48 protein-coding genes and 9 pseudogenes (2 of these 57 only partly in view) are annotated in these 56,830 nt (G+C 69.0%); 33 read left to right on the plus strand and 24 right to left on the minus strand.

The window, feature by feature from the left end; all coding sequences use genetic code 11:
* The 11 genes and pseudogenes from M2157_RS47735 to M2157_RS47785 all read left to right on the plus strand — a co-directional run.
* On the plus strand, positions 1–1,026 hold the 3' portion of the coding sequence (locus M2157_RS47735) for an ABC transporter substrate-binding protein (RefSeq protein ID WP_280859254.1). The gene continues 78 nt to the left of window position 1, outside the view; 1,026 of the gene's 1,104 nt are visible here — the last part of the coding sequence; the start codon falls outside the window, past its left edge; the stop codon is at positions 1,024–1,026.
* Positions 1,019–2,158, plus strand: a complete 1,140-nt coding sequence (locus M2157_RS47740; RefSeq protein WP_280868614.1) for an ABC transporter ATP-binding protein — start codon at positions 1,019–1,021, stop codon at positions 2,156–2,158. Before M2157_RS47735 ends, M2157_RS47740 begins: the two co-directional genes overlap by 8 nt.
* 2 nt (positions 2,159–2,160) lie before the next feature.
* On the plus strand, positions 2,161–3,081 hold the full coding sequence (locus M2157_RS47745) for an ABC transporter permease (RefSeq protein ID WP_280868615.1): 921 nt from the start codon (positions 2,161–2,163) through the stop codon (positions 3,079–3,081).
* On the plus strand, positions 3,078–3,947 hold the full coding sequence (locus M2157_RS47750; protein ID WP_280859251.1) for an ABC transporter permease: 870 nt from the start codon (positions 3,078–3,080) through the stop codon (positions 3,945–3,947). Before M2157_RS47745 ends, M2157_RS47750 begins: the two co-directional genes overlap by 4 nt.
* Positions 3,944–5,335, plus strand: a complete 1,392-nt coding sequence (locus M2157_RS47755) for an aminotransferase class III-fold pyridoxal phosphate-dependent enzyme (RefSeq protein ID WP_280859250.1) — start codon at positions 3,944–3,946, stop codon at positions 5,333–5,335. The genes M2157_RS47750 and M2157_RS47755 overlap by 4 nt, the downstream gene beginning before the upstream one ends.
* A 38-nt stretch (positions 5,336–5,373) precedes the next feature.
* On the plus strand, positions 5,374–6,327 hold the full coding sequence (locus tag M2157_RS47760) for a M14 family metallopeptidase (protein WP_280859249.1): 954 nt from the start codon (positions 5,374–5,376) through the stop codon (positions 6,325–6,327).
* Complete coding sequence (locus tag M2157_RS47765) at positions 6,324–7,778, plus strand: aldehyde dehydrogenase family protein (protein WP_280868616.1); 1,455 nt, start codon at positions 6,324–6,326, stop codon at positions 7,776–7,778. Before M2157_RS47760 ends, M2157_RS47765 begins: the two co-directional genes overlap by 4 nt.
* The gene (locus M2157_RS47770; protein WP_280859247.1) at positions 7,775–8,713 is read left to right on the plus strand and encodes an aldo/keto reductase; all 939 of its coding nucleotides are present in this window, start codon (positions 7,775–7,777) and stop codon (positions 8,711–8,713) included. Before M2157_RS47765 ends, M2157_RS47770 begins: the two co-directional genes overlap by 4 nt.
* Before the next feature lie 45 nt (positions 8,714–8,758).
* Positions 8,759–9,424, plus strand: a complete 666-nt coding sequence (locus M2157_RS47775; protein WP_280859246.1) for a haloacid dehalogenase type II — start codon at positions 8,759–8,761, stop codon at positions 9,422–9,424.
* 58 nt (positions 9,425–9,482) lie between these two features.
* Positions 9,483–10,775: an FAD-binding oxidoreductase gene (locus tag M2157_RS47780; protein WP_280859245.1), complete on the plus strand. Its 1,293-nt coding sequence runs from the start codon at positions 9,483–9,485 to the stop codon at positions 10,773–10,775.
* Positions 10,776–10,913: 138 nt separating this feature from the next.
* A pseudogene (locus M2157_RS47785) lies at positions 10,914–11,739 on the plus strand (lyase family protein); the annotation flags it as partial.
* On the opposite strand, the pseudogene M2157_RS47790 reads toward M2157_RS47785, so the two are convergent.
* A pseudogene (locus M2157_RS47790) lies at positions 11,738–11,989 on the minus strand (alpha/beta fold hydrolase); the annotation flags it as partial. The pseudogenes M2157_RS47785 and M2157_RS47790 overlap by 2 nt on opposite strands.
* Positions 11,990–12,228: 239 nt before the next feature.
* Here M2157_RS47790 and M2157_RS47795 point away from each other — a divergent pair.
* Positions 12,229–13,137, plus strand: a complete 909-nt coding sequence (locus M2157_RS47795) for an NADP-dependent oxidoreductase (protein ID WP_280859244.1) — start codon at positions 12,229–12,231, stop codon at positions 13,135–13,137.
* Positions 13,138–13,454: 317 nt separating this feature from the next.
* Here M2157_RS47795 and M2157_RS47800 read toward each other — a convergent pair whose 3' ends face one another.
* Positions 13,455–14,063 carry a hypothetical protein gene (locus tag M2157_RS47800; RefSeq protein ID WP_280859243.1) on the minus strand — a complete coding sequence of 203 codons (609 nt, stop codon included), beginning with the start codon at positions 14,061–14,063 and terminating at the stop codon, positions 13,455–13,457.
* A 47-nt stretch (positions 14,064–14,110) separates the two neighbouring features.
* On the opposite strand from M2157_RS47800, the gene M2157_RS47805 reads away from it, so the two are divergent.
* On the plus strand, positions 14,111–14,608 hold the full coding sequence (locus M2157_RS47805; protein WP_280859242.1) for a hypothetical protein: 498 nt from the start codon (positions 14,111–14,113) through the stop codon (positions 14,606–14,608).
* Positions 14,609–14,679: 71 nt separating this feature from the next.
* Here M2157_RS47805 and M2157_RS47810 read toward each other — a convergent pair whose 3' ends face one another.
* Positions 14,680–15,504, minus strand: coding sequence for a MerR family transcriptional regulator (locus tag M2157_RS47810; RefSeq protein WP_280859241.1), 825 nt, complete (start codon positions 15,502–15,504; stop codon positions 14,680–14,682).
* A gap of 96 nt (positions 15,505–15,600) precedes the next feature.
* Between M2157_RS47810 and M2157_RS47815 the strand changes: the two are divergent.
* Positions 15,601–16,224, plus strand: a pseudogene (locus tag M2157_RS47815) (transposase); the annotation flags it as partial.
* A gap of 1 nt (position 16,225) precedes the next feature.
* Here M2157_RS47815 and M2157_RS47820 read toward each other — a convergent pair.
* Positions 16,226–16,627 carry a DUF6193 family natural product biosynthesis protein gene (locus M2157_RS47820; protein ID WP_280859240.1) on the minus strand — a complete coding sequence of 134 codons (402 nt, stop codon included), beginning with the start codon at positions 16,625–16,627 and terminating at the stop codon, positions 16,226–16,228.
* A gap of 603 nt (positions 16,628–17,230) precedes the next feature.
* The gene (locus M2157_RS47825; protein WP_280859239.1) at positions 17,231–17,827 is read right to left on the minus strand and encodes a replication-relaxation family protein; all 597 of its coding nucleotides are present in this window, start codon (positions 17,825–17,827) and stop codon (positions 17,231–17,233) included.
* 138 nt (positions 17,828–17,965) lie between these two features.
* On the opposite strand from M2157_RS47825, the gene M2157_RS47830 reads away from it, so the two are divergent.
* Together M2157_RS47830 and M2157_RS47835 are read left to right on the plus strand one after the other, a co-directional pair.
* Complete coding sequence (locus tag M2157_RS47830; protein WP_280859238.1) at positions 17,966–18,319, plus strand: hypothetical protein; 354 nt, start codon at positions 17,966–17,968, stop codon at positions 18,317–18,319.
* 710 nt (positions 18,320–19,029) lie between these two features.
* Positions 19,030–19,674 carry a LysE family translocator gene (locus tag M2157_RS47835; RefSeq protein WP_280859236.1) on the plus strand — a complete coding sequence of 215 codons (645 nt, stop codon included), beginning with the start codon at positions 19,030–19,032 and terminating at the stop codon, positions 19,672–19,674.
* A gap of 62 nt (positions 19,675–19,736) precedes the next feature.
* Here M2157_RS47835 and M2157_RS47840 read toward each other — a convergent pair whose 3' ends face one another.
* The gene (locus M2157_RS47840) at positions 19,737–20,663 is read right to left on the minus strand and encodes a LysR family transcriptional regulator (protein ID WP_280859235.1); all 927 of its coding nucleotides are present in this window, start codon (positions 20,661–20,663) and stop codon (positions 19,737–19,739) included.
* Positions 20,664–20,735: 72 nt separating this feature from the next.
* Between M2157_RS47840 and M2157_RS47845 the strand changes: the two genes are divergently transcribed.
* The 3 genes from M2157_RS47845 (at position 20,736) to M2157_RS47855 (ending at position 23,546) form a co-directional block, all read left to right on the plus strand.
* On the plus strand, positions 20,736–21,125 hold the full coding sequence (locus tag M2157_RS47845) for a RidA family protein (protein WP_280859234.1): 390 nt from the start codon (positions 20,736–20,738) through the stop codon (positions 21,123–21,125).
* 538 nt (positions 21,126–21,663) lie between these two features.
* Positions 21,664–22,533, plus strand: a complete 870-nt coding sequence (locus tag M2157_RS47850; protein ID WP_280859233.1) for an alpha/beta hydrolase — start codon at positions 21,664–21,666, stop codon at positions 22,531–22,533.
* 764 nt (positions 22,534–23,297) lie between these two features.
* Positions 23,298–23,546, plus strand: coding sequence for a hypothetical protein (locus tag M2157_RS47855; RefSeq protein WP_280859232.1), 249 nt, complete (start codon positions 23,298–23,300; stop codon positions 23,544–23,546).
* Positions 23,547–24,986: 1,440 nt separating this feature from the next.
* Here the strand turns inward: M2157_RS47855 and M2157_RS47860 are convergent.
* Both M2157_RS47860 and M2157_RS47865 read right to left on the minus strand, forming a co-directional pair.
* Positions 24,987–26,699: an FUSC family protein gene (locus tag M2157_RS47860; protein ID WP_280868617.1), complete on the minus strand. Its 1,713-nt coding sequence runs from the start codon at positions 26,697–26,699 to the stop codon at positions 24,987–24,989.
* 314 nt (positions 26,700–27,013) lie between these two features.
* Positions 27,014–29,803, minus strand: coding sequence for a helix-turn-helix transcriptional regulator (locus M2157_RS47865; protein WP_280868618.1), 2,790 nt, complete (start codon positions 29,801–29,803; stop codon positions 27,014–27,016).
* 178 nt (positions 29,804–29,981) lie between these two features.
* Here M2157_RS47865 and M2157_RS47870 point away from each other — a divergent pair, with 178 nt between their 5' ends.
* The 4 genes from M2157_RS47870 (at position 29,982) to M2157_RS47885 (ending at position 33,678) form a co-directional block, all read left to right on the plus strand.
* Complete coding sequence (locus tag M2157_RS47870; protein WP_280859229.1) at positions 29,982–30,896, plus strand: MBL fold metallo-hydrolase; 915 nt, start codon at positions 29,982–29,984, stop codon at positions 30,894–30,896.
* Between the two features lie 23 nt (positions 30,897–30,919).
* The gene (locus M2157_RS47875) at positions 30,920–32,410 is read left to right on the plus strand and encodes a carboxylesterase family protein (RefSeq protein ID WP_280859227.1); all 1,491 of its coding nucleotides are present in this window, start codon (positions 30,920–30,922) and stop codon (positions 32,408–32,410) included.
* A 30-nt stretch (positions 32,411–32,440) separates the two neighbouring features.
* A complete protein-coding gene (locus tag M2157_RS47880; RefSeq protein ID WP_280859226.1) occupies positions 32,441–32,824 on the plus strand; it encodes a Rid family detoxifying hydrolase in 384 nt (127 codons plus the stop codon).
* A gap of 191 nt (positions 32,825–33,015) precedes the next feature.
* The gene (locus M2157_RS47885) at positions 33,016–33,678 is read left to right on the plus strand and encodes a hypothetical protein (RefSeq protein ID WP_280859225.1); all 663 of its coding nucleotides are present in this window, start codon (positions 33,016–33,018) and stop codon (positions 33,676–33,678) included.
* A gap of 88 nt (positions 33,679–33,766) precedes the next feature.
* Here M2157_RS47885 and M2157_RS47890 read toward each other — a convergent pair.
* Positions 33,767–34,874 (minus strand): annotated as a pseudogene (locus M2157_RS47890) (IS256 family transposase); the annotation flags it as partial.
* Between the two features lie 253 nt (positions 34,875–35,127).
* Between M2157_RS47890 and M2157_RS47895 the strand changes: the two are divergent.
* Positions 35,128–35,883: a class I SAM-dependent methyltransferase gene (locus M2157_RS47895; RefSeq protein WP_280868785.1), complete on the plus strand. Its 756-nt coding sequence runs from the start codon at positions 35,128–35,130 to the stop codon at positions 35,881–35,883.
* Between the two features lie 286 nt (positions 35,884–36,169).
* On the opposite strand, the gene M2157_RS47900 is transcribed toward M2157_RS47895, so the two are convergent.
* The gene (locus M2157_RS47900) at positions 36,170–36,295 is read right to left on the minus strand and encodes a hypothetical protein (protein WP_280868619.1); all 126 of its coding nucleotides are present in this window, start codon (positions 36,293–36,295) and stop codon (positions 36,170–36,172) included.
* Between the two features lie 751 nt (positions 36,296–37,046).
* Here M2157_RS47900 and M2157_RS47905 point away from each other — a divergent pair.
* Complete coding sequence (locus M2157_RS47905) at positions 37,047–38,231, plus strand: type III polyketide synthase (RefSeq protein WP_280868620.1); 1,185 nt, start codon at positions 37,047–37,049, stop codon at positions 38,229–38,231.
* Between the two features lie 163 nt (positions 38,232–38,394).
* Here M2157_RS47905 and M2157_RS47910 read toward each other — a convergent pair whose 3' ends face one another.
* The gene (locus M2157_RS47910) at positions 38,395–40,557 is read right to left on the minus strand and encodes a SpoIIE family protein phosphatase (RefSeq protein WP_280868621.1); all 2,163 of its coding nucleotides are present in this window, start codon (positions 40,555–40,557) and stop codon (positions 38,395–38,397) included.
* 920 nt (positions 40,558–41,477) lie between these two features.
* Positions 41,478–41,753, minus strand: coding sequence for a hypothetical protein (locus tag M2157_RS47915; RefSeq protein ID WP_280868623.1), 276 nt, complete (start codon positions 41,751–41,753; stop codon positions 41,478–41,480).
* Between the two features lie 370 nt (positions 41,754–42,123).
* Here M2157_RS47915 and fxsT point away from each other — a divergent pair, with 370 nt between their 5' ends.
* A complete protein-coding gene (gene fxsT / locus M2157_RS47920; RefSeq protein WP_280868624.1) occupies positions 42,124–44,142 on the plus strand; it encodes an FxSxx-COOH system tetratricopeptide repeat protein in 2,019 nt (672 codons plus the stop codon).
* Between the two features lie 196 nt (positions 44,143–44,338).
* Here the strand turns inward: fxsT and M2157_RS47925 are convergent, their stop codons facing one another.
* Entirely contained in the window at positions 44,339–44,536 is a 198-nt protein-coding gene (locus M2157_RS47925; RefSeq protein WP_280868625.1) for a hypothetical protein, read from the minus strand.
* A 127-nt stretch (positions 44,537–44,663) separates the two neighbouring features.
* On the opposite strand from M2157_RS47925, the gene M2157_RS47930 reads away from it, so the two are divergent.
* The 3 genes and pseudogenes from M2157_RS47930 (at position 44,664) to M2157_RS47940 (ending at position 46,292) form a co-directional block, all read left to right on the plus strand.
* A complete protein-coding gene (locus M2157_RS47930; protein WP_280868626.1) occupies positions 44,664–45,140 on the plus strand; it encodes a helix-turn-helix domain-containing protein in 477 nt (158 codons plus the stop codon).
* Between the two features lie 73 nt (positions 45,141–45,213).
* A complete protein-coding gene (locus M2157_RS47935; protein ID WP_280868627.1) occupies positions 45,214–45,825 on the plus strand; it encodes a hypothetical protein in 612 nt (203 codons plus the stop codon).
* 169 nt (positions 45,826–45,994) lie between these two features.
* A pseudogene (locus M2157_RS47940) lies at positions 45,995–46,292 on the plus strand (hypothetical protein).
* Positions 46,293–46,427: 135 nt separating this feature from the next.
* Here M2157_RS47940 and M2157_RS47945 read toward each other — a convergent pair.
* Entirely contained in the window at positions 46,428–47,006 is a 579-nt protein-coding gene (locus M2157_RS47945) for a TetR/AcrR family transcriptional regulator (protein ID WP_067443271.1), read from the minus strand.
* 91 nt (positions 47,007–47,097) lie between these two features.
* Here M2157_RS47945 and M2157_RS47950 point away from each other — a divergent pair, with 91 nt between their 5' ends.
* On the plus strand, positions 47,098–47,544 hold the full coding sequence (locus M2157_RS47950; protein WP_280868628.1) for a DUF1772 domain-containing protein: 447 nt from the start codon (positions 47,098–47,100) through the stop codon (positions 47,542–47,544).
* 11 nt (positions 47,545–47,555) lie between these two features.
* On the opposite strand, the pseudogene M2157_RS47955 reads toward M2157_RS47950, so the two are convergent.
* Together M2157_RS47955 and M2157_RS47960 are read right to left on the minus strand one after the other, a co-directional pair.
* Positions 47,556–47,753: pseudogene (locus M2157_RS47955) on the minus strand (transposase); the annotation flags it as partial.
* Between the two features lie 358 nt (positions 47,754–48,111).
* Positions 48,112–48,221, minus strand: a pseudogene (locus M2157_RS47960) (ADP-ribosylglycohydrolase family protein); the annotation flags it as partial.
* Positions 48,222–48,272: 51 nt separating this feature from the next.
* Between M2157_RS47960 and M2157_RS47965 the strand changes: the two are divergent.
* Positions 48,273–48,959 (plus strand): hypothetical protein, encoded by a 687-nt coding sequence (locus M2157_RS47965; RefSeq protein WP_280868629.1) that lies wholly within the window; start codon positions 48,273–48,275, stop codon positions 48,957–48,959.
* A gap of 381 nt (positions 48,960–49,340) precedes the next feature.
* Here the strand turns inward: M2157_RS47965 and M2157_RS47970 are convergent, their stop codons facing one another.
* The 4 genes and pseudogenes from M2157_RS47970 to M2157_RS47985 form a co-directional block, all read right to left on the minus strand.
* Positions 49,341–50,033: a DUF899 family protein gene (locus tag M2157_RS47970; RefSeq protein WP_280868630.1), complete on the minus strand. Its 693-nt coding sequence runs from the start codon at positions 50,031–50,033 to the stop codon at positions 49,341–49,343.
* A 357-nt stretch (positions 50,034–50,390) separates the two neighbouring features.
* Positions 50,391–50,591 (minus strand): DUF6207 family protein, encoded by a 201-nt coding sequence (locus M2157_RS47975; RefSeq protein WP_280868631.1) that lies wholly within the window; start codon positions 50,589–50,591, stop codon positions 50,391–50,393.
* Between the two features lie 8 nt (positions 50,592–50,599).
* Positions 50,600–51,208 (minus strand): annotated as a pseudogene (locus M2157_RS47980) (IS110 family transposase); the annotation flags it as partial.
* 582 nt (positions 51,209–51,790) lie between these two features.
* On the minus strand, positions 51,791–52,639 hold the full coding sequence (locus M2157_RS47985) for a class I SAM-dependent methyltransferase (RefSeq protein WP_280868632.1): 849 nt from the start codon (positions 52,637–52,639) through the stop codon (positions 51,791–51,793).
* A 202-nt stretch (positions 52,640–52,841) separates the two neighbouring features.
* Here M2157_RS47985 and M2157_RS47990 point away from each other — a divergent pair, with 202 nt between their 5' ends.
* Positions 52,842–53,414, plus strand: coding sequence for a Ku protein (locus M2157_RS47990; RefSeq protein WP_348541853.1), 573 nt, complete (start codon positions 52,842–52,844; stop codon positions 53,412–53,414).
* Between the two features lie 167 nt (positions 53,415–53,581).
* Here M2157_RS47990 and M2157_RS47995 read toward each other — a convergent pair whose 3' ends face one another.
* Positions 53,582–53,953: a hypothetical protein gene (locus M2157_RS47995; RefSeq protein ID WP_280859634.1), complete on the minus strand. Its 372-nt coding sequence runs from the start codon at positions 53,951–53,953 to the stop codon at positions 53,582–53,584.
* A gap of 725 nt (positions 53,954–54,678) precedes the next feature.
* Here M2157_RS47995 and M2157_RS48000 point away from each other — a divergent pair.
* Positions 54,679–54,804: pseudogene (locus M2157_RS48000) on the plus strand (ATP/GTP-binding protein); the annotation flags it as partial.
* A 151-nt stretch (positions 54,805–54,955) separates the two neighbouring features.
* Here M2157_RS48000 and M2157_RS48005 read toward each other — a convergent pair.
* From M2157_RS48005 to M2157_RS48015, 3 genes are all read right to left on the minus strand, one after another.
* Positions 54,956–55,342 (minus strand): DoxX family protein, encoded by a 387-nt coding sequence (locus M2157_RS48005; RefSeq protein ID WP_280868633.1) that lies wholly within the window; start codon positions 55,340–55,342, stop codon positions 54,956–54,958.
* 85 nt (positions 55,343–55,427) lie between these two features.
* Positions 55,428–55,898, minus strand: a complete 471-nt coding sequence (locus M2157_RS48010; protein WP_280868634.1) for a carboxymuconolactone decarboxylase family protein — start codon at positions 55,896–55,898, stop codon at positions 55,428–55,430.
* 86 nt (positions 55,899–55,984) lie between these two features.
* Positions 55,985–56,830, minus strand: partial view of a sigma-70 family RNA polymerase sigma factor gene (locus tag M2157_RS48015; RefSeq protein ID WP_280868635.1) — the 3' portion only. Its footprint extends 36 nt past the window's final position; 846 of the gene's 882 nt are visible here — the last part of the coding sequence; the start codon falls outside the window, past its right edge — the gene reads right to left on this strand; it ends in the stop codon at positions 55,985–55,987.

Here is a 56,830-nt window from a genome sequence, read left to right on the forward strand (position 1 = left end):
TCGCTCAGCGCATGCGGCACCGGCACCAGCCGGTCCGTCGGCAGCGGCGGCAAGAGCTCCAAGACGCTCGTCGTGCGCAACAGCGGTGGCTCCTACGGCGACGCCAACCAGCAGGCGATCTACGAGCCGTTCACCAAGGAGACCGGCATCCAGGTCAAGGTGGTGAACATCGAGTACGCCCAGATGCTCGCCCAGATCAAGCAGGGCCGCCCGCAGTTCGACGTCATCGACGACTCGATGGCCGACTTCGTGCTCTTCAAGCAGCAGGGCGCGACAGAGGACCTCGACTACGACCGGCTGAAGAACTTCAAGAACGCGGGCATCGCCAAGACCCTGGTCACCTCCAACGCGGTCGGCAAGAACTACTGGGCCAGCGTGATGGCCTACCGCACCGACTCCTTCGGCAAGCAGAAACCTTCCTCCTGGGCCGACTTCTGGGACACCAAGGCGTTCCCGGGCAACCGCGCCCTGCAGGCCCTGGACGCCGACCTGCCCGAGCTGGAGTTCGCCCTCCTCGCCGACGGCGTGGCCCTGGACAAGCTCTACCCCCTCGATGTGGACCGCGCCTTCAAGGTCCTGAGTGAGATCAAGCCCCACGTCCGCAAGTTCTGGGACACCGGCGCCCTGCCCGGCGTGCTGCTGGGCCGCAAGGAGGTCGATGCCTCCAGCGTCTGGCACGGCCGCCTGGACGCCCTGATCAAGGGCGGCGCACCGCTTGCCTACCAGTGGAACGGCGCCCGTCGGCAGAGCAACGCCCTTGGCATCCCCAAGGGCGCCGCGAACCTCGACGCCGCCTACCGGCTCATCGACTTCGCGCTGCGCCCCGAGGTGCAGGCCGCCTACGCCGAGATCTACCCGATGGCCCCGTCGGTGCCCGGCGCCTACAAGAAGCTCTCGACGACCACCGCCGCGAACCTGGGTAGCTCTCCCGGACACCTGGAGTCCGGCTTCGACCTGGACGTCGAGTGGTGGATCAACAACCAGGACGCCGTGTCCAAGCGCTGGCAGGAGTGGACTCATGCCTGAGACCCACGTGATGTCCGAGCCGTCGCTCGCCGCCCCGGCGGCGCTGGCCGGCAGCGGAAAGCCCTTGTCAGTGCAGGCACTGCGCAAGACGTACAGCGGCGTCACCGCGGTCGACGAGGTCTCCATGGAGATCGCGGCGGGCGAGTTCGTCACCTTCCTGGGGTCCTCGGGCTCCGGCAAGACCACGACCCTGATGATGATCGCCGGGTTCTGCGAGCCCGACTCCGGCAGCATCGTGGTCGGCGGCCGTGACGTGACCCGACTGGCCCCGCAGAAGCGCGGACTGGGCTTTGTCTTCCAGCAGTACCTGCTCTTCCCGCACATGACGGTGTGGGAGAACGTCGCCTTCCCGCTGCAACTGCGCGGCGTGCCGAAGGCGGAGCTGCGCCGCCGGGTCGGCGAAGCGCTGGAGATGGCCGGACTCTCGAAGATGGCCCGCCGCCGGCCGCGCGAGCTGTCCGGCGGCCAGCAGCAGCGCGTCGCCCTGTGCCGCGCCCTGGTCTACCGGCCCCCGGTGATCCTCATGGACGAGCCGCTCGGCGCCCTGGACAAGAAGCTGCGCGACCAGCTCCAGACCGAGATCAAACGCATCCAGCAGGAACTCGGCCTGACCGTCATCTATGTGACGCACGATCAGGAGGAGGCGCTCGTCCTGTCCGACCGGATCGCGGTGATGCGGGACGGCCTGATCGACCAGTTCGACACCCCGCAGGAGCTCTTCGAGCGCCCCCGCACCCCGTTCGTCGCCGACTTCCTCGGCGCCGCGAACTTCCTCCCGGGCCGCGTGGAGGAACAGAACGCGGAGCACACCCTCGTACGGTTGGACAGCGGCGGTCTGCTGCAGGCCCGCCTGCGGGCCGTCCCGGACGGCGCACGGGTGCGCGCGGCAGTCCAGCCCGGCCGCCTCGTGCTGTGTCCGCCGGGCGACGGGTTCTGTACGGGGACCGTCGAGACGGTCACCTACGTCGGCACCCTGGTCCGCGTCACCGTCCGCCCCCTCGGCGGCACGGACACCGAACTCATTCGACTGGAACTGCCCGCCGGCCGCGCACCCGCTCTCGGCCAGCGGGTCGACCTGGCCGCGGACCCCGCCAACGTCAGCGTCTTTCCCGACGCGGAACACGGGGGGTGACCATGGCCGTGCTCGCCCCCGTATCCGGCTCCGCCGCTCCGGCGCCCCGCAAGAAACGACTGGGCCACGCTCTGTCCGACCGCCGCACCCGCTTCGGACTGCTCAACGCCACGCCCGTGGTCGTCTATCTGCTGATCCTCTTCGTCTATCCCATCTTCAGCACCCTGATGCTGAGCCTGAAGGGCGACAACGGCGGCCTGACCCTCCACTGGTACGCGGACGCGTTCCAGGGCGCCAACCTGGAGATCCTCCTCACCACCCTGCGGATCTCCGCCGAGACCTCCCTGCTCGCCCTGGTCATCGGCTTCCTGCTGGCCTCTGCGATCTCCCGGCTCAAGCCCCTGTGGGCGGGCTTGACGATGATCGTGGTGGTCGTCCCCCACTTCATCAGCGCTCTGGTGCGCACCTACGGCTGGATCATCCTGCTCGGTGACAACGGCGTGGTGAACAACGTCCTGACGGACATCCACTTCCCGGGCGCACCCTTCCAGTTGCTCTACAACGAGATCGGCGTCGTCATCGGCACCACCGCCGTGATGCTGCCGTACACCGTACTGCTGCTGTACGCCGTGATGAAGGGCATCGACCAGCGACTGCTCGCCGCCGCGGCCAGCATGGGCGCCGGCCGGATCACCATCTTCCGCCGGGTCTACGTCCCCCTGGTGGCCCCCGGCCTGGTCAACGCCGGCGTGTTGTCCTTCATCCTCTGCCTGGGCTACTACCTCACCCCCGCCCTCATGGGCGGCGAGAAGCAGACCATGGTCGCCTCCCTCATCGACGAACAGGTCATGAAGCAGAACCAGTGGAACGGCGCCTCGGCGCTCGGCATCATCCTGCTGCTCCTCACCTTCGCCGGACTGCTGCTCCTCAGGCTGCTGAAGTCGGCCGGCGAGGCCCTTCGGAACCGGGGTACGGCGTCATGATCGAACTCCGTTCCACCCTGGCCGGGCGCATCACGCTGGCCGTGTTCTCCACGCTGATCCTGCTGTTCCTGGCCATGCCGATCGTCGTCATCGTCGTGACCTCCTTCGGCAAGGACGCCTTCGGCTCCTTCCCGCCGGACTCCTGGACGCTCGGCTGGTACAAGGTCCTCTTCGCCGACGGCAGCAAGTGGCCCGCCGCGCTGTCGCTCAGCGCTTTGGTGGCGGCGATGACCACGGTCTTCTCGCTGGTCCTGGGCATGACGGCGGCCACGGCCCTGGTCCGCAGCGAACTGCCGCTGCGCTCGGCGGTCTACGGCCTGGTCCTGGCCCCGCTGGTGATCCCCCAAGTGGTCATCGCCCTTGGTCTGTTCCTCCTCTTCGAGCCGGCCTCGATGCTCGGCAGCCCGGTCGCCATCGCCCTCGGACACACCGTGCTCGCGTCACCGATCGCCGTGATGATCCTCATGGCCACGCTGAAGGGCATCGACGAACGCCTGGAGGACGCGGCGGCCAGCATGGGCGCGAGCCGTCTGACCATCGCCCGCCGCATCACCCTCCCGCTGGCCATGCCCGGCCTGGTCGCCGCCGGGATCTTCGCCTTCATCACCAGCTTCGACGAGTTCTTCATCTCGCAGTTCCTGTCCTCCGTGGACACCACGACCCTGCCGGTCCAGGTGTTCAACGTCCTTCAGTACAACGTCGACCCGTCGGTGACCGCCGTCAGCGCGATCCTCATCGCGGTCGCCGTCGTGGCCCTGGCACTGGTCGGCGTCGTGCGCAAGCTCAGCGGCTCCGGCAAGCAGGACGGGCTGCTGCCCGCAGAACCCGGAGTGGGGCTCCCCGCCGGAAGTGAGACCGCATCATGACCACCACTACCAGCACCCCCGCCGGCGGGTTGTCCGCCACCGCGGCCAGACACCTCCTGCTCAACATGACCCCCAACGGTTCTCTCGGGCAAAACGGCGAGAACCTCTTCGTCGTCCAGCGTGGGGAGGGCCCCTACATCGACGACGCGGACGGCAAGCGCTACATCGACGGCCTCTCCGGCCTCTACTGCTGCCAGATCGGCTACTCCTACGCCCCCGAGTTCGCCGAGGCCGCCGACAAGCAGCTGCGCGAGCTGTGCTTCAGCCCGTTGTGGTCCGGGTCCGCGCACCCCACAGCGATCGAACTCGCCGAGCGGCTCTCGCGGATCGCGCCCGTCGGCGTCGAGCACACCTTCTTCTCCGGCGGCGGAGCGGAAGCCGTCGAGACCGCCTGGAAGATCGCCCGTCGCTACCACGCCCTGCGCGGGGAGCCCGGCCGGGTCAAGGCGATCTCCCGCCGTGGCGCCTACCACGGTCTGACCATCGGCGCCCTCTCCCTGACCGACGACCCCGGGCTGCGCGAGCCGTACGGCCCCGGCGCGATCGACACCCATTTCGTGTCCAACACCAACCGCTTCGGCCTCGCGCCGGAGTTCGCCGACGACGACGTGTACGCCACCCATCTGCTCGCCGAGCTGGAGGCAGCGATCCTGGCCGAGGGCCCGGAGACGATCGCCATGCTGATCGCCGAGCCGGTGCAGAACCGCGGCGGCTGCATCACTCCGCCCCAGGGCTACTGGCCGGGCCTGCGGGCGCTGGCCGACCGTTACGGTTTCCTCCTTGTCGCCGACGAGGTGATCACCGCGTTCGGGCGGCTGGGGGAGTGGTTCGGAGGCGACCTGTACGGCGCCCGCCCCGACATGGTCACCGTCGCCAAGGGCATCACCGCCGGCTACGCCCCCATGGGAGCCACCCTGGTCAGCAACCAGATCACCGAGGTCATCAACCGGCCCGGCACGGTCCTCAACCACGGCTACACCTTCGCCGGACACCCGCTCAGTGCCGCGATCGCCCTGCGCAGCCTGGAGATCATGGAGCGGGACCGGATCCTGGAGAACGTCCGTGGCCAGCAGGACCACCTGGCCCGGCGCATGGCCTCGCTCGCGGATCTGCCGATCGTCGGTGACGTCCGCGGCGCCGGATTCTTCTACGCCTGCGAACTCGTCGGCGACCTGGACGGCGGCGGATTCAGCGACACCGTCCGGGCCGATCTGATCGCCGACCTGATCCCGCGCCGGCTGCGCGAGGCCGGCCTGCTGGCCCGCGTCTACAACCGCGCCGCCCCCCTGGTGCAGATCGCGCCCCCGCTGATCAGTGACCGCCACCTGCTCGACCGTATCGCCGACATCCTCACCGCGACCCTCGACGAGGCGTCCCACCGCCTCTGATCCACGCCTGTGAACCCGCTTTCGAAAGGAACCCTCTGATGTATTCCATCGGTCCGCTGACCGTCGCCCCCGGCGAGCGCGCCCAGGGCCTCATCCCGGTCGGCACCAGCAGCTACGGCGTGGAACTCGGCATACCGCTGATCGTCGTCAACGGCGCCGAGGACGGTCCGGTGCTGTGCGTGGACGCCGGTGTGCACGGTGACGAGTACGACGGGCAGGAGGCCATCCGCCGCGTCCTCGCCGAGGCCGACCCGGCCACCCTGCGCGGCACGCTCGTCGGCATCCCCTGCATGAACACCCCGGCTTTCGAGGCGGCGGCCCGCACCAGCGGCCTGGACTACCTCAACCTCAACCGGATCTTCCCGGGCGACGCGGAGGGCTCGTACTCCCTGCGCCTGGCCGCCACCTTCGTCGAGCAGGTCGTGCCCGCCATCGACGCGCTCGTCGACCTGCACACAGGCGGCACCTTCGGCGAGATCGCCCCGCTCGTCATCCTCCAGGGCGGCTACGAGGACCTGGCCACGGACCTGGCGCTGGCCGCCGGGCACGAGCTGGTGTGGAAGGGCGGCAAGTGGGGCGGCACGGTCCGCCATCCCACCCTGGCGGCGGGTAAGCCGGCCATCACCATCGAGGCGGGCGGCGGCACCTACCGGGAGTCGAACGTCGAGCTGCACATCGATTCGATCCGCAACATCATGCGGCAGCTGAAGATGATCGACGGCGAGACCCAGCTGCGCGACAGCTACACGGCCACCTCCGGCACCTTCGCCCGCTCCGACGCCGGCGGCTTCTTCCTCGGCCATGCCGAGCCGGGGGAGACGTGCAAGGAAGGCGACCTGATCGCCCACATCGTCGACCACTACGGCAACACGCTGGAGGAGGTCCGCGCCCCGCAGGACGGCATCGTGCTGTGGGTGCGCCGGATCCGCACGGTCCGCCCGGGCGACGAGGTCGTCATCTTCGGCGAGGTGCAGGGGGAGATACGGCCATGAGCGGCGGCACCCAGTTGCTCCTGGTCGACGGCAAGCTGATCCCGGCCGCGGACGCTCGCACCTTCACCGTTCTCGATCCGTCCGACGGGACGGCCATCGCCCAGGTCGCGCTGGCCGGTCCGGCGGACGTGGACCAGGCGGTGGCGGCGGCGCGCGCGGCCTTCACCTCGCCCGAGTGGGCCCGGATGCGGGCCGCGGACCGGGGCCGGATCCTGTACCGGATCGCCGAGGCCATCCGCTACCAGGGCGAACGGCTGGCGCGCCTGGAGAGCCAGGACACCGGCAAGCCGCTCAGCCAGGCGAAGGCCGACGTCGAGGCCGCCGCCCGCTACTTCGAGTTCTACGCGGGCTTCGCCGACAAGCTCGGCGGGTCCACGATCCCGCTGGGCCCGGGGCTGCTCGACTACACCGTGCGCGAGCCGATCGGCGTCTCCGGCCAGATCATCCCGTTCAACTACCCACTGCAGAACACCGCGAGGGGCTCCGCCCCAGCACTGGCCGCGGGCTGCACGGTGGTGCTCAAACCCTCCCCCGAGGCGCCGCTGACCCCACTGGAGATCGGCAGGATCGCCCTGGAGTGCGGCCTGCCACCCGGCGTCCTCAACGTCGTCCCCGGCGACGGCGAGACCGGCGCCGCCCTCGCCGGACACCCCGACATCGACCAGGTCACCTTCACCGGCTCCGTCCCCACCGGCATCAAGGTCGCCCAGGCGGCCGCCGCCAACGTGGTGCCGTCCGTCACCGAGTTGGGCGGCAAGTCGCCGTTCGTCGTCTTCGCCGACGCCGACTTCGACCTGGCCCTGAAGGCGATCCTGGGCGCCTCGTTCAGCAACGCCGGACAGATGTGCTCGGCCGGGACGCGTCTCCTGCTCCAGCGCGGTGCCGAGGAGTTCCTGGACCGGCTCGTGGAGAAGATCGCCACCCTGAGCGTCGGCCCAGGCCTGTCCGACCCGGACATCGGCCCGCTGGTCGCCGCCCGCCAGCGCGACCGGGTGCTGGGCTACCTCGACCTGGCCCGGCAGGAGGGCGCGACGGTCAGGGTCGGCGGCGGTGCGCCGTCCGACCCGGCACTGGCCGACGGCTACTACATCGAGCCGACCGTCCTCACCGGCCTGACCAACCAGGCCCGTTGCGCCCGCGAGGAGATCTTCGGCCCCGTCGTCACCGTCATCGACTTCGACGATGCCGACGAGGCCCTGGCCATCGCCAACGACAGCCCGTACGGCCTCTCCTCCTACGTCTGGACCCGCGACATCGACAAGGCGATGCGCCTCGCGGAGGGCATCCGCGCCGGCCAGGTCTCCGTCAACGCCACCGGCGTCGGCACCGGCGTCGAACTGCCCTTCGGCGGCTACAAGCACAGCGGCTGGGGCCGGGAGAAGGGCCTCGAAGCCCTGGCGAGCTACACGCAGACCAAGAACGTCTGCATCGGATTCGGGAGCCGGTCATGAGGTACCGCAAGCTGGGCGAACGCGGTCCGGCCGTCTCCGTGGTCGGAGTCGGCGGCAACAACTTCGGCTCCCGCCTGGACGAGGACGGCACGAAGGCCGTCGTCCACGCGGCCCTCGACGCCGGGGTCACCCTGTTCGACACCGCCGACATGTACGGCGGGTTCGGCGAACAGGGCGGCACGCGCGGTGACGGCGAACGGCTGCTTGGCGCCGCCCTCAAGGGCAACCGCGACGACGTCGTCCTGGCCACCAAGTTCGGCATGGAGATGGGGCCGGAGGCCGATCAGTACGGTCGGCGAGGTGCCCGCGCCTATATCCGGTACGCCGTCGAAGCCTCGCTCCGCCGTCTCGGCACCGACCGCATCGACTTGTACCAGTACCACGAGCCGGACGGCGTCACCCCGCTCGACGAGACGATCGCCGCCCTGCGCGAACTCGTCGGCGAGGGCAAGATCGGGTACATAGGCTGCTCCGCCCTCCCGGCCGAGGACCTGAGCGATGCCTTCGTGTCCACCCAGGCCCGCTACCACCTGCTCGACCGCGGTGTGGAAGCCGATCTGATCCCCGCGTGCCTTCAACACGGCATCGGTCTTCTCCCCTACTACCCGCTGGCCAACGGCCTGCTCAGTGGCAAGTACCGGCGCGGCGAGCGGCCCCCGGCAGGCAGCCGCCTGTCCTGGCGGCAGGGCTGGCTCACCGACGAGGCCCTCGACCGCGTCGAAGCACTCACCGCGTACGCCACCCAGCGCGGCCTGACCCTCCTCCAGGTCGCCGTCGGCGCACTCGCCGCCCTGCCCGCCGTCGGCTCCGTCATCTGCGGCGCCATGACCCCCGCCCAGGTCACCGCCAACGCGGCGGCGGCCGACTGGATCCCCGACGCGGCCGACCTGGCCGCCCTCGACGCGATCGTCTCCCCCGGTGAACGCATCGTCTGAAGCTCTCAACTCCCCCTGAAAACCCTCGAATCGGAGCGAAGAACCATGCGAGAGATCGTCACCTTCGACGCCTACGGCACCCTGGTCGACTTCCAGCTCGGCCCCACCACCCTCAAGGTCCTCGCCGACCGGCTGGACCTGGACAACCTGGACGTCGACGAGTTCCTCGACGACTTCCGCGTCATGCGCTTCCAAGCCGTCCTGGAGGCGTACCGCCCCTACCACGAGATCCTCCACTCCAGCCTGAAGACGGCCATGCGCCTGCACGGCCTGGAGTACCGCACCTCCGACGGCGACGCCCTCGTCGAGGCCGTTCCCACCTTCGGCCCCTTCCCGGAGGTACCGGACGCCCTGCGCGCCCTGAAGAGCAAGTACGAGATCGCCATCATCACCAACAGCGACGACAACCTGATCGCCCGGAACGTCGAGAACATCGGCGTCGAGTTCGACTACGTCATCACCGCCGAGCAGGCAGGCGCCTACAAGCCGGACCGCCAGACCTTCGAGCACGCCTTCAAGACCATGGGCGTGCAGCCCTCGCAGGTCATCCACACCGCCCAGGGCTGGGAGTACGACCACATCCCGACCCGTGACCTCGGCCTGAAGCGCCGGGTGTGGATCAACCGCTACGGCCGCCCCGGCAGCGCCGACTACCAGCCCTACGACGAGCTCACCGACATGACGGGCCTGCCGAAGCTGCTCGGCTGCTGACAGCACGGCTGCACGGCTACACGGCGACACAGGACAGAGAACACAGAGGACGCACGCCATGAAGCAGATCCCCTATTGGCTCGACACCGCTCCCGCCCTGCCCGACCGGTCCGGAAAGGACCTGCCCGACGAGGCGGACGTGGTGGTCATCGGCGGCGGCCTCACCGGCCTGTCCACCGCCTACCACGCCGCCCGCAAGGGCGCCCGGGTCGTCCTCGTCGAGAAGGACAAGGTCGGCTCGGGCGCGTCCGGCCGCAACGGCAGCATGTGCACCCAGGGCATCACCATCGGCACGGGCGAGGCCCGCAAGCGCTACGGCCAGGAACGCGCCCGTGAGCTGTACGACTCCTTCCGCGAGGCCGTCGACGTCGTCGAGGAGCTCACGCGCAACGAGAAGATCGACTGCGACTTCAACCGCGCGGGCCGCCTGGGCGTGGCGTACAAGCCCCAACACTTCGAGTCGATGAAGGCCACCCAGCGCGACCTGGCCGACAACTTCGACCACCAGACCCAGCTGTTGTCCCGCGGCGAGCTGAAGGCCGAACTGGGCTCGGACTACTACCACGGCGCCCTGCTGGACCCGCTCAGCGCCGCCCTGCACGTGGGCAAGTACGTCCACGGCCTGGCGGAGGCCGCCGAACGCGCCGGCGCCGAGATCCACGAACGCAACGCCGCCACCGGTCTGACCCGCCTGCCCGGTGGCGGATTCGACGTGGAGACCCTGCACGGCACCATCCGAGCGAAGCAGGTCATGGCCGCGACCGACGCCTACACCGACAAGGCGCTGCCCTGGTTCCGCAAGCGGCTGATCAACGTCGGCAGCTTCATCATCGTCACCGAACCGCTCGGTGAGGAACGCGCCCGCGAACTCATCCCCAACGGCCGCCTGGTGGTCGACTCCAAGAACATCGGCCACTACCTCCGCCTCACCCCGGACAGCCGCCTCGCCTTCGGCGGCCGGGCCCGCTTCGCCTCCTCCAACCCCGCCTCCGACGTCAAGAGCGGCGACATCCTGAAGCAGGAGATGGCGGAGATCTTCCCGCAGCTGGCCGACGCGCGGATCGACTACGTATGGGGCGGCATGGTCGGCTTCTCCTGGGACCGTCTGCCGCACGCGGGCGAGGCAGAGGGGGCGAAGGGCCTGTACTACTCGATGGGTTACTGCGGCCACGGCGTCCAGATGGCCACGTACATGGGCCGGGCCGTCGCCGAGATGATGGACGGCAAGCCGGAGGCCAACCCCCTGCGCGGCCTCGGCTTCCCGAAGGTTCCCGTCCCCTTCTACAACGGCACGCCGTGGTTCCTGCCGTTCGGCGGGGCCTACTACAAGGCCAAGGACAAGCTGCGCTGACCCGCTGCCGAGCCGATGCCGGCCCGGTGACCCTGCGAGGGCCTTCCGTGAAGCGGTCGCGGAAGGCTCCCGCGGCAGCCGCGCCCGCGCCCCCTGCGGCCACGCCCGTACCTGCTCCAGGAGAAGGCCCCCACAGCCATGACCGCCGTTGTCACCCGCAGCGAACACGACCTGCTCGGAGACCGGGACGTCACCGCCGACGCGTACTGGGGCATCCACACCCTGCGTGCCACCGAGAACTTTCCCATCACCGGGACGCCGATCTCCGCCCACCCGCACCTCGTCGACGCTCCCGCCGTCAAGGAGGCCGCCGCCCTCGCCAACGAGGAACTCGGCCTCCTGGCACCGGAGAAGGCGGCCGCCATCGTCGCCGCCTGCCGCGAGATCCGTTCCGGCAAGCCACACGACCCGTTCATCGTCGACGTCATCCAGGGCGGCGCCGGCACCTCGACCAACATGAACGCCAACGAGGTCGCAGTCGACCAACGACATCTACCCGACGGCGGTCAAGATCGCGACCGTGTTCGCGGTGCACGAGCTGCTCCGGGCGATGGCGGTGCTCCAGGACTCCTTCGCCCGCAAGGCGGTGGAGTTCCGTGACGTACTGAAGATGGGGCGCGCAGCCGTCTGGCAGAGGCCATGGAACTGGTCCACGAGATCAACCTGGGCGCCACGGCCATCGGCACCGGCCTCAACGCCCCCGCCGGATACGCCGAGTGCGCCCGCCGCCACCTCGCCGCGATCACGGTGCTGCCGCTGGTGACGGCTGCCAACCTGGTCGAGGCCACGCAGGACTGCGGGGCGTTCGTCCAGATGTCCGGTGCTCAAGCGGATCGCCGTGAAGCTCTCCAAGGGCTGCAACGACCTGCGGTTGCTGTCGTCCGGGCCGCGCGCGGGCCTGAACGAGATCAACCTGCCGCCGGTGCAGGCGGTTTCGTCCATCATGCCGGGGAAGGTCAACCCGGCGCTTCGAGCACGAGCCGTCCGACGTGCGACGGGTACAGGTGGGCGTAGACCGCGCCGAGCGCCGTTCCGTACGAGACGCCGAAGTAGTGCAGCCGCTCGTCGCCGAGGAGGTAGCGCATCAGGTCGAGGTCGCGCGCGGTGTGCGAGGTGCCGATGTACGGCAGGAGCGCCCCGGAGTGCTCGGCGCAGGCGTCGGCCCCGTCGTAGCCGGTGTCGTCCGCGTTTTTGCCGCAGCGCACGGGGATGGTGGGATCGCCGAGCCCGTCCGAGGGCACATGGGTGTCGACCGTGACGGGCGGCGTGATCCCTCGTAGTGGCGCAGGCCCCCACGCTCACCCCCGCCCGCTCGGCAACCTCGCCCATCCGCGCCTGCCCTCCTCCGGCCGGGCGGCAGTTGCGGCTTGCACCTCACGTCAACGTCAGGTTTTAGAGTGACGAGCGTCGGATGAACACGTCATTCCGGCCCGTCAAAGTAAGGCAGATCATTATGCGCGCAGCCCGGTTCCACGAATACGGCGGAGCGGAGAGCCTGGTGATCGAGCAGGCCCCCGACCCGCACCCCGGACCCGGTGAGATTCGTGTCCGCGTCGCGGCGGCCAGCGTTAATCCCATCGACTGGAAGCTGCGCTCCGGCGCCCTGCACCAGATCTTCCCCCTGGATCTGCCCGACATTCCCGGGCGCGACGGCGCCGGTGTGGTCGACGAGATCGGCGACGGGGTGCAGGGGGTGAGCATCGGCGACCGGGTCTTCGGGTTGGGCGGCGTCACCGGCGCGACCGCGGAGCTGCTCATCCTTTCGGCCTGGGCGCACACCCCCGCCACGTGGAACGAAGAGCAGGCCGCGGGCGCCGGTCTCGCGTCCGTGACCGCGATGCGTGGGCTCGACGCGCTCGGCCCCCTCGCGGGGCGCACCCTCCTCGTCGAGGGCGCCGCCGGGGGCGTGGGCAGCGCGGCGGTCGAGATCGCCCTGGCACAAGGTGTCGGCACTGTGATCGGGACAGCCAGCGAACGCAACCACGAGTTCCTCACCTCTCTCGGCGCCGTTCCCACCACCTACGGCCCCGGCCTCGCACAGCGCCTCACCACCCTTGCTCCGCACGGCGTCGACATCGTGCTCGACACCGCGGCCTCCGGCTCCCTGGACGACCTCGTCGCGATCGCGGGCGACCCGAAGCGCGTCGCGACGGTCGCCGACCACGCGGGCGGGCAGCGCCTGGGCACGCATGTGGCCCACGCGGTGAACGACTCCACTCTCCTGTCCGCGGCGGCGGAACTGGGCGGGCAAGGCCGCTACACACCCCGTATCGAACAGGCCTACCCCCTGGAGCGGATCGCCGACGCCCACGCGCACGCCGAGCGCGGACGCACCCGAGGAAAGATCGTGATCTGCATCTGAACAGGCCGATCGGTATCTGAACAGGCCCACGAGGTAGGCAACTCGCAACGTGCGGGCCTGCGTGGCGAGCGTGCCCCCGATCGGTACCGGCGAGCGGGCGGTCCGGAGCGGGCCGATCTCCATGGCGCCTCGTCAAGCAGGCCGCCCCCACTCGGGCACCGCACGTGGCACATGAGCCGTCGCCCACGGGGCACCAGCCTCAGCAGCCCCGTGAGAGGGGTTCAAATACGGGTTCTCCATCGGTCGCAGCGGGGCCAGTCCGTGGACGCTTCGAGCGGTCCTACGGAAGTGCCCCGGAGCGGGGGAGACGTGCTGTGTCACCAGTCCTCCCGCTTCCAGAAGTAGTCGATGGTGTTGTTGGCGTAGCTTGACCCGGCGATGCCCACCAGAGCGCCGACCGCGGCGCCGACTCCGGCGCCGATCGCGGTTCCCACGCTGGGGACGACGGAGCCGATGAGCGCTCCGGCAGCGGCGCCCCCTTCGGCGCCGGCTGTGACCGAGACCGAGCTGATGGCGAAGTCGGCCGACGTCTCGACGGCTGTCTCCCCCACGTCAGGGGTGGCCTGCCAGTTCGACCACCCCGTGGCAAGGACGCCGGTAACGGGCGCGTATCTGGTGACGGCCGTGATCTTGGGGATCGCGGAGCCGAATGTTCTTCCCGCGATCTGGACCTCGCCGCCCAGGTGGGTGGAGACCAACCGCAGGTTGCCGGGGCTCTTGAGGAAGGTGGCCAGACTCCGCAGCGCCCTTTCCAGTTGTTCGGGAGTGGTGTCCGGGCTTTTGAGGATCTTTTGCACCTTCCGCCACTTCTTCGCGAGCGGCGAGACTCCGCCCTCGATGGTGCTGGCGCCGGTGAGCAGGCCGTTGACCGCCGCGCAGACCCTGCCGTCATAGCCCTGTTCGCGCAGCCCGTCGACGACTTCCAACTGCCGATGATGTCGCTTCTGGAGCTGCTGCTCGAGCTGCTCAAGCCGTGGTGACCGCTGTGGTGCTCATTGCCGGAGTGGTCCATCTTCGCGATGCACGACTCGACCTCGGCCGTGCTGCCGTTGCATCCGGTATCCGGATCCTCCAGCCTCTTTCCGGTGGGGTCGCTGCCGGTGACGGGGTCGTTGCCGGCGTAGGCGTAGCCGCCGAGCTGGGTCGGGTCGGTGGCTTCCGTGATCGGGTCGGCGGACAGGAAGCGGCCGGTGGCGGGGTCGTATTCGCGCGCGCCGAGGTTCTCCAGGCTGGTCGTGGGGTCGGGGGCGCCGCCGACGTATCCCTTGTCGCCGGGCCGGGCGCTCGGGGCGGAGCCACGGGCCTGGCCGAAGCGCAGGTACTGGCGGCGGGTGACCTGGAACGTCTGGTAGTCGATGGCGAGCGTGTCGGTGCCCTGCCGGTCCGGGATGAGGTACTGGATGTCGCCGGTGCTGGACCGTTCCGCGACGATCGTGCCGCCGGCGGTGTAGTAGCGGGTGCCGGAGACTGAAGTCGGGCATCGGGAGACCGTAGCGGTCTCCCGCTGCCGAACGTGATGCGGCCAGGCTGGGTCGCGATTGATCAGGCCCGGGTCACTGGTGCCTGCAGTTCCGTCACCCAGTCGTCACGATTTTCCGGGCACTCCAGGTTGATCTCGCGGGGGTATCCCGTCGACTGGTAGTCGTTGGCGTCGATCCAGCGGGCCAGGGCCTGGGCGGTGGGGAGCACGGTGTCCATCGACCCGCGGTGCACGATGGTCGCTGCCTGGCCGAGGGACGGCAGGTCGAGGATCCGGAAAGTGCCACCGTCCTGGAGGGGGGCGGAGACCTGGACAGCGGCGTGGACGCAGATCCTGCCGCCGCCCTCCGGAGCGTCCTCGTAGTACGCGACGCCGGGGCCCGTGGGGGTGATACCCGCCGAGCCCAGGCACCGGAACAGCTCGTCATACAGAGGCCCGATGACCGGGCCGATGTCCTCGGGCTCGAAACTCGCGGCGGTTGCGGTCAGCTCCGCCAGCCGGACGGAAGGGACCCTCTTGATGACAACGTCGTTCGTGGGCATGTGCCCCTCGCTCTCGATCGCTCGGAGCCTCGCTTCGACCTGGATCAGCCGTGCTCCTGCGGCAGCCATTGCGGTCTCCAGTTCGGCCCGCCGCAGCCGCAGCATGCCGCGCAGTTCCTCGAGGGTGACCTTCTCGTCCACGATGTCCTGGACCTGCTGGAGAGTGAATCCGAGGTCCTTGAGCGCGATGATCCGGTTGAGGCGGGCGAGCTGGGTAGCGGTGTAGTAGCGATAGCCGCTGGTGGGGTCGACGTGAGCCGGGCGCAGCAGTCCGGTCGCGTCGTAGTGACGCAGCATCCGGACCGAGACGCGGCCATGCCGGGCGAAGTCTCCGATGGTGAACATGATGTCTCCGAGCTGACCGCCTGACACGGTGTGAGGGTCAAGAAGCTACGTGGCGGCCCGGGGCAGCGAAAACTCGGGGCTTCAGCGGCGCAGTTGGGCACCGTCGAGCGCGTCCACGACGCACTGCGGGACAGGGGGCGCGAGACGGACGGCCGCAACGCCGAGCCGAGCGCCGGCCTGATCGACTCGCAGTTCATCCGCACCGCTGACACCGTCCCCGCCGTGACCAGGGGTTTCGACGCCGGCAAGAAGGTCAAGGGTCGCAAGAGGTTCCTGGTCACCGGCACCCTCGGCCTGCTCATTGCGGTCCACGTCGTCGCCGCGAGCGTCCAGGGCCGCGACGGCGCCCGTCGACCGCTCTTGTGGGCCCGGCTCGACCACCCGCAGATCCAGAAGTACTGGGCGGATCAGGGCTTCGCCGGCCGCCTGGTCGATTGGACTGCCCGGATCCTCGGCCGCGAGCTGGACATCGTCCGTAAAGACCCAGGCCAGCGCGGCTTCCAGGCCCAACCCAAGCGGTGGGCGATCGAGCGCACCTTTTCTTGGCTCACCGCCCACCGTCGCCTCGCCCGGGACTACCAGACCATTCCGGCCCGGTCCGAGACCGTGATCCGCTGGGCGATGATCGGCATCATGGTCCGCAGCCTCACCCGTGGCAGTGCGGCGACGCGGCCGGGCCCGCACCCGCTCGTGCGCACCGCAGCCGGACAAGCTACCTGACTCAGCTGAGCGGTTCGAGGACGTCGGGTGTGCCGTCCACGGCGGGACCGCAGCCTGCAGGAAGGTGTGAGGCGACGAGTTTGACGGCTTCTTCGGCGGAGTCGGCTTCGCCGACCTCCTCCCGTCCCGAGCCTCGCGGTTCATGCAGCCGCCACACGTGAAATCGTCCACCAAAGAGGGGGAAGACCGAGGGCAGGTCCTGCGACCAAGGGAAGCGGGTGCACCGGCTGAACTGCAGCGATCCATGGCTGACCAGCGGAAACAGAGCCCGGAGGGCAGGGTTTGCGTACGCCGCCTCTACAAGGGCCTTGTCGATGAGGTTCGCGTCCATCTCGCGCACGACCTGCCACTTGGCTGCCACAGGGTCGTCTGGTGCTGTCCCGGGTATGTCCTTCTCTGCCATGCTCGGACATTAGCTGACTCTGCAACCGCTGCTTCTTACGCCGCCGTTCGCCTTCCTCCCTGACGAGGCACTGCTTCACCACTACCTCATCGGCCTGGTCCGCGCGATCCCTCGCCCAGTCCGCCACGCCCTGATCACCTGGCGCGACACCGGACAGATCACCATCTCCCGCCTCACCCTGCCCGACCAGCCCGCCGAACCCGCCGATACAGAGATCGCCTACGACCTGCAGACCCGCTGGGTGGACCACAGCCCCCTGCGCCGCGCCGCGCTCGCCGCCCTGCAGCACCTCCAGGACCAGGACGTCGACCTCAGCGACGTGGAACTCTCCGGCTACCGCTTGCCAACACCCAGCCGCATGGCTGGGCGCCTCGAAGAGGCCCGCTGTTGGGTGAGCTGGAAGTGGCAGCAGTACCGGTCCATCCCGTATTGCCTGGCCGACGGTGACGGCTGGCTCGAAGTTGTGGCCCCCCGCCCGCTCCCTGCACGCCCTCCTGTTCGCCCCCGGCCCCGCCCCCGCCCAGGCATAACAACCCCAAGTCGCAGCACCAGGCGGCGGGGGAGGAGGACTGACCCGGCCGAACATGCCACGGGCCCAGGGGATCAGCTATGACGTCTCCGGGGCCCGGCTCGGGGGGTGCACTGTCCAACGATCGCCGGGTTCTGGAGGGTGGGTCGGCGGCCCGGGGCCCCTGGCACGTAGGAGTGGAGGCGGGCGTAGGAGGTCAGCTTGGTGGCGAGCCGTTCCGGGCCCATTGTGGCGCGGTCGACTTCCACGAATGCCCGCAGCATCGGCCCGCCATCACTGCCGACCGGGCCGCGCTGGTAGTAGAGGAGGGCGTCGGGGATGACGGCCTCGCCGTTGCCGATCGGGTGGTGGACCTCGGTCATCCAGTCCAGTGGCCGGCCCAGGTCGCCGCGTCGGCGCGCGTCCTGGAGGAAGGCAAGCGCGGTCTCGATCACCGTCAGGGCGTGGCCCACCCTGGGGCGTACGGCGGTCGGATCGGATGCTGCCCGCGGGGGCCGGCGCCCGCGCAACGCGGGCCACTCGCAGGAGAGTCGCGCACCATACGAAGCCGGGGGATCGCGGAGTGGCCTTACATGCGGGCACGGTCCAGAAAGAGGGCGACCAGTAAAGCAGTGCCGTCCGTATATGTGCCTTGCAGGCGAACATGTCGGAAAGTGCCCATAGGCCGCCATATTTGGGCCGCCACAGACGGCGATGTAACACGGCGGCGCGTGCAAGACGCAGAACAAGGCAGTGGTGGGTCACGGTCCAGGCTGCGTTCAGGGCCCGGGCGCCCCTGCCGACGGAACACGCGTCAGATTGGATTGCACGTGAACAGCACCGACCCGGTTACCGGATACCAGACGTACGACCGGCCCCCAGAGCGCGGCCGCTCTGCGCGCAACCAGGCCGCTGCACGGCGGACAGCCCTTGTGATCTGCACAATCGCTGACATCGCGGCCGGTTTGCTCGGCCTGTGGATCGTGCTCTACCTGCTCGATGCGAACCAGCCGAATTCATTCGTCGAGTTCGTGCGCGGAACGGCGGACTGGCTGTCCGGATGGGCACAGGACATTTTCACCATGGACACAGAGGGTCTGCGTGTTGTCCTCAATTATGGCTTGCCGGCTGTCATATATCTGCTTCTCGGCCACGACATCGCTGCCAGATTCAACCGGGTCTGACGGAATGTCGGTAACCATCGAAGACCGGCACCAGCAGAAAACGGACGGGATCCTCACTCACCGGGCGCGGCTGATGAAAGGCTCCCGGAAGACGGCCGCTGCGCGGCCCGGAGCCCAACCAGCGAAAGGAGCAGTGCGGTGACACCTACCGTCGGCGAAGGCGACCCCGTACCGATCTATGCGGACTTGGTGCGTGAACGAGGTGATGTCGTGGCGGAGGCCCAGCAGGCTGCTGAGCGCACCCAGCAGCAAGCGGCGGAACTGCTGGGCGGACAGCACGCAGGGCAGCCGCAGCTGCCAACGGCGTAGCGAGACCGGCGTCGATGCCCCGTGCTGGCGCCGTGAGCGCGCCGGTCCGGCCGCTGCCCCCCGTCGGGCGGCCTTGGCTTTGTCCTCGCTCGCGGGCTGGGCGACGCGGTTCAGGGAACGTGTCGTAGTCCATCCGGATGCCGGTTTCCGGCAGGTGCGGTGGCGACGCGGCGCAGCTGCTCGCCGATCTTCTGGGTGAGGGTGGTGGAGCATTGCACCTTGCGTAGAAGTCGGCAGAGGCCGGGCCAGGAACGGGCCGGGGGCGCATGAAGGTACCGAGCGGCAGGGCCGTATGCTGCAGTGGGTGAGGCGGGTGCCGCTCATGCGTCGTATCCGTCCGTGGCGACCGGGTGACCCCTTTCCGATACCAGGTGCCCGACGAATGACCTGGAGGTTGACCGGTGATCACCCTGTCCGCAGTGGGAGGAGTGGCCCTGGTCGAGCTGGGCATGGCGCTGACCCCGGGACCGAACATGATCCACCTCGCCTCTCGCGCGATCGCCCAAGGCCGCAGGGCGGGCCTGGTCAGCCTCAGTGGGACCGCTGTGGGATTCGTGTGCTATCTGCTGGCCGCGGCTGCGGGCCTGTCTGCGTTGTTCGCCGCTGTGCCGGTGGCATTCACGGTGGTCAAGCTTGCCGGGGCCGCCTACCTGGCTTACCTGGCCTGGGGCATGCTCAAGCCCGGCGGGCGCTCGCCCTTCGCCCCGGCCCATGACCTGACTCCGGTCTCCGACGCCCGCCTGTTCTCGATGGGGCTGCTGACCAACCTGCTCAACCCCAAGATCGCTCTCCTGTATGCCGCGCTACTGCCGCAGTTCCTGGACCCGCAAGCAGGTCCGGCCTGGGGGCAACTCCTCCAGCTCGGTGGTGTGCAGATCGTCGTGGGCATCGCCGTGAACGCTCTGATCGTGCTGGGCGCAGCGCGGGTGTCGGGGTTCCTGGCCGCCCGGCCCCGCGCCATGGCCGCCCAGCGGTTCACAGCAGGCGGCCTGCTCAGCGTCTTCGCGTTGCGCACCGCCCTGTCCCGCACTGCTGTCTCCACGTGAGGCCTCCGCTGCGCGGGGCAGCTGACCAGTTGGTAAGGCGGCGGCGTGACGTGATTTCAGGTTCACTGGTTCGGCCGCCGCCTGGGCCCGTCCGGCGGATCTTGGTCGAAAGCCGCCCGGAGGCGTGAGACCAGGGGGTTTGAGTCACTCTTGCGCCAAGCGACGGCGACTCGTGTCCGCGCGGCGTTGGGCTCGATCCTACGGAAGGCAACGCCTTTGAGGCGGATACGGCGGATGCTCTCCGGGGCCAGTGAGACGCCCAGGCCGGTTTCCACCAGGGCGCAGACGGTCTGCCATTCCACGGCGTGCTGAGTCACCTGAGGTGTGAAGCCTGCCGCGATGCACAAGTTGGTGATCTGGTCGTACAGCGAAGGGCCGACGGTGCGAGGCAACAGCACAAAGGGGCAGTTCACCAACTGCTCGACTCTGACGGCTCGCTGTGTCGCGAGTGGGTGCGAGGAGGGCAGGACGGCCACGAACGGTTCGTCCAGTACGGTCTCGAATCCGAGTTCCGCGTCATGGGGAGGCGGCTCGCGCAACAGGCCGATGTCGATCGACCCTTCGCGCAGAGCAGCCAGTTGAGGTGTGGTGGTCATCTCCCGAATGTCCAGGTCCACTGCGGGAAATCGCCCCCGGAAGGTTCGCAGCAGGCCAGGGAGGACAGTGAGGGCGACGGAGGCGGCGAAGCCGATCCGCAGGCGGCCGGCCCTGCCGCCACCGACCTGGCGAGCTGCGGTCAGGCCGTCCGCGAGGTCGGTCAGGGCATGCCGGGCGGCGGGGAGAAGCTCCCGGCCGGCCGGGGTGAGTCCGACGCGCCCCGGTTCGCGGCTGAACAGCGCGTAGCCGACCTTGTCCTCCAGACGGCGGATCTGCTGGCTCAGCGGCGGCTGGGCGATGCCCAAGCGGGTAGCGGCGTGGCCGAAGTGGAGTTCCTCGGCAAGAACGACGAAGGCGTGCAGTTGCGGCAGGGGAAGTTCAGGGCGCTCCATACGCTTAGAGATATCACTCCATGCATGAGGGCGTATTAGACGTATCGGTGCTGGTCACTTAGCGTTCGGCGCATGACGGAGCGACGTTCAATACTCAGCGGCTCGACGTTCGAGGAACACATCGGCTATGCCCGCGCTGTGGTCGACGGCGACTGGGTTCATGTGTCCGGGACGACCGGATTCGACTACACCACCATGACGATCTCCGACGACGTGGTGGAGCAGGCGGAGCAGTGCCTGCGCAACATCGAGGTCGCCCTGACCGAAGCGAAATGCACCTTTGCTGACGTGGTGCGGGTGCGCTACCTGCTGCCCGACCGGGCGGACTTCGAGCCCTGCTGGCCGGTGCTACGACGCACGTTCGGAGGGGTCCGGCCGGCCGCCACCATGCTCATGTGCGGCCTCGCCGACCCCCGCATGAAGATCGAGATCGAGGTGTACGCCCGGCGGGTCACCGCGTAACCGCTCGTGATGCGATTTGGGTGAAGGGGGGCACCGTGTCCGGGATCGGGTGGGGCGATCTGACGCGTGCCGAATGCCGGCTCAAACCACTGCCGTCCGGCGGCGGACTGCCGGGCGGACGGTGGCGCGGCTCCGGTGAACGTCAGCCGGGTGGGCTCACAATCCGAGCCTGACCTTGAACCGGGGCCTTGTGTCCGGGCTGTCGGATCCGGCCAGTCAGTCCCGTTGCGAGGCCGTGCACGGTGACCAGGTCGTGAAGCAGCCCAGAGGTCTCTTCGGGGGCAGCCCAGAGGCACGCGCCACCTCCTCCAGGGGGACCGCTTCGCCCGAATGTTCCTACTGTTGTCGGCGTTCGCACGGAAGTACCCAGCCGGGTGCGGATGAACGTGCCCAGTTCGTCGGCCGCCGCGGCACCGGATCTCCCGATAGCCCTCCCATCATCGGGCGGAGGCGCGCTCCGAGGTGGGAGCGCGGCCCCATCGCGGAGCGACGCCCGCCGCGCCGATGAGTCTCGGGGACGGGGCCGGTCTGCACAGGTATGGAGACTCACACACTCGAGACAGCCGGCGCGGACCTCGTCTATGACGTTCGCGGGCCGCTGCCGACCGCAGATGGACGCCCGCCGTTGTTCATGATCGGGCAGCCCATGGACGCTACTGGCTTCGCCGCGCTCGCCGCGCGCTTCCCCGAGCGGACCGTGGCCACCTATGACCCGCGCGGCCTCGGTCGCAGCACCCGTAAGGATGGACGGGTCGACCACACGCCGCAGACCCAGGCCGACGACGTGCACGCCGTCATCGAGGCGCTCGGGGCGGGGCCGGTTGAGATGTTCGGCAGCAGTGGGGGAGCAGTCACCGCGCTCGCGGTCGTGGCGAAGTATCCCGCAGACGTGACCACCCTGGTCGCGCACGAGCCGCCGCTCATCACCCTCACGCTGGACGGCCCGGCGGCCGTGCGGGCGCGGGCCGGAGTCCGGGAGGCCTACGAGAAGCGGGGATGGGGGGCCGGAATGGCTGCGTTCGTGGCGATGACCTCGTGGAAGGGAGAGTTCACCGACGCGTACTTCGCACAGCCAGAGGCCGATCCCGCCGCGTTCGGGATGCCCACGGAGGATGACGGCTCACGTGACGATCCGCTACTGTCCGACCGGTCATGGGCGGTCAGCAGCTATCGGCCGGATGCCGACGCGATCGCCGCTGCGCCGACCCGCGTCGTGATCGCTGTGGGCGAGGAGTCCGAAGACGTGCTGACCGGACGCACCTCCGTTGCGACGGCTGAACTGCTCGGACAGCGGGTGACCGTGTTCCCGAGCCATCACGGCGGGTTCTTGGACGGAGAGTTCGGATATGCGGGGAAGCCGGACGAGTTCGCGCATCGGCTGCGCCAGGTCCTTGACGGCGCCTCGTAAGCCAACCGCTGACCGAGTAGCTTTTCCACCCCGGGTGCTCTGGCCTCGAGCACCATGAGAGCTGGGCACGCGCGGTTGGTACCTGCCTGGGGACGTTCGGGCGTACGCCGATACCGGGATCGGGGGTGCGCAATGGATGCGGCCGCCAATCCTGATCGACCGACGGCTGCTGGCCCGTTGGACAGCAGCCTTCAGGGCGTGGAGTGGCGCGCTGCTCCGCGGCGGCGCCAGGCGGATCAGCGAATCCCGGGGATGTCGGGTGTGCCCGAATCCAGGACGTCCACAGTAAGCAACATTGCCCGATTGAATAATCCTTTGCGCATATTTGGAGAGACCGCCGTGGAATATTTGCGGAAATGATCATTAAGGTCGTCGTGGTTTCGGCGTTTTTTGCCTTTTTTCGTGGCACGTCCTCATCCGTCATATGGGGGATCCTATGTTGCTTGCCCAACATGCCAGACACAACTGCACGCGCTCCGCGACTTCGACAATCATCTCCTACACGCCCTACAACGTCGGCTGGTACACATGGCGAAGCTGACAAAGGTACGCGTTGTAGGGGTGATTGTCCTGACTGCGAGCATTCCCCTTGTAGCGGGCTGTACCACGCATGACGACCGGAACTCAAAAACGTCCCGAACGCTTCCGGGCCCCCGTCCCATCCGACTGCGCTCATCGATGTGACAAAAACTCCACCGGACATCTCCGGCTCGACCAGAACTCTCGTTCGCCTGGCCGACCGAACAGGGTCGGAAGAGGTGACAGTGATCCCAAGCATCAAGGCAGGGACCATCGCCGTGGCAACCGAATGCGCCGGCGAGGGAAAGACGATCATCATGGTCGGGAAATTGACCACCTACACCATCCCCTGCACGACCACACCCACAACGACCTACAACGAGATCGGGCTGGACAGAAGCAAGCAACACGTCCTCATCGCGGTCACGGCCAGCGCCGGAATCCACTGGGGCTTGTCAGTCGGATGGCGGCCGGGACATGAACGCCCGTTGTGACCGCTATCCCCGCCCCAAAGCGCCCCGGAAGGCTCCGGGGCGGCCCGGACGCTGCTCAGATGCCTACGCCAAGGGAACGCTGTATGGCTTTCCCGGTACGTTTTACTCGTACTTGCCGAGTGGTGGCGGCAATCCTGGCCGCTACCATCCTCGGCTCCTGCGCGATCGCGTCACCAGCAATGGGCAACGCCCTGAAGGCAGCAGGACCCCCGGCGCTCGGTACCCTGGGATTCCCTCACGCGTAAGTCGGAAAGACCTACAAGTTCGCTTTTCCGTTGCTGGTCAACATCTCAAAAGAACACCCTCGGCATTCCGCCGGGAACCGTACGGGCCAGCCACCACGGCATCGAGCGCGGCATGACCACCTACATGACACTTGCCTGGGACGTTTCCCGCACCGAAGGAGGAGGCGGCATCAGGCTGGACTGGGAGGAACGCCAGGGCTGGTACTACGCCCTGACCGACCTGCACCCCTGTGATGTGCTGCTCCACACCGCGATCACGGTGCTGCGCAAGGACCGTCTGTGCCTCACTGGGCCGTCTGTGGGCCGGCTCGATCTAAAGGCTGCGCCAACACCCTGGCCCCCGCCTTCCCGGCGCGCCGGTGACCTGGCAACATCAATGCATTGCGGCGCAGTCGCACAGGTACCGGTGGGGGCGCGTTCGCTATGGATGCATTTCAATGGGTTGCTCTCGCGGTCGTCTGGGCTGTCACCGTCCTGCCGGGCATGGCGGCCATCTTTTGTGGATGGTTGCTGCCGTGGATGCGGAGCCGCATTGCGTCCCCACGGCTGTACGGCGGTGGTCAGGTGACGGTAGGCCTTGGGATCACCATCGGGATGCCCACCTCCCACTGGCACTCCCTTGCCTCACTCGCTGGACCGATCGTGGGCTTCTTGCTGATCTTTTGCGGTGTCGGCCTGGGCATGTCGAGCTCCCGCAGGCCCGATCAAGGGCATGAGGACGAGAACCATCGTGGCTGGGGCCGGTCGGCTCCGCGACTTTGAAGGTCGTTCTCTTTTCCGAACCTCGTGTGCGACTTTGCTGGTCCGTCATGAGATCGCGGCTGTCGCGGAAGTCTCGGCTCGTTGCTGGCCGAGATGTCCTGGGGGCGGCGGATGCCGTCGATGCGGGCGGTCCTGGAAGCGCGGCAGGAGGACGAGGCTGTGCGGGTGGAAGGACTCGAGGCCGAGCTGGAGCGGGTGCGGGCGGCTCTGGCGGACGCGGAAGACGTGCTCAAGCACCGGGTGATCGGCCTGCAGCCCTCCGCACCGGCCAACTCACCCGATCCAGTACCCCGTTCAAGCACTCGGCGTTGCGTTCGCACCTGCATCCGGGCCTGTGCTCGCATCCGGATCGCAGATCGCGGTCTCGATCATCGAGTCACCGACGACCTGAAGCGCACAGGTTCGCAAAGTCCTGAGCGGCGCACAGGTAGGGCTACGCGCACGAGTTGTGGCTGCTATCAGCTGTCAGGTCGGGCGATGCATGGGCAGGGAGTACAGGGCTGCGGGGCAAGATGGCTTGGTTCGTTCGGTTCTGCCGAGCTGTTGACGAGTGCTGAGACGCGGGCCACGCTGCTGCGTCTCGTGCGCGTCCGGTCTCGGTGGCGAGGCTTCGCGCGTGGAAGGAGGTGGCTTCCACGCGTTCGAGAACACGGCGGACCCGGGCGCGCTCGGCGCGGCGGGGATTGAGTGGATGCACCAGGGGACGGCAGGCAGTGCGGAAGGCCTCCAGCGCTTGATCAAGATCACGTGCATCGAGTGCGGGCTTCGGGACGCCGGTCTGCGGCGCGCAGCGCACGAGGTGGTCGAGAAGGGAAAGTAGCTCCCTCAGACGCATTTCGGCGACCGTGCGGACAGTCGTGGGGACGACCAGCGCGGCTGCCAGAATCCCGCACCCGGCCCCCAGAACGGTCTCCTGGACGCGAAGCGCGAGCAGCTGCGGGGAGAGCGTATGCATGACTGCGAGGACCATGCTGAGCGAGCCGGTGATGAAGAAGGTCACCGCCCAGTAGCTGCCGGAGGGGGTGTAGAACATCCCGAAGATGCAGGCGAGGAGAAAGGCCAGGGCCAAAGTGGTGTGCCCGTCGGCCAGGGCGGCGAGGCCATATCCGAACGGCACCCCGGCGACGGTGCCGGTCAGCCGCCGACCGCTCTGCAGCAGGACGTCCCCGGTGTGCTCGGCATTGATGAAGACGACCCATGCCGTGGCCACGGCCCAGTACCACAGGTGCGGGGAGAGAAGATGTCCACCGAGTACGGCGAGCGCCGCCGCGGCGGTCACCTGGAACGCCTGCCGCGTCGTATGCCGCCACGGGCCTGAAGGCTGGGCTGCCCCTGGACGCAGCGCCATACGGTCGCGCTCTGTCCGGTCGGTCAAGTCCGCCGTCTCCGCCTCCCTCATCGTGCTGGCGGAGGACAAGGTCGAATCCTCCGCTGCACGGATCGCGAGTACGCCGAGGCGTTGTGCGGTCGCGTCCGCACGTGCCGTCCGCTCCAGCTCCGCCGCCGTGTCGCGGAGCAGCCCGACGGGAGCCTCGTACAGGAATTGCTGAAGCAGCAGCGCGGAGGTGTGCAGCCGGTCGAGACGTCGTTCGACTCTGCGGACGCCGGCTCCGCCGTCGGCGAGTAGATCTGACGTGGCCTGCTGTGCATCACGAAGCCGTTGGTTGAATGCCGCCCTCAGGCGCCTCAGGATTCCGTAGGACGTCGTGGGCACCAGGCAGAAGCGAGTGACTGCGGCTGCCGCGAAGGCGACGGCCAACGCCCCAGTCAATTGCGGGAGTTGGTGGGGCTGAATCCGGGCGAACTGGGACAGGAAGTAGGCCATGAAGGCGAAGATCCCGAGGTCCAGGCCCCGTCGTCCGAAGCGGCGCGCATATACCGCGGTGAAGATCAGCGGTAGGAAGGCCAGGTGGGACGCGAAGGGGAAAGGCGCCAGCAGGCCCCCGGCCGTCAAGGCGGCCAGGGTCACGGGAGCCCCGGCGAGCAGAGTGAGGAACTGGTTGCGGGGGTGCAGGTCGCTGCTCGCCAACGAGGTGACCACCGCCGTGAAACCGCCGGCCAGTAGTACGACCGAGGGCTGATCCCATACCGTCAGCGCGGCCAGGGTGAGGGTGAGGCCGAGGACGGCACGCAGCCCGGCGGTCAAACGCAGCAGCCCCGGGTCGGCTGCGGCAACCCGGTCCCGTAGCGACGCTGTTCTCGCAGCCACCGTGGATTTCCCTTCCTTCGTCGTGGTCGGCCGCTCCCGTCCGGCCCCGACGAGCGGGGCCGCGTGCAGCCCGGGATCACTGGCCTGGGGCCCGCGTTTCGCAAGGCCTTGGGGACAAGTGGGGGCCTCCGGGTACCAGGGCGAAGGGGTCGCCTGGCCGGTTACTGCTTCCTCGCTCGTGTGGCCAGTCTGATCCGGCGGGATGGCGCGCGGTATGCGTCAGGTGACTGCTTCCACGGCCCGGGGCGCCCTTATTCCTGGTGGCCGGCCGTCGCGAGGGTGCCCTCGATGAGGTCGCGCAGCTGGGATCGGGCGGTGATGCCCAGCTTGGGGAAGCTGCGGTAGAGGTGCGAGCTGACCGTGCGCGGGGAGAGGAAGAGCTTTTCGCCGATCTCTCGGTTGGTCAGCCCGCGGGCGGCGAGCCGGATGATCTGCTGTTGTTGAGGGGAGAGTTCGGCGAGCGCGTCGGGGGCCGCATCTGTGACGTCGAGGCCGGCGGCGCGCGATTCAGCCCGGGCGCGCTCGATCCACGGGCGTGCGCCCAGGCGCCGGAAGGTCTCCAGGGCCTCGGTGAGCGGCCCACGCGCCTTTGCGATGCGCCGACGGCGCCGCAGCCACTCTGCGAGGTCGAGCAGGGTCTGTGCGCGTTCGAAGGGCCAGTACTCCAGTGCCGGATCCGCCAGAGCCGCCCGGAAGTGCGGTTCGGCGTCGTCGGGGTCCGCCAGCAGGCCACGGGCTCGGCTGATCAGCGCACGCAGACGAGGTGAAGCGTTGTCCGCCAGCGCAGATGCCGAGCGCTCGACGATCAGGGCAGCCTCCTCATGGCGGCCGCAGCGCACAGCGGCGGCGGCCAGATCCGCGAGGGCCGGGTAGGAGGCGTGGTAGTGCACGGGCGCGCCGTCTGCCGTGAAGACCATGCGGAGTTGGCCGTACGCGGTCTCGTAGGCGCCTTCTGCGGCTGCCGCGGCACCGAGCGCACGACGGGCATAAACGTAGACCGAGCGGCTTTCCAGCGGATCGATCAGAGTGAGCGCGTCCTCGGCCCGGGTTCGGGCCGAGGACGCATCGCCCTGGAAGGCCAACAGGGTGGCGTCCACGGTGGCCGCACAGGCCACGGCGTGGTCGAGGCCGGCCGCCCGGCCGACTGCGGTGGTGCGGGCGCAGGCCTCACGGGCCTGTTCCCACCGTCCTCGCTCCAGGTAGGCCCAGGCGACCGCGCCGCCCAGACCCTCGGGCAGCGCTCCCTGCAGCTCCCAGCGGTCGAAGGCCTCGTCGAAGGCGCGGACGGCCTGTGGGGTCTCGTCCAGGAGCCACGCCATGATCCCGACGGCGGTGAGCCGCTCCGGCCGGGCGTCCGCCTCGACGGCCAACTGGGGGAGCAGGCGGACGAGTTGGGACCGGTCGTCGAAGGGGTCCGACACGGCCCTCACCCAGGTGCGCAAACCTGCGTGTGAGGCGTTCTCGGGAAGGCGGCGCAGGACGTCCTGGATGCGGTGGCGCTGGGTGTCCTCTCCGGAGTAGAAGCGGACCACGGCGGCGCCGGCCACGAGGTCCAGCCCGGCGGCGGGCTGGGAGGCCGCCAACTGCTCGGCCGCGTCGGCCAGTCGGGAGAAGACCACGGTGTGGCGCACGGTCAGGACCGCCAGCCGTCCGGCCTGCACGGCGGCGGAGGCCAGCAGGGTTGCGTCATCCGTGCGCGCGCGTGCCGCGGCGACCAGTTCCTCGACCCAGGCCATGTCTCCGGTGAACACGGCCGCCGCGGCGGCTTCGACCAGCAGCCGGGCACTGTCCTCGCGCTGCGGGGCGAGTTCCGCGGCGCGCTGCAGGGCCTGGGCCGCCGCCGCATGGCCACCGCGGCGGCGGGCCCGGCCGGCGGTCCGCTCCAGCTCCGCCGACGCGGCCGCGTCCGGGTGCGGGCAGGCGGCGGCAAGATGCCAGGCACGCCGGTCCGGTTCGTCCCGCAGCATCTCGGCGAGCGCGACGTGAGCCTCGCGCTGGGCGCCCAAGGACGCGGCGTGATACACGGCGGACCGGGCCAGTGGGTGGCGGAACCGGACGTCCCGGCCGGTCCGCCGGACCAGCCCGGCCTGCCCGGCCGGCAGCCAGGCCGCGTCCTCGGCGCGCGGCAGCCCCGCCGAGACGGCGATCGCGGAGTCGGCGCTGTCCATGGCGGCCAGGAGCAGCAGAGCCCGCATGGTGGAGGCGGGGAGACTGTTCAGGCGAGCGGCGAAGATCCGCTCCAGGTGATCGGTGAGCGGAAGCGGACCCGCAGACGGCAGCCCCGCAGCCGTGTCCTGTGCTGAGGCTGTCCTCGTCAGTTCCACCAGCGCCAGCGGGTTGCCGCCTGCCTGGTCGAGGATCCGCGACCTGGTGTGCCCGGTGGGACTCTTCGGCTGCAGGTCCAGCAGCTGATTGGCCGCAGCGTTGTCGAGCGGTCCCAGGGTGAGCATCGGCACATGACGGTCGAATCCCGGAAGGTGATCGCCGCCACGGGCACCGATCAGCATGGTGACCGGTTCACCTTCCAACCGTCTGGCAACGAAGGACAGCGCATCCAGAGAAGCACGATCGAACCACTGCGCATCGTCCAGCACCACGAGCACGGGATGGTGGTCGCCCAGGCCTGACAACAGGCTCAGGACGGCGACCCCGACCAGCATGAGATCGCGTCCCGCCGTGGCCGACCCCTCGCCGAAGGCGTCCTGCAGCGCCGCGCGCTGCCTCCCTGGCAGTGCGTCCACCTCGGCCGGCACCGGACGCAGCAACTGATGCAGTGCGGAGAACGCCAGGCTCGACTCCGACTCGCTCCCCTCGGCCCGCAGTACGCGAGCGCCGCCGGCTTCAGCTCGGTGCACCGCGTGCTCCAGCAGCGCGCTCTTCCCCGTGCCCATGTCACCGACCAGCATCAGCACCGGGTCGGCCGACACCGAGTCCACCGCACGAAAGAGACGTGCCAATTCCGCGTCCCGGCCGACGATCAGCTCTCCCGGATCCGGCTCCGGTCCCATGACCGCACCGCGGTCGCCTGTGTGCTCGTCCACGGAGTCTCCCGGAATCGCGGCTTTCGATCGGAGTCACCTTGCCCTGGCCCGCCAGAATACAAGCGGCCGGGCCCAGTGCCCGGGCCATGCGCGCAGGTGCAGTCACGTTACGGATACCGCGCGCGCCGAGGCCGCTCGTACGGTTCCAGGAAAGCCTCCACATCCCCAAGGACGCCCCATGGAACAGATCACGCTCGGCAACGTCACCATCACACGGGTATGGGAGTACTTCGGTTCCGTCGAAATGACGCCCGACACCTTCTTCCCCGAAAGTCCGAAGGAAGTGTGGAACGACGGCGCATCCTGGCTGACCCCGCATTTCCTCGATTCCGAGACCAATATCGTCAATTCCGCGATCCAGACCTGGCTGCTGCGCAGCGGAGGCAAGACCATCCTCGTCGACACCGGCGTGGGCAACCACAAGGACCGCCCGTACGCGCCGGTCTGGAACCGCCGCGAAACAGGCTTCCTGGCCAATCTCGCGCGCGCCGGCGTCGCGCCCGAGGACGTGGACATCGTGATCAACACACATCTCCACATCGATCACGTCGGCTGGAACACGTACCTGAACGGCCGACAGTGGATACCCACTTTTCCCAACGCCACCTATCTGATGCCGAAGGACGACTTCGACTTCTGGAATCCCGAGAACGACCACAAGCCACTGCTCGGCCGCGGCAACCAGAACGTCTTCGAGGACAGCGTGGCCCCGGTGCACCAGGCCGGCCAGACGCTGCTGTGGGAAAACAGCCACCAGATCGACGCCGACCTCCGCCTCGACGCGGCTCCCGGACACACCCCCGGCTCCTCCGTACTGACCCTCACCTCCGGGACGGACCGCGCGGTGTTCGTCGGCGACATGCTGCACAGCCCCGTGCAGATCCTCGAGCCCGACTCCAACAGCTGCTTCTGCGAGGACCCCGCGGCCGCCCGCGCCACCCGCCGCAAGGTGCTGGGCTGGGCGGCCGACAACAACGCACTCGTGATCCCCGCGCACCTGGGCGGCCACGGTGCCGCCGAAGTGGCACGCGAGGGAGACAAGTTCGCCATCACGGGCTGGGCCCCCTTCGCCCCGTACACCGAGCAGGCCTGAGTCCTGCGGAAAGACAGCGAGACATGAGCTACCACACCGACCCCATCGTGACCACGGCGCAAGGAGCCGTCCGCGGCCTGCGCCAGGGTGACACCACCGCTTTCCTCAACATCCCCTACGCCGCCCCGCCCCGCGGTGCCGGCCGGTTCGAGCCGCCGCAGCCGCACGAACCGTGGGACGGCGTACGGGACGCCACCGTGCCGGGGCCCAACGCGCCGCAGTCCGAGCGCAAGCTCGGCAGCGTGGACATGTCCCCCTACTTCGGCACCGGTTGGAGCCGCGGCGAGGACCACCTCACCGTCAACGTCTGGACGCCCGCCGCCTCTGGCGGCGACCTGCCCGTCATGGTGTTCGTCCACGGCGGCGGATTCGTCGCCGGATCGACGCGGTCCGCGCTGTACGACGGCTCCGCCTTCGCCCGCGACGGCGTCGTCCTCGTCACCCTCAACTACCGGCTCGGCATCGCCGGGTTCCTCGACATCCCCGGCGCGCCCGCCAACCGCGGCCTGCTCGACGTCGTCGCCGCACTGGGCTGGGTGCGGGAGAACATCGCCGCCTTCGGCGGTGACCCGCACAACGTCACCCTCTTCGGTCAGTCGGCCGGGGCGACCATCGTCGGCGGCGTCCTCGCCACCCCCGAAGCCGCAGGCCTCTTCCGCCGGGCGATCGTCCAAAGCGGCAGCGGCCTGGGGGCGTTCACCACCGAGCAGGCCGCCCGCGTCACTCAGGCGGCGGCCGAGGCCCTGGGCATCGAGCCCACTGTCGACGCCTTCGCGGAGATCTCCGACGACCGCCTGGTCGAGGCCGCCTCCCGGCTCGCGGGCATCGACCTGCAGACCGGGACGCACCACGATCCGCTGATCGGACTCAGCCCCTTCAGCCTGGTCCTCGACACGCAGCCCGCCCAATCCGTCGCCGCCGGCCTCGGCGCGGACGTCGACCTGCTCATCGGGACCAACACCGAGGAGGGAAACCTCTACCTGGTCCCCGTGGACAAGTACGCCACCTCGACCGCCGGGGACGTCGACGACGCGGCGGCGCGCGCGCACCCGAAGCCGGCGCGACTCGTCGAGACGTACCGGAAGGCACGCCCCGATGCGTCCTTCGGCGAGCTGCGCTCCGCCATCATGGGCGACGCACTGTTCGGCGCGGGCAGCTGGGCCCTGACCGACGCACATACCGCCCACCCCGAGTCCGCCACCTACGCCTACGAGTTCGCCTGGCGCTCCCACGCTCTGGACGAAGAGCTCGGCGCCACCCACGCCGTCGAGCTGCCCTTCGTCTTCGATCTCGCGCACCTCCCCCAGTTGCACGGCCCATCCGCCCTGCTCGGCCCCGACAAGCCCCCCGCGGATCTCGCCGCCCGTATGCACGCCACCTGGGTCCGGTTCGCCAGGACCGGCAACCCCGGCTGGGACGCGTACGACGACGAGCGCCGGGCCACGATGCGCATCGACGCCGAGTGGACCCAGGTCGACGACCCCCGCAGCCAGGAACGACAGGCCTGGCGCTGACCCTCCGGCCACCATTCCCAAGGACACACCATGACCAGAACCGTCATCACCACCGAGAACGCACCCGCCCTCGCAGCCCCGCTGTCCCAAGGCATCCGCAAGGGCCCCGTCCTGCAGGTCTCCGGGCAGCTCCCGCTCGATCCGGACACGGGCGAGGTCGTCGGGTCCACGGTCGCCGAGCAGACCGAGCAGACCCTGCGCAATGTCACCGCCGTACTCAAGGCGGGCGGTGCGGGCCTGGAGGACGTCGTGATGCTCCGCGTGTACCTCACCGATCCCGCCCACCTGGCCGAGATGAACAGGGCGTACGCGGCAGCCGTCGGCGAGCCCTTCCCCGCCCGCACCACCGTCTACATGCAGCTTCCGCCGGGACTGCTCGTGGAGGTCGATGCCCTGGCAGTGCTGGACGACTGACGACGATGGCCGGTCGTCTGACGAGGGCGTGCACCAGCCTGAGGGTTCCGCCGGCGCAACTGCTGGACGCCCTGTGCGCACTCGCCGGACGACCGGCGTCCTCCTGCGGGCCCCATCCCGTACGTCGCGTCCACCGGCAGGTGCTCCAAGCAGTGGGGTCCTCGCCGCTGGGCGCGCTGCAGCCAGGCGATGTGAGCGCGGCCACAGACGTGCACGCGGGCCTCTTGAACGTCCAAGTCCCGCCCCAGGCGGATGCGGAAGCCCTCTGCATCCGCCGCACGGTCGACGACCTCGGATCATCCGACCTGTGGGAGCTGGCCCGCGGCACCGCCCTTACCCGGGACGATCTCACGTGGGGCGCTGCCGCGACCCTGGCGGAGGGACGGCTCGGGAACAGAGACCTTCTGGACGAACTCGCCGCGCACACTCTCGCGGAGGAGATCGCCGAACGGCCCCCGTGCCACTGGGGCCGACACCACGCCGATGCGGTACGCGCCGCGCTGTACCGGAGCCTGGCCGACTTCGCGGATGCCCTTCTGGAAGTGTCGGAGTCGACCCCGACACCCCTGGACTGGACTGCCGACGACAACAGCGAGTGGTACGCCACCGCGGTGATCGACGGGATGGCATACGGCCTACTGATCCAGACGGTGCAGAACGCGTCCTCGGCCGCCGAGCCCGTCTGGAACCACCCCGGGCTCCCTGCCGCACGCACCGTCTGGCAGTGGCGGATCGCGACCGGGCCGGCCGACCGTGCCTCCCACGGCTGTGGGCCCTTCCCCTCCGCGCTCGCGGCACGGCACGCCGCCGAGTGCGCGATCACGGCACTTGCCACCGGGAGATGTGGCCTGTGAGCAGCCAGTCGGCACGTGGACCTGCGCCGCACCCACACCGCGCCCTGTGGGTGTGTCAACTTAACGGCTGATCTTGGTTGTTGAGTGGTCAGTTGTTGCTCGGGGTCAGGCGGCCCTCGAAGGCGATCTGGAACGCGTTCAGGGGTGCCTTCCATCGCATGGTCCACCTCTTGCGGCCCTTCCCCGTCGGGTCCAGGCTCATCAGCGCCATGTAGATGCACTTGAGGGCGGCGGCCTCGTTGGGGAAGTGTCCGCGGGCGCGGACGGCCCTGCGGATGCGGGCGTTGACGCTCTCGATCGCCGGATACTTCCGGCCCCACGTCTCCTGGAACACCAGGAACCGTTCCGTCGCGGCGTCCTCACTGGGCGCGGTGTAGACGGGCTTGAGGGCCTTGGCGACCTTGTCCCAGTCCTGGCGGGCGGCGTATCGGAACGAGTTGCGCAGCAGGTGAACCACACACGCGTCTGGACAATTGTGCGAGGCCAGACGGCCTCCACGGCCTCAGGAAGGCCCTTGAGCCCGTCGCAGACCAGCATCAGCACGTCGTCCAGGCAGCGGTTCTTCAGCTCGGTGAACACATGCAGCCAGTACTTTGCACCCTCGCCGCTGTACCGGCCCAGATCCCCAGGATGTCCCGGCCCTTCGGTGGTCACCGCCATGACGACATAGACCGGACGGTTCGCGACCTGCCCGTCCCTGATCTTGACGTTGATGGCGTCCACGAACAGGACGGGGTAGACGCGGTCGAGGGGACGGCTCTGCCATTCGGCCATGCCTTCCATGACCTTGTCGGTGATGGCGGAGACGGTCTGTTTGGACACTTCGCCGCCGTACACCTCGCGAGATGAGCCGATATCTCCCCGTGGGTAAGGCCCTTCGCGGACAACGACAGCACCATCTCGTCGACGCCGGTGAGGAGCCGCTGCCGCTTCTTGACGATCTGCGGTTCGAAGCTGCCGGCAGTGTCGCGAGGCACCTTCACCTCTACCGGTCCAACGTCGGTCAGCACGGTCTTGGCGCGGATGCCGTTACGGCTGTCGCCGTTGTTCTTCCCTGCCGGATCATACTTCTCATAACCGAGGTGGTCGGTGATCTCACCTGCCAGGGCAGATACCAAGACCCGCTTGGTCAGCTGCTGCAGCAGCCCGCCCTGCCCGGTCAGCTGCAGCCCCTCCGACCGGGCCCGCTCCACCAGCATTGCTACCAGTTGCTCGTCGGACACGGGGCAGGCTGCCCCAACTGGGCACTCTCGACAGGTTCCACGGTCTCCAACTCCACGGCGGTATCAGTCACTTGACGTCTCTCCCCTGATCGTCGGATCCGCCGTTAGATTTACCCTCCCACAAACACCGTCAGAGCCACCCTTGCGAAAACCATTGGTGCCCGGCTTGCTCCGCTGATGGACTGACGTCCTACCGTGAGTCTGCCGCGTGACGGAGGTAGTGGTTGTGACAGGCTATGACGTGCTTGCCGAGGTGTACGAATGGCTCATCTCGGATGCAAAGTTGCCTCCAGCCGAGTTCGCTGCGTCGTTCGACGACGTCCTCAATCTCCTGCCGTCGAACGCTCACGTCCTCGACTGTTCGTGCGGAACCGGACAGTTGGCGGTTGGCCTCGCCGGTCGTGGCATGCAGGTTGTCGCAACTGACGCCAGCGAGGCGATGGTTCGTCGGACTGCAGAGTTGTCTGAGGATTTCGGGGCATCCGTCCGGGCCGTACGGGCGAACTGGGAAGAGTTGCCCGACCATTTCCAGGACAACACGTTCGACATGGTGTTCTGCGTTGGCAACTCGCTTCACCATGCCGCGGGCGCGACAGGCAGGGGTGCTGCTCTGGAGTCGATGTCACGGCTTCTGCGCCCCGGCGGGCGCTTGGTACTCACATCCCGCACTTGGGAACTCGTGAGGGCCAGAGGTTCCCGGCTGGAGATCAGTGACCGACTCGTCCGCCGGAACGGTCGCGATGCCGTCGTGGTCTACCGCTGGGAGATTGCGCCGCATTGGGAGGAGGAGCACCACATCGAGATTGCGATCGCGCAAGTTGATGAGACCGGGTTGGTTCTTGTCCGCTCGGAACTGCTGTCCTGCTGGCCCTACCGGTACGAGGAACTCGAAGTCGAGCTGCACCGGGTCGGACTCCAAACGGAACTGAGTACGTTCGATCTTGAGGCCGAGAACTACATGGTGGTCGCGAGCAAGGTATGAACACCGGACTCTCAGTCCCTGGCCGGACCGCGCGGTTGCTCGCAGGACGCTTGCGCCCTCTCATCGGTGCGGGTTCAAGTGGTCAACGCAACGCAACGCAACGCAACGCCTCGGACGAGGAGTGCTCGTCGATCAGACGGCGGTAGATCCGGGGTGACGGTGTGGCGCTGTTTCCTGGTCGCGTCCAGATCAATGAGCAGGATCTCGTCGATCAGCAGCGTGAACGGATCCAGCTTCCACGGCCGCGCCGAAGCGGTTGTCGTGCGTGGCTGCGGCCAAGCCGAGGTCAGGCCTTGTTGACCGTGCTCCAGGTGACGCCGTACTTGCACTGCAACGCCCGGTTCGACATGCCATCGCGGGAGTCGCGCCGCAGCGCGGCGTACAACTCGACCTCCGACTGGCCAGGCGGCATCGGGGGTGCTCCTTTACTGAGCACATCCAGCTTGACACCGTCAGAGATAAGGCGCTCATCCAAGCGCCGTAGCATCCCGAACTGAGAGCGCGAGTTCGATCCTCGTCACAATGCGAACCCCGGGCCGGCGGCCCGGACTTCGCAAGGGTCACGTCCCTGGGCCATGCCTGACCGAAGCGGGACCGGGCGGCCCAGTTCTGGCCGCGGCCCCGTGCCGGTGGTCGTCGGTCGGCAGGTCGCGGGCGGGCTCGCGCAGGTCTGGTTGGGACCGCGACCGCTGCCGGGGCCCTTCCCCGGCCCATGAGTTCGACGTACTTCTCGCCCCGCTCCTCGCGTTCCGTACCAGGGGCACCCTGGGCTCGACGAACTCGTACAACCGCGTTTCAGGACCCGGGACACCGCGCCCAGGGGGTGGGACCCTACGGATCGGCACCACCGGCTCCTCGTCGTGGAGGACAGCCATGCCGTGGTGAGCCGAGGTGGCGGCGATGGCGAGGTCCACCGGTGGCATGTCAGGCCGGCGCGGCACCGCGTCGGCCCCTCTGCAGCAGTGTGCGCCGTGTCACGCGTCGCAGAACCTCCCAAGTTGCCCAGATCACAGCGCAAACGCCCCTGTGGCATCCATGCTCGAAACGGACATGGAATCCCTAACCGGAGCGCACTGTCATGCACTTGGATGAATAGCTCACAAGTGATCTATGGCACAGCGCCCGTGACAATTCATCTCGTTCTCTTTAGAAAGGCGCCAATCATGGCCGCTTACCTGTGCCCGCCTGCCGTGATACACGGCAAGCACGCCGTGCGGACCAGTCAGATTGTGGACGAAGTGCGCGGTCAGCACCCGAACGCGGCGTGGGCGCCGCGGATCGACGGCATCGCGGCCAGTACGGGCATCGAAACCCGTGGCTGGATGCTGCCGTTGGAGGCCGCCGTCGCGCCCGGCAGCGGAAGCGGCCTGCCGGCCGCCGGCATCGGGCCGGCCCGAGAGGCGCTGGCCGGTGACGGGTTCACCGAACAGGACGTGGATCGCGTGATCGCTGCCCTTGAGGCGATACCCGCGCCGCAGACCGTCCAGGAACGCACTGCGCCGGCCTGGTCGGCAGTGCAGTCCTACGGTGAGCGTGCGGCGCGCGGGGCCCTGCAGATCGCCGGGCTGGACGCCGCGGACGTCGACTGTCTGATCACCAGTCACTCCACCACCCCGGCGCTGCCGGGGCTGGACGTCTCCCTCGCCAACAGACTCCCGCTCCGGCGCGACGTGCTGCTGCTGCCGGCCACGCAGTGGGCGTGCATAGCCGGGACCCGCTCCCTGGCGCTGGCGGCGGATCTCGTGGCCGCGGACCCCGACCGGGTGGTCCTGGTCGTGATCGCGGAGGCACTGAGCACGACCTACCAGCCCGCGGACGACACTCTGGAATCCCTGATCGTCCGGTTGCTGTTCGCGGACACTGCGGTCGCCACGGTGGTCACGGGCCGCCCGAGGCCCGAGTCGACGCTGCGGCTGGACACCGCCTGGCACCACACTCTGCCCGGCACCCAGGACCTGCACCGCCTGGAGACACGGGAGGACGGCACTCACTTCGTGATGGACCGGCGCGGGCCGCGCGCCGTGCAGGAGACGGTCACCGCGATGTGGGAGTGGTTGCGCCTCCGATACCAGGACGACCCCGGCTCCTGGCACCCCGACGTTCTGCTCGCCCACCCCGGCGGGACGCGTGTGCTGGAGTACATGGAGGAGACGATGCCCGACGGGTGGCCGTCGGGGCTCCTGCGCTACAGCCGGGACAGCTACACCAGCGGCAACCGCGGAGGCGCAGCCGTGTTCGACATCATGCGGAGGGCGTACGACGCCGGGCAGAAGGCGGGCAGCCGTGCCGTCCTGTACGCGGCTGCCCCGGGCCTCACTGCCACCGCCCTGGAAGGGGAGTGGCTGTAGTGCGGACTCGCGCCCCTCGTAACGCCGGTGGCGCCGCCTGACGAACAGCTCCCGCGCCGCCCGGCCAGCGCCCCGTCACCACCCGGCCGAAGCCCCGTCACCACCCGGCCGGAGCCTCGCCACCAGCACGCTGACGCCTCATCACCGCCGAGCCGACACACCGTCACCGCTCGACGGAAGCCCACACCACCTTCCCGGTGTCCGTCCACCGCACCCCCCACCGGGTGGTGAGCCCATGCACTACGTGCAGGCCACGGCCGGCGTCGTCGAGGAGCCCGCCCGGGCCCAGCCGCGGCCTGCCGTTGCCGGTGTCGCCCACCTCGCACAGCAGCCCGTGGCCGGTCCTGATCAGCCGTACCGTGATGGGTCCGCCGGCGAAGCGGACCGCGTTGGCGACCAGTTCGTCGACCACCAGCAGCACGCTGTCCCTGGTGTGTTCTCTGGCGCTCCACTGCCCCAGCAGCTCGGAGACCAGTGTGCGGGCCCGGGCGGCCGCGTCGCCGCGGGCGGGTAGACGCCACGTCGCGGTGTCTTCCTTGCGGTAACCGATCATGCGGGCGATCAGCAGAGTCACGTCGTCGCGCCGACGCGTCGGCGCGACCGCCGAGACCACGCGCCGTGCGGCCTGGTCCAGGGCGTCCCACGGGTGCACCGAGGACACGGCGTCCGTCAGCCTGTCGATGCCCTCGTCGATCGACAGGGCGGGATCCTCCACCAGGCCGTCGGTGTAGAGGGCGAGCAGCGAGCCCGGGGGCGCACAGAACGCGTGCACGTCGTACGGCTCCCGCAGCGCGAACTCGGCGCCCAGTCCGGGGTGGGGGCGTATCGCGACCAGGCCGGCAGGTCCGTCCAGGGGTACCAGGACCGGGGGGAGGTGGCCGGCGCTGGCCACCGCCACGTGGTGGCTGACCGGATCGTACACGGCGATGCAGCAGGTCGACCCGAGGGCGCTGTAACCGGCCGCCAGCCCGGAATCCGCGTCGTCCAGCAGCGACACGGTCTCGTCCAAGTGCTCCAGCACCTCGTCGGGCGCCAGCCCCGCTGACAGCAGCGCGCGGGCCTCCATGCTCAGCTGTCCCATGGTCGCCGCGGCGCCCAGCCCGTGCCCGACGACGTCTCCGACCACCAGCGCGGTACGGCCGTCCGGCAGCGGAAAGCTGTTCACCCAGTCGCCGCCGACACCCGCGCTGTCGGGGGTGGCGGGCTGGTAGACGCTGGCCGTCTGGATGGTGTCGCCGCCGGACCGTGGCAGCAGTCGGCGCTGCAAGGCCAGTACCTGTGTGTGCTCGCGCTGGTGCTGACGGGCCAGGTCCACGTGGTGGGAGGTCCTGGCCACCAGTTCCTGCAGGTCGAAGAGCTCGCTGTCCGCGAAGGGGCGGTCCGCCCGCCGCCAGACCTCCGCGACACCCAGGACGACGGGCGGCGTGCCGTCCAGGACCAGCGGTATGCACACCACGGCCGCCGCCTGGTCGCCGGGCACCAGCGCACGTACCAGCCGAGGACTGTCGAGCACCCGTTCGATCGCTTTTCGGTCGGGTATGACGATGGCCTGCGCGGCATCGTCACGTCGTATGGCCTGCGACAGCAGTCGACTCGCATCGCCGGGAAGATCGTTGCCCGGGGTCACGTAGCCGTCGGGCCACGCCCGGTCCGGCACCAGGGCCGCCCGCCGCAGCCGGAGGCGCCCCTGCGCCTGCTCGGTGACCGCCTCACCCGTCCACACGGCGAAGTCGAGGTCGATGGCGGTCACGTCACCCCAGGCCAGCAGGGACTCCGCCAGCGACTGCGCGGTCTCGCCGATGTCCAACGAGGTGCCGATCGCGGTCTCGGCGGCGTACAGGTGCAGCCTCCTGGCCATGGCGATCAGTGAGACGGTCAGGCCCTCCTCAGGCGCCGCGGCGGCCAGGATGCTCATCGAGACCACCAGCTCCGACCCGTCGCCGCGTCGCAGGCGCTGGACCCGGGCGACGTGCGGCTCACCGGTCTCGAGGACCTGCCGCAGGCGCCTGGTGACCGTCGGTACGTCCGAGGGAGGCAGGAGATCGACGAAAGGGCTCCCGGCCAGGGCCTCCACCCCCGCGAAGACCGGGGCGTCCAGATTGCCGCGGGTGATTCTCAGATCCCGGTCCAGATTGACCGCGCCGAGGATTTGCTCCTGAGCGGCGGGGGTCGGGTTGTCGGATACGTCTCGACGGGCGGCGTTGTCCCCCTGCGGGTCGGCGGATCCGGCGGCCGCTGCCGCTCCGTCGACTGGCATGTACTGCCCCAAAGCGCTGCTGACCATGTCGAACGGTGACGCAGACGAGGGGGGTGGGGTGGAGTCCATGCGACTCTCTCAGCTCGCTCGCCGACCCCGGCACCACGTCGGAGCCGTACCAGAACCCGGGCGACAGAGTCCCGGGATTCTTGACCGCAAACCTCATTCAATAACACCAGGGGCCGCTTCGCCCACACCAGCGGGCCGCACGGTGACGCGGTGGCCGCCGACGACCAGTCGACGACCGGTGTTCCCTCGCGGTCGTTCCATGGTCGTCGCCGCTCTGCACGTCGTCGAAGCCGAGTCGCATGGAGGCTGCGCACCTTCGGTGCGGGGCGGGCGGACGTCGAGGCCAGTCCGCGGTCGTCGTAGAGGGTTTCGGGGATGGAGCGCCAGTGCCCGGCCGCCGACGCGCGGCAGCAAACTGTCTGCTTTCCTTAGGACGCCCAGCCCCGAGCAGACCACGCCTCCGCACGTCTGGTTCCCGTTCGGAGGGAACCGCCGCGTGCCGAGAAGCTGGAAGAGCGCGTCGTCGCGGACGGCGAGATGCCCTCCGACCTCGGCTCCCATGGCGTCGGCCGTGTCCTGGCCCAGGCGGCCCTCGAACCGGCGAGGTCGACCTGCTGCTGTTCGCCGCCTCCAGCGCCGATGTCCAGGAACCCGCCAGCGCCCACATCGTCGCCGCCCGGACCGGGCTGTCCTGTCCGGTCTTCGACGTCACCGACGCCTGCAACAGCGTCCTGAACGCCCTGGAGGTCGCGGACGCCTTCATCCGCGCTGGCCGTTACCGGCGGATCCTGATCGCGTGCGGGGAAACCTCAGAAGCCTCAGCCGGTGGAGCCTGACTCCCACCACCTTGCGGACCGGGCTGGCGTCCCTGACCGGCGGGGACATGGGCGCCGCCCTGCTCGTCGAAGCCTCCCCCCAGCCGGGCATCATCGCTCACACGATCATGGCGAACTCCGTGGGCTGGCCGGCTGCCACCCTGTTCAAACCCACCACGGCCCGGTGGCCCGCCGGGGCTGCACTTCGACTCCGAGAAGGTCCTCGCCTCCTTCCTCGGCATCGACACCCGCGCCGCACAGTGGCTGAAGGAACAACACACCGACCCGAACGAATTCGGCCTCGTCTGTCTCCACCAGCCGTCCGTCCCGTTCGTCCGCACCTTCCGCGAACGCCTCGGCATCCAGCCCGACGCGGTCGTGCCCACCTTCCACCGCACCGGCAACATGGGCGCAGCCACCCTCCCCCTCCAACTCGCCCACGCCGCTGACCAAGGCCGGCTACGCCCGGGCATACAGGTGGTCCTGTTCGGCATGGCCAGCGGCGGCGTGATGCTGATCAGCTGGTAGGCACCCCGGCGCACGCGCTGGATGGTTCGCCGCTGGCCTCATTCATCGCGCGCCGTAGCAGCACCTGCGGCGGGCATGAACGAGGTGCAACGGGTGGGTTACCGGTGCCAGGACTGGTACCAGCTCACTCTGCTGTCGAGGTTCTGAACGGGGCGCCATACCCGTTCGGCTGGGCCGTGCTGGAGCAGGGGCAGGCTCTTTCATCGGTTTCGTCAGCGGCTCCTGGGATAACATCACGCAGGCTGTTGGTCGTCGCGGCAGCGGTGATACTGAAGAGGGAGCCATGTGGCGAACGCTGGCCGGTGTGGTGTCCGGTCTACTCGTGCTGTTCGTCGGTAGTCTCGCTTTCAACGCGGCGTCCGGGCAAAGCCATTGGCCAGGACCGCTCGACCTCGTGCGGGTCCACCCGTGGCTGGTGCTCCTCCTCCTGATACCTGTGTCGCTGATCGGGCTGTGGCAGGCGCCGCGCCGCGACCGCGGGCAGGACCCGCCCGCGCCCATGACGTACCAACTGCCGCCGCGCAACACTGACTTCACTGCCCGCGACGCCACGCTGCGGGAACTGCGACAGCGCCTCACCTCGGCGAGCGGTGTCGCGATGCTGGTCGTGCGTGGGATGGGCGGTGTCGGCAAGACCCAACTCGCGGTCGAATACGCCTACCGACATCTCGAGAAGTACCGGTTCGTCGCGTTCGTACATGCCGGGGACGCCGATCGGGTGGCGTCGCAGTTCGTGTCTCTGGCCGGGGAACTGGGGCTGGCGGAAGCAAGCTTCGACCAGGTCATCCCGCGGGTGTACGGCAAGTTGGCGGACCGCAGGCCCTGGCTGATCATCTTCGACAACGGGGAGGAACAGAACACTCTCACGCACGCGCTGCCGTCGGGTGGCCTGGCGACCAATGGCCATGTCATCGTCACCACCAGGGTGAGGAACTGGTCGAGCAGTGCCGGTGTGATCGGCCTGGACGTGTTCGCCAGGCAGGAGTCGGTGAGCCTGCTGACGCGTCGGGTGCCCGGCATGACCGCGGCGGTGGCGGACCGGATCGCCGAGGAACTGGGGGACCTGCCGCTGGCGTTGGAGCAGGCAGCCGGGTACATGGAGTACAACCAGACGGCGCCCGATGACTACGTGAGGCTGCTGACGTCCCGGCTGGAGGAGATGATCTCGCTGGGCGCACCGGGCGACCGGTCGGCGGTGATGGTCGGGGCCCTGTGGCAGCTCAGTGTGCGAAGGCTGGAGGCGGAGCGGCCGCAGGCAGTGCGGATGCTGAGGCTGTGTGCCCTACTGGCGCCGGAACCGATCCCGCTGGACCTGTTCACCCGTAGTCCCGAGATCCTGAACGTGGGCGCCGACGATCCGCTGGTGTGGGACAGGACGGTCGGTGCCCTGGCCGGTCTGGGACTCGCGCGGCGCGGGAACGCGTCCCTGGTGGTGCACCGGCTGGTGCAGGCCGCCGTCCGGGCCGATATGCCGGAGGAGGCGCATGCCGACGCCCTGGTCCAGCTGTGCCGGGCGCTGGTCGCGGCCGTGCCGCACGACGTCCACGGTGACCCGGACGCGCGGCCGCGCTGGCAGGAGTTGCTCTCGCATGTCCTGGCTGTGACCAAGGACGATCCACCGGCCGAGTGCGCTGAGGAGACGGCGGTGCTGCTCAGGCTGGCGTCGGAATTCCTCATCCAGATCGGGGACTACCAGATGGCGTTGCCTCTGTGTGAGCGTGCCCTCGCGATCGACGAGTCGATCGAGGGCCGGGATGCGGAGACCGGCTTCGATCTGATCACTCTGGCGCAGATCCATCGGGAGCTCCACGCGCCGGAGAGGGCCCGCCCACTGGTGGAACGCGCGCTGCGGCTGCACGAGTCCTGCCTGCCGGCGAACGATCCCGCCATCGCAACGGACCTGGCCACGCTCGCGCGCACGCTGTGCCTCCTCGGTGAACACCGTGCGGCGCTGCCACTGGCCGAGCGGGCGCTGCAGATCGACGAGGCGGCGCTCGGGCCGAACGACCCGTACGTGAGCTTCGACCTGATTGCACTGGCGAACGTCCATGTCGACCTCGGCGACCACGAGGCGGCCCTGACGCTGATCTCACGGGCACTGCAGATCCGCGAGGCCGTCTATGCGCCGGACCACCTGTACATCGGCTACGTCCTCATCTTCCAGGCCCAGGTCCTGCACGCGATGAACAACTCGACCGCGGTGGATTTCGCGCGCCGGGGTGCACAGATCCTGCAGACCCGGCTGGGCCGGGCCCACCCCAAAACCGAGGATGCCTTTGCTCTGGTCGACCGGCTGCGTTGACTGACGTGACGAGTGACACCGAGGCCGGCAAGGCCGCTGTGCAGCGTCCCCGCAGGTGGCGAGTTCCTCGGCGGGGTCGGCCTATGGTGGCCCGGGCTCAGGCCGGGGGCGGCCTCCTGCAGCAGCTGACCAGACGGGTGCTGGAGTCCGCGCCTGAGGGCGAGCTCACTGATCACCGGGCTCGTGCCCCAGGCGATCAGTGAGCTCGCCGTATTTCATCCACCCCGTCGACGGGCAGGTCATGGTGCTCGCCGGACTGTACGAGTACGGTCAGCCCGGAGATCAAGAACGACCACGGCCCGGCCACCTGGCTGATGACCTGCACGATCATCACGCCGGGCCGTGTCCACCCCGCATGCATTGGCAGCGTCGCTGCGAGCGCCCCCTCGTTCACCTAGTGCTGGATTCCTCATTCCCTGGGTATAAGTCCTGGTGGCGTGGCAAGTCGGGTACTCGGGGGCGGGTGCTGGAAGGTGGTGTTACGGCCACGGCCGGGCCGTGACGAGAATGAGCAACGGGCCGTGCGTCGGCTGTCGCGAGCGCGTAAGGCGCCGCGTGATCTGGTGCTGCGGGCGCGGATGGTCGAGTTGAGCTGGGCCGGGCAGCGGGTGCCGGCCATCGCCGACGAGTTGAGGTGCAGTCCCAAGACGGTCCGCCGCTGGTTGCACCGCTTCAACCGCTTGGGTCTGGACGGGCTGGAGGATCTGGGCGGGCAGGGCCGCAAACGGCGGATCACCGAGTCGGAACGCTCCAGGATCATCGGCCTGGTCAAGAAGCCGGCGCCGGGCCAGCTGACTGTGCAGGCGGGCGGCGAGCTGGCGGCGGAGGATGAGTGCGGGCCGCCGGAGTGGACCCTGGACGCGCTGGCCGCCGAGGCCAGAGGCTGGGCATCGGGGTCGGCCGCAGTCAGGTCCGACGGATCCTGCTGGCCGAGGGGGTGCGCCGGCGCCGTACCCGGTCCTGGACCCGCTCGAGAGACGCGGACTTCGAGGGAATAGGACCAGGATCATCGGGCTCTGCACCTGCCCGCCCGAGGGCGCGACGGTCGTCTGCGCCGACGAGCTCGGACCGGTGATCCCCCGCACGTTCCCGCCGGCGCCGGGCTGGTCGCCGGACGGCCGCCGCACCAAGTCCGAAGTCGACTACGGTCGCGGACCGGAGAAGACCTGGGTCTACGGCGCACTGCGAGTACGGGACGGACACGAGGTCACCATGACCGCCTCCTCCCGCGACAGTGCCTACTACCAGCAGTTTCTTCAGAAGGTCGAGGCAGCCGATCCCACAGGGGACATCTACACTACGTCGTCACCGACAACCCTGGTGTCCGACGGTGTGGTGCTCCTGGCCGACGGCTCCAGTGTGTTCGTGGAGATCGGCCGCACGTTGTCCTACGCCCGCCCGGTCGCCAAGCTGGAGCGCTACGACGCCTACCGCACCGCACCGGCGTCCGGACGCGGCAACGCCGCCCGGGCCCCGTGCAGCCACTGGCAGGAGACCGACGCCGGGCCGTTGCTGGGCTGGTCCTTCCCGCCGGTGCTGTTCGTCTTCGCTCCCGCCCCGCGCGGCCCCGGCCACCCGGGAAGCGGTATTCCACCAGCGCGCCCAGCACGTCTACTGCGTGAACTACCGGATCATCGTGGCGACTACGACGTTGGGGCAGCTGACCAAGCGCGGCCCCGATGAGCCGGTGTGGCGCGTGGCCGGCCGCGGCGCGGGGGAGGACCGCTGATCTCTGGATGCGTTGCCGAAGGCGCGGTGAGCACGGCGAGCCCGGCCCGGCCTGGATGAAGAGGCTCGGGCCGGGCCCGCCGCCCGCGCCCTCGTTGTCGGTGGCGGCTGGAACGCTGGTCGGATGAACGGAGACGAGCAGCTGCTGCGTGGCCGGGTGTACGGCCACGACCACGACGCCCCCAACCCCGGGCCGCTCCCGTACCGGACGTATGCCGAACTGGTCGGCGGACCGCTGGACGGCCTGCTGCTGGACATCCACGGCTGGCGGACCGAAGAAGTCGACGACGGCGTCGCCCTGTCCACCGAGCTGACGCGCTGGCCCCGGCGGCCGCGCCCTGTACGACCCGCACCCCGGTGAGCCCCGCACACCGGGCCCGGGCGTGAGCTGCCGCCTGTACCACTCGGGCGACACCCCCTGACCACAACCCCGACCACAGCAGGTCAGTGGGATGCTCATCGCCCACCAGCCAACTACGGTCTGCCCTCGGTCAGCTGACTGGCGGTGTTCTCGATCCACAGCAGCGTCCACTCGACTGTGCCATCCGGGACGCTCGTCAGAGCATGGCGAGCCGGTCCACCAGCAGCTCCGTCCTGCGCTCGGTGTCCTCCGGCGGGAGCCGTCCCGCTCGGGTCAGGGTGGCCAGGCCGTGCAGGGACGCCCAGAACGTCTCGGTGAACAGTTCCGGGCGCACGCCGTCCCCGGCGACCTCGCTGAGGCACTCCAGCAGCGCGGCGAAGGCGTCCTTCAACGGTTCGGGGGTGTCCTCCTGCGCATACGCCAGGCCGCCGTCGAGCTGGAACAGGGCGTCGTAGACCGCCGGATGGCGTTCGGCGAAGGCGAGGTAGGCGCGGGCCAGCGCGGTGACCCGGGCGCGGGGGCCGTCGGCGGCGGCGGTTGCGGCCCGCATCGCCACGGCCATCTCGGAAGCGCCCTGCAGAGCGACGGCGCCGATGATCTCGCGCTTGCCGCGGAAGTGGCTGTAGAGGACGGGCTGGCTGTATTCGATGCGCTCAGCGAGCCGCCGGGTGGTGACCGCGTCCCAGCCCTGCTGCTCGGCGAGTTCGCGGGCCGTGGCCACGATGAGGCGCTCGCGCTCCGCCCGTTCGCGCTGCTTGCGTTCCTGTACCGACATGATTCGATCCTAGCATCGCTAGACAATCGAGCGGCAGCAGCACTAGCGTTGCCTCGTCAGCTAGCGATGCTAGATACCAAAAGGGGTCGTCATGCTCAATGCACTCGAGGTCGTCACCATCGTGGTCGTCGGCGTAATGGTGGGGGTGGAGTTCTCCGTCCCCTTCTTCAGCAACCCGATCCTCAACGCACTCCCCGGCGACAACGGCCTGAGCGGCCGCGTCCATGGGGCCCGACTGGGCGGTGCCGTGATGCCGTTCTGGTACATCGGCTCGCTCGTCCTCGTCGGGGTCTGGGCCGTCGCCGGATGGGACGACGATGGCACCGGCCTCGTCGTGACCGCCGCCGCGCTGCTGATCGTCAGCGTGCTCATGTCGATCCTGGTGCTCGTCCCGATCAACAACCGGGTCAAGACGTGGACTGCCGGCGACCGGCCGGCCGACTGGAAGGAGCAGATGAAGCGCTGGGACCGCTGGCACTACGTCCGCGTCGCCGTCATCATCGCCGCCTTCGCCTGCCTGGCGGCCGCCCTCACCTGAGCTCGCGGGACGACCTGGAGGCGGTTGTGGACGGTCGACCAGGCACCGAACTCGGCGGGCATTTCCCGCCACTGCCCGCCCGTCCGAAATCGCCGCAGCACCCCCTCGAACTGCTGCCGCAGCCGCACCGAGTAGGGGCCATACTCGCCGATCGACAGGTACGTCTCGATGAACTCCCATTCTGCGTCGACCAGTTGCGCACGTGTCATGCAAGACGATCCATCGGATCGAAGATCAGCGCGAGGGGGAAACCCGCTCATTGATCATGACCCTATACGCGCCCTAAGACTCAGTGCGGCGGTGACGTCCAGCGGGTGACGTCGGCGGGGGAGAGGTCGGGGCGGGCGGGTGCAGGCGTGCGGGGTGGCGCCACCGGCCGGCAGCGTCGCGGGCGACGTCGACGCCGACTTCCACCACCAGCTCGGGTTCCACCAGTGTGACGTCCAGCTTTTCCTGGCTGCCCCACGCGGCGGAGATCGACCAGCCTGTCCACGGATGACCCTGCCGCCCTCGAGCGAGCCGACCGGCGACCGCCGCAGATCCGCCGCGATCGCCGCGCGTCTTCGAATTGGTGGTGGTGCGCAGGGCCCAGACGACGGAGCCCAGGCAGGCCAGAGGGCAGCGTTGAACTCGGTCGCCTGATCGGGGTGCCAGTCGAGCGCGAGGACGGTGTGGTGTAGCGGCCGCGGTGGTGGTGTCCCGAGCGGTGCGCTGGATAGGTTGCTTTGATGAAGCTGCCTGCGTACTGGATGACGCGTCCCGCTGCACCCTCGGACCGCAGAACGTTGGCATCCTTCGACCGACTGCTGGAGCAAGCGCTCGCGAACGGTCCCGATGAGCCCATCGACTACCGGATCCAGGCGCCGAAATGGCAGTTCCTCTGCCGTGCCGCAGACCGCGGCAGACTGCTGTTGCACGGCTCGGGCGATCCGGCGATCAGCCGCTTCGAACCCCGGCAGCCGAACGACAGCAGCGAGTTCGGCAACCGTCGCGCGGTCTTCGCCGCCGGCGACGGGCTCTGGCCGATGTACTACGCGATCCTGGACCGGGACCACCACCCGATGTCGTTGATCAATGGCTGCGCCCGCCTCGACAACGGCAGCGAGCGGCTCGGCGAGCCGCACTACTACTTCTCCATCAGCGCGCGGGCGCTCAAGCAGCAGCCCTGGCGTCCCGGCACGGTGTACCTGCTGCCCGCCGACACCTTCGAGCTGCAGCCGCGGATGCGGGTCGGCGATGTCTCGGTGCAGCCGGCCCAATGGGCAAGTCCCGTACCAGTGGCCCCTGTCGCCAAACTGGCCGTGCAGCCGGAAGACTTCCCGTTCCTGGACCAGATCCGCGGCCATGACGATGAGCGGGTCAGGACCCGTGCCGCCACGGACCCGGATGGCTTCCCCTGGCATGACGAGGCGTGAGGCTTGCGTCACGGCGCGGCTGAGACTCCTTGGGTCTGAGACACAGATACAGGTCACATAACACCGCCGAACGCGGTCGCGTCCGGTAGCTGCACGATGCCGGCCACGATCTCCGGAAACGATGCCGCCATCTCAGTGCCTCGCCTCGAGCGCAGCACCACCCGGCCCGCGTCGACGGACAACAGAGCCCTAAACCCGTCCCACTTCGGTTATGCGCTGTTGAGCTGTCCACGAACTATCGTCCAGCGCCATGCGGAGGCCCGACCGAGCAGCGCGCAAGCAATTCGTCCGGCAGTTATGGGGACGCCGAGCGATGGACAACCCGTCGCGCACCGGCAGCATCACCGTGTTCACCCGCTCACCGTCCGTGATGCAGGTCGTTCAGCCGCCGGAGCCCGGGCCATAGAGCGCAGCGATGTCTTTGGACGTCGCCCATCGGCTGTAGGTGGGCGACTGAGGGCAGCCCTCGGGCGAGTCCTGCCACTGCTCCTGCCGTCCGTACGGCAGGACGTCGATCAGGGGGAAGGTGTGACTGAGCTGTTCGGTGCCGCGGCCGTTGGTGTGCCAGGTGCGATAGACGGTGTCGCCGTCGCGCAGGAACACGTTGACCGCGAATCCTGCGCCGGGCGGTGCACCGACGTCGGCCCCGAAGGAGCTGTTGGCAGTCGAGTACCACGTCATCTGGTTGCCGACCCGCCGCTGGTAGGCGAGTGCCTCTTTGATCGGGCCCTGGGTGACGATGACGAATCGCGCATCGTAGTTGTCCAGGAACTCCAGGCGGGTGTACTGCGAGGTGAACCCCGTGCAGCCCGGGCACTGCCATTCCTTGCCGGCGAACCACATGTGGTTGTAGACGATCAGTTGCCTCTTGCCTTCGAAGACGTCCGCCAGCCGAACGGGGCCGTCCTCGCCCTCCAGGGTGTAGTCGGGCATCTCGACCATCGGCAGGCGACGACGCTCGGCGGCGATGGCGTCAAGCTCCCGCGTCGCGGCCTTCTCCCGGGCACGCAGCGCATCCAGTTGGCGCTCCCAAGATGCGGCGTCGACGACGGGTGGTAGTGCGTGGGTGGTCATGGTCCCTCACCGAACTCGTGTGCAGCTTTCGCTCGTGCAGAGGTAGACCCCACCGGGCCCCGGAACTCATCGGCCCGAGCCGCCCTTCGGCGCTCGCGCGTCTCCGCATGGCGGGCAGATCCACGCGTCGAGGATGGACAGCGGACAGGGCAACCCCTGTCCATAACCTGGGCTCTCCCGCCCACCCGGGCAGCAGAGGCGGGTCGGACACTGGGGCGGCGAGCATCGGATCCGGCAGCATCCACGTCACAGCCCCATGCCTTCCACCCGGTCTGTCCGTCCGCAAACCGTGCGTGCACACTCGACCACCGGCCCGACCACGGCTGGTCAGCGGGACGCGGTCGCCCGCCCGTAGCGCTACGAGCCGGGCTCCTGGCGCAGGTCCAGGAAGAGGCGCAGCCGGACGCCGGGCTCGCGGACCGAACGTTCGCCCGGTGCGATCGCGTAGTTGGCGGCGAGCAGGTCTTGGACGGCGAAGGCGGTCGCATCGTTGGCGGCCGCGACTTCGACGACGGCCAGGCCCGGCTGTTCAACAGGCCTGTCATGGATCGAGCTCATACCCGGCATGACGGAGTCGGCGCCAGCCGGAGGAGTTCGCGCGCCTCGGGTCGGCAGAGGCCGTTGCTCCAGTTGGCGAAGGCATCCAGGGCGGCGGGGTAGTACTTGCGCAGCAGGGACCGAAGTTGGTTAGCTGTCTGCTGACGGCTCCATGTCGCATCCTGCTGGGCGCGTGCGAGGACTGCGATGGCGCGGGCCAGGTCGCTGTCGTCAGGCAGCGGCCGGTGGGCATGCATGTCGGTGCGCGGGATGTTCGCCAGCACGAGGGCGTCGCCCGGGTCGGACTTCTTTCGCGAAACCGAGTGGCGGTCGCGATAGCGGGCGGCGGCCATCGGGTTGATCGCGAAGACCTGCCGCTTGCCGGTCCGCAGCGCTGCGACCAGCAGGCCACGGGAGGTCTCGATGGCCACGGGTATCGGAGCTGCTTCTGTGTCGCCGTACTCGGCGAGCAGGTCCAGCAGGATCTTGTAGCCGACTGCGTCGTCGGTGATGTGCCGTTTGGCCAGTAACTGGCCGCTGTCGTCGACCAGGGCAACGTCGTGTGTCCTTTCCGCCCAGTCGATGCCGCAGTAGATCACAGTGTTCTCTTTCCATGTTCGGGTGTTTGCCCTGGTCACGAGCGCATGCGGGCCACGCGGCGACCTAATTCCAGGTCTCAGCCGCAAGGCTGGACCAACGCCTCACCAGCCGTGTTCGTGGCACCAGCGCACCGCACGGGCTTCAGTCTGTGAGGGAGCTCAGCAAGCTCGTGCGCATTGAGAAGTCACCGTGCAGCGGGCTCGTCCCACCAACACCAACGACGGATCAAGAGACGGGTGTTGACGCTCGACGCCTTACCTGAAGCTAGGAGCCAGGTGTGATGGACGCGCAGACAACGAGCGACACCGCTCTTACCGGACAGGCGTCCAGCGCCAGGCTGCGAGTAGGCATTCACCCGTCATCTGCGCGATCACCCGAGAAGAGCCCGCACGCCCTAACCAGAGGCTTTTGTGCATAGTCGGTCAGTGACCAGCTGTGGAAGCCGTGCTTCGGGTGGTGTTGGGTCGGATCGACCTGCAGGAGTGGGTGCGGTCATCCGGCTCGCGGCGGACTCTTCGTGGACGACAATGAGGCGAACGTGACGGTCGCGGCCGTGCTGGGGATGCGGGGGGTGGGCTTCTGTTAGGCGGCGGGCCTGGAACGGGCGTTGGAGCCGCTGTTCACGTGAGCCTCCCGGAGGCGAGCAGCGCAACATGCGGGAGGAGCAGCTTCTCGTCTCTCTGGGGGAATTCGGCGCTGAGCCGTTCGTACTCCGCACGGATCCGCGCGGTGGTCTCCAGGTCAGGCGGTGTGACGTACGCCGGCCTGAGGTAGAGCCGGTCGGCCAGCCCGCCCCACCACTCCCTGACAGTGGTCTCGTGGTTCCAGGTGACCTCGGTCGCCTCCGTTCGCGTGAACCCGGCCTCACCCAGCAGTTCCAGCATCCCGGCGGGCGTGCGGTCGAACTCCTCGTCCGCGTCGAGCGGTGGCAGGTCCCGCGGCTCATCGGGCGACGGCCGGTCCGGCGGCAGCACGATGCCGCCCGCCTCGCAGGCCCGTCCGAGAAGATTCTGACCGGCGCCGCGCCGTGCGCCCCACAGTGTCAGCGCGATCCGGCCGCCGGGCCGCAGCACGCGCCGCAGTTCGGCGAGGGAGGTCCGGGGGCGGTCGAGGCAGTCGATGACGAAGTTGGCGAGGACCACATCGAACTCGCCGTCAGCGAAAGGCAGTTCTGGCAAGGGATGGTTGGTGGCGTTGACCCCGCTGCCGCGCGCCTGCGCGATTCCGCCGGGATCGACGTCCACGCCCCGGACCCGGGCGCCACGGCGCTGTGCCCGCCTGGCCGCGGTCCCCGTCCCCGTGCCCGCATCGAGGACGTACATCCCCTCCGACACCCCAGCCGCATCCAGCAGCGCGTCGACCGGATGCGCGCACAGCCGGACGAAGCTTTCGCGGTACCGCTGGGCGTACATGATCCACCGGCCCCACTCGGCACTGTCCAGGGCATCGGTCGCGCTCGTGTCCGTCATCCCCCCAATCTCCCCGCGCAGAGGGCAGAGAACACCCGCGTGGCAGGCGCCCTCGCCGCGTTCTGCCCGCAGCGCCGACACGTCGGCGGGGAGTGTCAATCAGACACTCCCCGGAGCACGGGGCCGGGCGGGTCACTCAAGGCGCTCCACGTCCAGCTGAGGAAGTGGTCAACGGTCAACCGCAAACCCTGGCCACATCCGCATCGCGGAGGGCTACTACCTGGGGCCGGACGGGCAGGTGGCGGCGAAGCCGTACAAGCTGCTGCGCCAAGCCCTGGACAGGTCGTCGAAGGTCGCGATCGCCAAGTACGCCTGGAGCGGCCGGGAGCGCCTGGGCCTGCTGCGGCTGCGCGACGATGCGATCGTTCTGCACGCGATGCGCTGGCCCGATGAGGCCCGCGATCCGGCCGCCGTCGACCCGCCCAGCGAGACGGTGTCGGAGGAGGAGATCGAGCAGGCGCTCGTCCTCATCGACCGTATGACCCAGGACGACCTCGAGGGCTCCGAGTTCACCGACGCCCTGGCGAAGATCATCGAGGCGAAGCGGGAAGAGAAGCCCCTTCCCGAAGCCCCGGAGCCCGAGCAGCCGGGCAAGGTCCTCGATCTCATGGCCGCCCTCAACGAGTCCGTCCAGCAGGCCAAGGCCTCCCGCGGCGAAGGCGCCGATGTCCACGAGATGCCGAAGAAGAAGACCGCGAAGAAGCAGCCGGCCAAGAGGACGGCAGCGAAGAAGACCACGAAGAAGACGACCGCACGCCGATCACGCAGCGCCTGAGGCACCTTCTGCCAGCCCATGTGAAGGACCGCGCGGGGCCGCGGTCGGCTGTCATCTCTCGCCCGCGGCCCGGTGTCCCGTCTCAACGGAGTTTGACCAGTCTCACCGAAGTCTGATCGCCGCGCGGAGGGCTGCTCAGAGGAGCAATGAAGTCAGGCGGAGTGGAGTCATCCCCTCCGGCTCTCGGAGGCGGCGTCCCCGGCTCGCGCGGCGGCCGCCGCCTCCAACAGGGGCCAACCGTCGAGCTCCACCGCCCGGCGCTCGTCCGGTTGCCACCCGCGGGCCCGCGCCATGTCGAGCAGGGCCCGGACGGCGCCCGGCTCGTGCAAGTTCAGGTCTGCGCCCTGGGTGAAGCCCACGTCCCCGGAGCCGAAGGGAGCCCCGCCCGGGACGTACCGGCGGGGCCCGGCGGCAAAGACAATGCGCAGCGGACCACCGGTGCCGGCTGGCTGCGGGGACAGGGTGAGGATCTGGCGGCAGTCCACGGACCGGCCGTCGTGGTCCCTTCGGTGGCTGTGGCGCATCGTCCACATGTACATGCGCCCGTCGACGACCAGCCGGCGTGGCTTCTTCCAATGGCGAGGCACACGCCGAGGGTACGCGGCCTGATCTGCAAGACACCGCGAGCGTTGCTCAAAGTTCGATGAGACGAACAGGAGGCCGTCAAACTTCGGTGAGACCGGTCAAGGTCCGATGAGACAGGACACCCCGGTCGGCAGCTGCGTCACCGGCCGCGCTGAGCGAACCGGACCCTGAAGTGGTCTGTGTGTTGCGGGCGTTCTCGACTTTCTCTCGAAGCCGGCGTGGATCGAACGCTTCAGCATGCGGTTGTCGGGGGAGGCAGCAGAGGCCGCCGGAGGGACCGGTGGCATGGGAGGTGGACGCATGCCACAGAAGAGCGTGTGGGGCGACTATGCGGAGAGCAGGGCGGACGCTGCGGCTGGCCGTGAGGGTGAGGAGAAGCAGACGGACGCCATCGGGGAGGGGCCGGCCGCTGTCGCTTACGCCCTGCTCGATGTGGCCCACGCAATTCGCGAGCACACCGAAGCCACTCAGTAGCCGCCTCTGGCCGGGGGCCATCACGCGGCCGCTGCGATGCCAGGGGCATCAGTCGGCGGTGACCGGGGCCGTGGTCGTCTCCTACGACGGCCATCAGCGTCAGCTCCCTGGGGACACCGGCAACGAGCCGGTCAGTGACCTCGCGCTGGAAAGGCATGGACGGAGCTTGCCTGGCGCCGAGCCACCGGGACGCCGGCCTCCGCAGCTGCCGGAAACTTGCCTGGTGGTCCTCATCTGCGCGTCCGGTGCGGGCAAGTCCACGCTGGCCGGCACCTGGCCCGCCTCGCAGGTCCTCTCCCTGGACGTGATGCGCGAGGCAGTGAGCGACGACTTCTCTGTCAAGTTCACCGTGTTGAGCACGAGCTGACCTCTGAGGCGAAGGCTGCGGTGGTGTGCACTGATCAACATCAGCGCGGGAAGCGACCTACGCTTGTGGGCGCATAGGCCCTGACCTGTTTCATTGGTGCCCCGTGGCGGGCCGGTCAGCCGGTGAAGGGTTCCAGGGCGAAGCGGCCGACCGCCACGAAGGCCGTCAGAGCGAGGTAGCCCCCGTCCGGCAGTGCGGCTTTGGGCTCGCCGTGGCGGACCCGCAGGATCACGGCGCCGGTCATGATCAGGGCCAGGCCGGCGGCCGCCAGCGGCACCAGGATCGGCGCGATGCCGAGTAGGGCGGGCAGGACGAGGCCCGCGGCGCCGAGGATCTCAAGTGCTCCGATGGCTTTGAGGGTGCAGGGCTTGAAGTCGAGGACCCAACGCGCGGCATCGGTCATCGCAGCCATCTTCTCCCGGGGGACGAACAGTTTCCCGGGGCCGGAGAACAGGAAGACGGCGGTCAGCAGGCCGGTGGTGATCCACAGTGCGGTGTTCATGAGTCTTGTCCTTGGCGATGTCTTCGGTGGCGGAGGCGGGCGGCGGACCCGGGGCCGTCCCGGGTCCGCCTGGGGGGTGCCCGTGTCAGCCGAACTGGCCGGGCTGGTACTCGCCGCCGGGCGTCCGGGTGATCACGTTCAGCCGGTTGAAGGCGTTGATCGCGCAGATCAGGGCCACCAGGGCCATGAGCTGGTCCTCGTCGAAGTGCTTCGCCGCGTTCGCCCACGCCTCGTCGGTGACGCCGCTGGAGTCGGCGAGGCGGGTGCCCTGCTCGGTGAGTTCCAGCGCCGCCCGCTCCGCCTCGGTGTAGACGGTCGTCTCCCGCCACGCCCCGACCAGGTTGATCCGCACCTGGCTCTCGCCGGCGGCCGCCGCGTCCTTGGTGTGCATATCGAGGCAGCCGCCGCAGCCGTTGATCTGGCTGGCGCGGATCTTCACCAGTTCCTGCACCGCTTTCGGCAGCGTCGAGTCGGTGATGACCGTGTTCGACGAGATGATGTACCTGGCCCACTTCGCCCCGACCTCGTTGGCCATGGGGTTGATCCGGGTTTCCATCGCGGTCTCCTTCGTCTTCCGGATGCTTGCACCCCTACGACGAAGCCCCTCGCGAAGACGTAACAACCCCATGCGCGCGACGTGTTCTACTCGGGACGCTCGGGCAGGCCCATGGCGTCCAGACGCTTGCGGTCGCTCACGGTCAGGAGTTCGACGATCCGGCCGTCGACCACGGTGCACGCCGCCACGCCGAGCACCTTGCCGTTCGCACCCCAGGACACGAACCCGGGCTCGCCGTTGACCAGCACCGGGAGCACCGCGGTCATCGACCGGGCCCCGCGCAGGACCGGACCGGCCACCTCGGCCGCCCCGACCGTGGTCATCACGCCCTGCGGGTGGTACGTGCGCCAGGTCACCTGCGGATCGAGCAGCCGGACGAGCCCTTCGAAGTCCCCGTTCCGCGCGGCGGCGAGAAACGCGTCGACCACCGCGCGCTGCCGCCTCGGCTCCTCCTGCGGCAGCGGTGTGCCCCGTACCTTCCTGCGGGCCCGGCTCGTGAGCATCTTGGTCGCGTCGGTGGACCGGCCGATGATCTCGCCGATCTCGGCGAAGGGCACCGCGAACATGTCGTGCAGGACGAACGCCAGCCGCTCCGTGGGGGTGAGCGTGACGAGTACCACCAGCAGGGCCAGCCCGACCGATTCGGCGAGCATCGCGTCGTCCTCGGGCGCCGCCCCGTCGTCCACGGTCACCACCAGCTCGGGCAGCCGGTCCTCGTACGACAGCACGGCCCGGTTCTTCCGCGACCGCAGCACATCGAGGCAGACCCGGCCGACCACGGTGGTCAGCCAGCCGGCCAGGTTGTCGATCGCCGCCGCGTCCTGCCGCGCCAGCCGGATCCACGCCTCCTGCACCGCGTCCTCGGCCTCCGCCCGCGAACCGAGCATCCGGTGCGCGACCGCCACCAGGCGCTCACGCTGCTGCTCGAAGGC

The organism is Streptomyces sp. SAI-127, from assembly GCF_029894425.1.
In the GTDB taxonomy this organism is placed as follows: domain Bacteria; phylum Actinomycetota; class Actinomycetes; order Streptomycetales; family Streptomycetaceae; genus Streptomyces.

Bases quoted from the DNA above. Each gene is read 5' to 3' on its own strand.
- M2157_RS47945 (WP_067443271.1), bottom strand. From the start codon at position 47,006: ATGTCGGTACAGGAACGCAAGCAGCGCGAACGGGCGGAGCGCGAGCGC.
- M2157_RS47995 (WP_280859634.1), bottom strand. From the start codon at position 53,953: ATGTACATGTGGACGATGCGCCACAGCCACCGAAGGGACCACGACGGC.
- M2157_RS47810 (WP_280859241.1), bottom strand. From the start codon at position 15,504: ATGTTCACCATCGGAGACTTCGCCCGGCATGGCCGCGTCTCGGTCCGG.
- M2157_RS47875 (WP_280859227.1), top strand. From the start codon at position 30,920: ATGAGCTACCACACCGACCCCATCGTGACCACGGCGCAAGGAGCCGTC.
- M2157_RS47870 (WP_280859229.1), top strand. From the start codon at position 29,982: ATGGAACAGATCACGCTCGGCAACGTCACCATCACACGGGTATGGGAG.
- M2157_RS47780 (WP_280859245.1), top strand. From the start codon at position 9,483: ATGAAGCAGATCCCCTATTGGCTCGACACCGCTCCCGCCCTGCCCGAC.
- M2157_RS47970 (WP_280868630.1), bottom strand. From the start codon at position 50,033: ATGACCACCCACGCACTACCACCCGTCGTCGACGCCGCATCTTGGGAG.
- M2157_RS47900 (WP_280868619.1), bottom strand. From the start codon at position 36,295: ATGCCGCCTGGCCAGTCGGAGGTCGAGTTGTACGCCGCGCTGCGGCGC.
- M2157_RS47905 (WP_280868620.1), top strand. From the start codon at position 37,047: ATGGCCGCTTACCTGTGCCCGCCTGCCGTGATACACGGCAAGCACGCC.
- fxsT (WP_280868624.1), top strand. From the start codon at position 42,124: ATGTGGCGAACGCTGGCCGGTGTGGTGTCCGGTCTACTCGTGCTGTTC.
- M2157_RS48010 (WP_280868634.1), bottom strand. From the start codon at position 55,898: ATGGAAACCCGGATCAACCCCATGGCCAACGAGGTCGGGGCGAAGTGG.
- M2157_RS47750 (WP_280859251.1), top strand. From the start codon at position 3,078: ATGATCGAACTCCGTTCCACCCTGGCCGGGCGCATCACGCTGGCCGTG.
- M2157_RS47950 (WP_280868628.1), top strand. From the start codon at position 47,098: ATGCTCAATGCACTCGAGGTCGTCACCATCGTGGTCGTCGGCGTAATG.
- M2157_RS47765 (WP_280868616.1), top strand. From the start codon at position 6,324: ATGAGCGGCGGCACCCAGTTGCTCCTGGTCGACGGCAAGCTGATCCCG.
- M2157_RS47985 (WP_280868632.1), bottom strand. From the start codon at position 52,639: ATGACGGACACGAGCGCGACCGATGCCCTGGACAGTGCCGAGTGGGGC.
- M2157_RS47880 (WP_280859226.1), top strand. From the start codon at position 32,441: ATGACCAGAACCGTCATCACCACCGAGAACGCACCCGCCCTCGCAGCC.
- M2157_RS47965 (WP_280868629.1), top strand. From the start codon at position 48,273: ATGAAGCTGCCTGCGTACTGGATGACGCGTCCCGCTGCACCCTCGGAC.
- M2157_RS47755 (WP_280859250.1), top strand. From the start codon at position 3,944: ATGACCACCACTACCAGCACCCCCGCCGGCGGGTTGTCCGCCACCGCG.
- M2157_RS47770 (WP_280859247.1), top strand. From the start codon at position 7,775: ATGAGGTACCGCAAGCTGGGCGAACGCGGTCCGGCCGTCTCCGTGGTC.
- M2157_RS47840 (WP_280859235.1), bottom strand. From the start codon at position 20,663: ATGGAGCGCCCTGAACTTCCCCTGCCGCAACTGCACGCCTTCGTCGTT.
- M2157_RS47820 (WP_280859240.1), bottom strand. From the start codon at position 16,627: ATGGCAGAGAAGGACATACCCGGGACAGCACCAGACGACCCTGTGGCA.
- M2157_RS48005 (WP_280868633.1), bottom strand. From the start codon at position 55,342: ATGAACACCGCACTGTGGATCACCACCGGCCTGCTGACCGCCGTCTTC.
- M2157_RS47745 (WP_280868615.1), top strand. From the start codon at position 2,161: ATGGCCGTGCTCGCCCCCGTATCCGGCTCCGCCGCTCCGGCGCCCCGC.
- M2157_RS47825 (WP_280859239.1), bottom strand. From the start codon at position 17,827: ATGGCGGCCTATGGGCACTTTCCGACATGTTCGCCTGCAAGGCACATA.
- M2157_RS47795 (WP_280859244.1), top strand. From the start codon at position 12,229: ATGCGCGCAGCCCGGTTCCACGAATACGGCGGAGCGGAGAGCCTGGTG.
- M2157_RS47740 (WP_280868614.1), top strand. From the start codon at position 1,019: ATGCCTGAGACCCACGTGATGTCCGAGCCGTCGCTCGCCGCCCCGGCG.
- M2157_RS47850 (WP_280859233.1), top strand. From the start codon at position 21,664: ATGGAGACTCACACACTCGAGACAGCCGGCGCGGACCTCGTCTATGAC.
- M2157_RS47845 (WP_280859234.1), top strand. From the start codon at position 20,736: ATGACGGAGCGACGTTCAATACTCAGCGGCTCGACGTTCGAGGAACAC.
- M2157_RS47775 (WP_280859246.1), top strand. From the start codon at position 8,759: ATGCGAGAGATCGTCACCTTCGACGCCTACGGCACCCTGGTCGACTTC.
- M2157_RS47910 (WP_280868621.1), bottom strand. From the start codon at position 40,557: ATGGACTCCACCCCACCCCCCTCGTCTGCGTCACCGTTCGACATGGTC.
- M2157_RS47975 (WP_280868631.1), bottom strand. From the start codon at position 50,591: ATGAGCTCGATCCATGACAGGCCTGTTGAACAGCCGGGCCTGGCCGTC.
- M2157_RS47760 (WP_280859249.1), top strand. From the start codon at position 5,374: ATGTATTCCATCGGTCCGCTGACCGTCGCCCCCGGCGAGCGCGCCCAG.